The organism is Alphaproteobacteria bacterium, assembly GCA_005883305.1.
Lineage (GTDB): Bacteria > Pseudomonadota > Alphaproteobacteria > Sphingomonadales > Sphingomonadaceae > Allosphingosinicella.
This window is the reverse complement of the sequence record VBAC01000001.1, coordinates 1,004,458-1,060,715: the sequence shown is the minus strand read 5'-3', so window position 1 is coordinate 1,060,715 and position 56,258 is coordinate 1,004,458. Positions and strand designations below refer to the sequence as shown.

53 protein-coding genes, 2 tRNA genes and 1 pseudogene (2 of these 56 only partly in view) are annotated in these 56,258 nt (G+C 66.4%); 36 read left to right on the top strand and 20 right to left on the bottom strand.

Annotation, left to right across the window (positions count from 1 at the left end; genetic code table 11):
• Positions 1-1,375, top strand: partial view of a trigger factor gene (locus tag E6G92_05245; protein ID TMJ19209.1) — the 3' portion only. The gene continues 173 nt to the left of window position 1, outside the view; the window shows 1,375 of its 1,548 coding nt (coding positions 174-1,548); the start codon falls outside the window, past its left edge; its stop codon occupies positions 1,373-1,375.
• Positions 1,376-1,517: 142 nt separating this feature from the next.
• Entirely contained in the window at positions 1,518-2,471 is a 954-nt protein-coding gene (locus tag E6G92_05240; protein TMJ19208.1) for a glycosyltransferase, read from the top strand.
• 83 nt (positions 2,472-2,554) lie between these two features.
• Here E6G92_05240 and E6G92_05235 read toward each other — a convergent pair whose 3' ends face one another.
• Positions 2,555-3,001, bottom strand: a complete 447-nt coding sequence (locus E6G92_05235) for a hypothetical protein (GenBank protein TMJ19207.1) — start codon at positions 2,999-3,001, stop codon at positions 2,555-2,557.
• A 137-nt stretch (positions 3,002-3,138) separates the two neighbouring features.
• Between E6G92_05235 and E6G92_05230 the strand changes: the two genes are divergently transcribed.
• The 6 genes from E6G92_05230 to E6G92_05205 all read left to right on the top strand — a co-directional run bounded on the left by E6G92_05230 (position 3,139) and on the right by E6G92_05205 (position 7,862).
• On the top strand, positions 3,139-3,651 hold the full coding sequence (locus tag E6G92_05230) for a hypothetical protein (GenBank protein TMJ19206.1): 513 nt from the start codon (positions 3,139-3,141) through the stop codon (positions 3,649-3,651).
• The gene (locus E6G92_05225) at positions 3,638-5,302 is read left to right on the top strand and encodes an ATP-binding protein (GenBank protein ID TMJ19205.1); all 1,665 of its coding nucleotides are present in this window, start codon (positions 3,638-3,640) and stop codon (positions 5,300-5,302) included. The genes E6G92_05230 and E6G92_05225 overlap by 14 nt, the downstream gene beginning before the upstream one ends.
• A gap of 279 nt (positions 5,303-5,581) precedes the next feature.
• The gene (locus E6G92_05220; protein TMJ19204.1) at positions 5,582-6,004 is read left to right on the top strand and encodes a hypothetical protein; all 423 of its coding nucleotides are present in this window, start codon (positions 5,582-5,584) and stop codon (positions 6,002-6,004) included.
• Between the two features lie 234 nt (positions 6,005-6,238).
• Positions 6,239-6,934: a hypothetical protein gene (locus tag E6G92_05215; GenBank protein TMJ19203.1), complete on the top strand. Its 696-nt coding sequence runs from the start codon at positions 6,239-6,241 to the stop codon at positions 6,932-6,934.
• Positions 6,934-7,569, top strand: coding sequence for a hypothetical protein (locus tag E6G92_05210; protein ID TMJ19202.1), 636 nt, complete (start codon positions 6,934-6,936; stop codon positions 7,567-7,569). Before E6G92_05215 ends, E6G92_05210 begins: the two co-directional genes overlap by 1 nt.
• A complete protein-coding gene (locus E6G92_05205; GenBank protein TMJ19201.1) occupies positions 7,566-7,862 on the top strand; it encodes a nucleotidyltransferase domain-containing protein in 297 nt (98 codons plus the stop codon). Before E6G92_05210 ends, E6G92_05205 begins: the two co-directional genes overlap by 4 nt.
• A gap of 43 nt (positions 7,863-7,905) precedes the next feature.
• Here the strand turns inward: E6G92_05205 and E6G92_05200 are convergent, their stop codons facing one another.
• The 7 genes and pseudogenes from E6G92_05200 to E6G92_05170 all read right to left on the bottom strand — a co-directional run bounded on the left by E6G92_05200 (position 7,906) and on the right by E6G92_05170 (position 15,175).
• Positions 7,906-8,880: a restriction endonuclease gene (locus E6G92_05200; GenBank protein TMJ19200.1), complete on the bottom strand. Its 975-nt coding sequence runs from the start codon at positions 8,878-8,880 to the stop codon at positions 7,906-7,908.
• A gap of 337 nt (positions 8,881-9,217) precedes the next feature.
• Positions 9,218-9,400, bottom strand: a pseudogene (locus E6G92_05195) (RNA polymerase subunit sigma-70).
• Positions 9,401-9,762: 362 nt separating this feature from the next.
• Entirely contained in the window at positions 9,763-10,203 is a 441-nt protein-coding gene (locus E6G92_05190) for a hypothetical protein (protein TMJ19199.1), read from the bottom strand.
• Between the two features lie 28 nt (positions 10,204-10,231).
• On the bottom strand, positions 10,232-12,259 hold the full coding sequence (rpoD, locus tag E6G92_05185) for an RNA polymerase sigma factor RpoD (protein TMJ19198.1): 2,028 nt from the start codon (positions 12,257-12,259) through the stop codon (positions 10,232-10,234).
• 28 nt (positions 12,260-12,287) lie between these two features.
• Entirely contained in the window at positions 12,288-12,554 is a 267-nt protein-coding gene (locus E6G92_05180) for a hypothetical protein (GenBank protein TMJ19197.1), read from the bottom strand.
• A 74-nt stretch (positions 12,555-12,628) separates the two neighbouring features.
• Positions 12,629-14,449: a DNA primase gene (locus tag E6G92_05175; protein ID TMJ19196.1), complete on the bottom strand. Its 1,821-nt coding sequence runs from the start codon at positions 14,447-14,449 to the stop codon at positions 12,629-12,631.
• Between the two features lie 273 nt (positions 14,450-14,722).
• Positions 14,723-15,175, bottom strand: a complete 453-nt coding sequence (locus E6G92_05170; protein TMJ19195.1) for a GatB/YqeY domain-containing protein — start codon at positions 15,173-15,175, stop codon at positions 14,723-14,725.
• A gap of 137 nt (positions 15,176-15,312) precedes the next feature.
• Between E6G92_05170 and carA the strand changes: the two genes are divergently transcribed.
• The 4 genes from carA (at position 15,313) to E6G92_05150 (ending at position 21,394) form a co-directional block, all read left to right on the top strand.
• A complete protein-coding gene (carA, locus tag E6G92_05165) occupies positions 15,313-16,476 on the top strand; it encodes a glutamine-hydrolyzing carbamoyl-phosphate synthase small subunit (protein ID TMJ20718.1) in 1,164 nt (387 codons plus the stop codon).
• A gap of 276 nt (positions 16,477-16,752) precedes the next feature.
• Positions 16,753-20,088: a carbamoyl-phosphate synthase large subunit gene (carB, locus tag E6G92_05160; protein TMJ19194.1), complete on the top strand. Its 3,336-nt coding sequence runs from the start codon at positions 16,753-16,755 to the stop codon at positions 20,086-20,088.
• Positions 20,089-20,171: 83 nt separating this feature from the next.
• The gene (greA, locus tag E6G92_05155; GenBank protein TMJ19193.1) at positions 20,172-20,651 is read left to right on the top strand and encodes a transcription elongation factor GreA; all 480 of its coding nucleotides are present in this window, start codon (positions 20,172-20,174) and stop codon (positions 20,649-20,651) included.
• A gap of 119 nt (positions 20,652-20,770) precedes the next feature.
• The gene (locus E6G92_05150; GenBank protein ID TMJ20717.1) at positions 20,771-21,394 is read left to right on the top strand and encodes a rhomboid family intramembrane serine protease; all 624 of its coding nucleotides are present in this window, start codon (positions 20,771-20,773) and stop codon (positions 21,392-21,394) included.
• Between the two features lie 32 nt (positions 21,395-21,426).
• Here E6G92_05150 and E6G92_05145 read toward each other — a convergent pair whose 3' ends face one another.
• The 4 genes from E6G92_05145 to E6G92_05130 are packed head-to-tail and all read right to left on the bottom strand — an operon-like array spanning position 21,427 to position 23,466.
• Positions 21,427-21,648, bottom strand: a complete 222-nt coding sequence (locus E6G92_05145; GenBank protein TMJ19192.1) for a DUF4170 domain-containing protein — start codon at positions 21,646-21,648, stop codon at positions 21,427-21,429.
• 47 nt (positions 21,649-21,695) lie between these two features.
• Complete coding sequence (locus E6G92_05140; protein TMJ19191.1) at positions 21,696-22,112, bottom strand: hypothetical protein; 417 nt, start codon at positions 22,110-22,112, stop codon at positions 21,696-21,698.
• On the bottom strand, positions 22,112-22,510 hold the full coding sequence (locus E6G92_05135) for a DUF3618 domain-containing protein (GenBank protein ID TMJ19190.1): 399 nt from the start codon (positions 22,508-22,510) through the stop codon (positions 22,112-22,114). The genes E6G92_05140 and E6G92_05135 overlap by 1 nt, the downstream gene beginning before the upstream one ends.
• The gene (locus E6G92_05130) at positions 22,507-23,466 is read right to left on the bottom strand and encodes a hypothetical protein (protein ID TMJ19189.1); all 960 of its coding nucleotides are present in this window, start codon (positions 23,464-23,466) and stop codon (positions 22,507-22,509) included. Before E6G92_05130 ends, E6G92_05135 begins: the two co-directional genes overlap by 4 nt.
• A 116-nt stretch (positions 23,467-23,582) precedes the next feature.
• Here E6G92_05130 and E6G92_05125 point away from each other — a divergent pair, with 116 nt between their 5' ends.
• From E6G92_05125 to E6G92_05100, 6 genes are all read left to right on the top strand, one after another.
• On the top strand, positions 23,583-24,869 hold the full coding sequence (locus tag E6G92_05125) for a phosphopyruvate hydratase (protein TMJ19188.1): 1,287 nt from the start codon (positions 23,583-23,585) through the stop codon (positions 24,867-24,869).
• 105 nt (positions 24,870-24,974) lie between these two features.
• On the top strand, positions 24,975-25,301 hold the full coding sequence (locus tag E6G92_05120; protein ID TMJ20716.1) for a septum formation initiator family protein: 327 nt from the start codon (positions 24,975-24,977) through the stop codon (positions 25,299-25,301).
• A gap of 147 nt (positions 25,302-25,448) precedes the next feature.
• Positions 25,449-26,519 (top strand): pyruvate dehydrogenase (acetyl-transferring) E1 component subunit alpha, encoded by a 1,071-nt coding sequence (gene pdhA / locus E6G92_05115; GenBank protein ID TMJ19187.1) that lies wholly within the window; start codon positions 25,449-25,451, stop codon positions 26,517-26,519.
• Positions 26,519-27,922 carry a pyruvate dehydrogenase complex E1 component subunit beta gene (locus tag E6G92_05110; protein ID TMJ19186.1) on the top strand — a complete coding sequence of 468 codons (1,404 nt, stop codon included), beginning with the start codon at positions 26,519-26,521 and terminating at the stop codon, positions 27,920-27,922. Before pdhA ends, E6G92_05110 begins: the two co-directional genes overlap by 1 nt.
• Positions 27,919-28,569 (top strand): hypothetical protein, encoded by a 651-nt coding sequence (locus E6G92_05105; protein ID TMJ20715.1) that lies wholly within the window; start codon positions 27,919-27,921, stop codon positions 28,567-28,569. Before E6G92_05110 ends, E6G92_05105 begins: the two co-directional genes overlap by 4 nt.
• Before the next feature lie 71 nt (positions 28,570-28,640).
• Positions 28,641-29,135 (top strand): EF-hand domain-containing protein, encoded by a 495-nt coding sequence (locus E6G92_05100; GenBank protein ID TMJ19185.1) that lies wholly within the window; start codon positions 28,641-28,643, stop codon positions 29,133-29,135.
• Here the strand turns inward: E6G92_05100 and E6G92_05095 are convergent.
• Entirely contained in the window at positions 29,132-30,454 is a 1,323-nt protein-coding gene (locus E6G92_05095) for a methylenetetrahydrofolate--tRNA-(uracil(54)-C(5))-methyltransferase (FADH(2)-oxidizing) TrmFO (protein TMJ19184.1), read from the bottom strand. The two genes, E6G92_05100 and E6G92_05095, sit on opposite strands and share 4 nt — an antisense overlap.
• 40 nt (positions 30,455-30,494) lie before the next feature.
• Here E6G92_05095 and E6G92_05090 point away from each other — a divergent pair, with 40 nt between their 5' ends.
• Positions 30,495-30,926: a DUF488 domain-containing protein gene (locus E6G92_05090; protein ID TMJ19183.1), complete on the top strand. Its 432-nt coding sequence runs from the start codon at positions 30,495-30,497 to the stop codon at positions 30,924-30,926.
• Positions 30,927-30,991: 65 nt separating this feature from the next.
• The gene (locus E6G92_05085; GenBank protein ID TMJ19182.1) at positions 30,992-31,363 is read left to right on the top strand and encodes a hypothetical protein; all 372 of its coding nucleotides are present in this window, start codon (positions 30,992-30,994) and stop codon (positions 31,361-31,363) included.
• Here E6G92_05085 and E6G92_05080 read toward each other — a convergent pair.
• Positions 31,354-31,668 carry a DUF952 domain-containing protein gene (locus E6G92_05080; protein ID TMJ19181.1) on the bottom strand — a complete coding sequence of 105 codons (315 nt, stop codon included), beginning with the start codon at positions 31,666-31,668 and terminating at the stop codon, positions 31,354-31,356. The genes E6G92_05085 and E6G92_05080 overlap by 10 nt on opposite strands.
• Positions 31,665-34,427: a DNA gyrase subunit A gene (gene gyrA, locus E6G92_05075; GenBank protein ID TMJ19180.1), complete on the bottom strand. Its 2,763-nt coding sequence runs from the start codon at positions 34,425-34,427 to the stop codon at positions 31,665-31,667. Before gyrA ends, E6G92_05080 begins: the two co-directional genes overlap by 4 nt.
• A gap of 283 nt (positions 34,428-34,710) precedes the next feature.
• Between gyrA and E6G92_05070 the strand changes: the two genes are divergently transcribed.
• The 6 genes from E6G92_05070 to E6G92_05045 all read left to right on the top strand — a co-directional run bounded on the left by E6G92_05070 (position 34,711) and on the right by E6G92_05045 (position 40,661).
• Positions 34,711-35,967 carry a hypothetical protein gene (locus E6G92_05070; protein ID TMJ19179.1) on the top strand — a complete coding sequence of 419 codons (1,257 nt, stop codon included), beginning with the start codon at positions 34,711-34,713 and terminating at the stop codon, positions 35,965-35,967.
• 41 nt (positions 35,968-36,008) lie between these two features.
• Complete coding sequence (locus tag E6G92_05065) at positions 36,009-37,253, top strand: hypothetical protein (GenBank protein ID TMJ19178.1); 1,245 nt, start codon at positions 36,009-36,011, stop codon at positions 37,251-37,253.
• 83 nt (positions 37,254-37,336) lie between these two features.
• Complete coding sequence (locus tag E6G92_05060; GenBank protein ID TMJ19177.1) at positions 37,337-38,977, top strand: sensor histidine kinase; 1,641 nt, start codon at positions 37,337-37,339, stop codon at positions 38,975-38,977.
• Between the two features lie 38 nt (positions 38,978-39,015).
• Positions 39,016-39,090: transfer RNA gene (locus E6G92_05055), tRNA-Met, on the top strand.
• 78 nt (positions 39,091-39,168) lie between these two features.
• Positions 39,169-40,572, top strand: a complete 1,404-nt coding sequence (locus tag E6G92_05050; protein ID TMJ19176.1) for a hypothetical protein — start codon at positions 39,169-39,171, stop codon at positions 40,570-40,572.
• A gap of 12 nt (positions 40,573-40,584) precedes the next feature.
• Positions 40,585-40,661: transfer RNA gene (locus E6G92_05045), tRNA-Pro, on the top strand.
• 97 nt (positions 40,662-40,758) lie between these two features.
• Here the strand turns inward: E6G92_05045 and E6G92_05040 are convergent.
• Entirely contained in the window at positions 40,759-42,138 is a 1,380-nt protein-coding gene (locus E6G92_05040) for a M20/M25/M40 family metallo-hydrolase (GenBank protein TMJ19175.1), read from the bottom strand.
• Between the two features lie 100 nt (positions 42,139-42,238).
• Here E6G92_05040 and ettA point away from each other — a divergent pair, with 100 nt between their 5' ends.
• Entirely contained in the window at positions 42,239-43,912 is a 1,674-nt protein-coding gene (ettA, locus tag E6G92_05035) for an energy-dependent translational throttle protein EttA (GenBank protein ID TMJ19174.1), read from the top strand.
• A 3-nt stretch (positions 43,913-43,915) separates the two neighbouring features.
• Here the strand turns inward: ettA and E6G92_05030 are convergent, their stop codons facing one another.
• The gene (locus E6G92_05030) at positions 43,916-44,356 is read right to left on the bottom strand and encodes a GNAT family N-acetyltransferase (GenBank protein TMJ19173.1); all 441 of its coding nucleotides are present in this window, start codon (positions 44,354-44,356) and stop codon (positions 43,916-43,918) included.
• 17 nt (positions 44,357-44,373) lie between these two features.
• On the opposite strand from E6G92_05030, the gene E6G92_05025 reads away from it, so the two are divergent.
• Positions 44,374-45,873 (top strand): amino acid permease, encoded by a 1,500-nt coding sequence (locus tag E6G92_05025; GenBank protein ID TMJ19172.1) that lies wholly within the window; start codon positions 44,374-44,376, stop codon positions 45,871-45,873.
• Entirely contained in the window at positions 45,786-46,472 is a 687-nt protein-coding gene (locus E6G92_05020) for a peptidylprolyl isomerase (protein ID TMJ19171.1), read from the top strand. Before E6G92_05025 ends, E6G92_05020 begins: the two co-directional genes overlap by 88 nt.
• On the opposite strand, the gene E6G92_05015 is transcribed toward E6G92_05020, so the two are convergent.
• On the bottom strand, positions 46,469-47,104 hold the full coding sequence (locus E6G92_05015; protein TMJ19170.1) for a carbonic anhydrase: 636 nt from the start codon (positions 47,102-47,104) through the stop codon (positions 46,469-46,471). The genes E6G92_05020 and E6G92_05015 overlap by 4 nt on opposite strands.
• Before the next feature lie 66 nt (positions 47,105-47,170).
• Here E6G92_05015 and lipA point away from each other — a divergent pair, with 66 nt between their 5' ends.
• Together lipA and E6G92_05005 are read left to right on the top strand one after the other, a co-directional pair.
• A complete protein-coding gene (lipA, locus tag E6G92_05010; protein TMJ19169.1) occupies positions 47,171-48,094 on the top strand; it encodes a lipoyl synthase in 924 nt (307 codons plus the stop codon).
• Positions 48,095-48,269: 175 nt separating this feature from the next.
• A complete protein-coding gene (locus tag E6G92_05005) occupies positions 48,270-48,746 on the top strand; it encodes a type II toxin-antitoxin system RatA family toxin (protein TMJ19168.1) in 477 nt (158 codons plus the stop codon).
• Here E6G92_05005 and E6G92_05000 read toward each other — a convergent pair.
• Positions 48,689-49,219, bottom strand: a complete 531-nt coding sequence (locus tag E6G92_05000) for a CinA family protein (protein TMJ19167.1) — start codon at positions 49,217-49,219, stop codon at positions 48,689-48,691. The two genes, E6G92_05005 and E6G92_05000, sit on opposite strands and share 58 nt — an antisense overlap.
• Complete coding sequence (locus tag E6G92_04995) at positions 49,216-50,352, bottom strand: bifunctional 2-C-methyl-D-erythritol 4-phosphate cytidylyltransferase/2-C-methyl-D-erythritol 2,4-cyclodiphosphate synthase (GenBank protein TMJ19166.1); 1,137 nt, start codon at positions 50,350-50,352, stop codon at positions 49,216-49,218. The genes E6G92_05000 and E6G92_04995 overlap by 4 nt, the downstream gene beginning before the upstream one ends.
• A 51-nt stretch (positions 50,353-50,403) precedes the next feature.
• Between E6G92_04995 and dusB the strand changes: the two genes are divergently transcribed.
• The 5 genes from dusB to hflX all read left to right on the top strand — a co-directional run.
• Positions 50,404-51,402 (top strand): tRNA dihydrouridine synthase DusB, encoded by a 999-nt coding sequence (dusB, locus tag E6G92_04990; protein ID TMJ19165.1) that lies wholly within the window; start codon positions 50,404-50,406, stop codon positions 51,400-51,402.
• Between the two features lie 182 nt (positions 51,403-51,584).
• A complete protein-coding gene (locus E6G92_04985; protein ID TMJ20714.1) occupies positions 51,585-53,738 on the top strand; it encodes a HAMP domain-containing protein in 2,154 nt (717 codons plus the stop codon).
• A 6-nt stretch (positions 53,739-53,744) separates the two neighbouring features.
• On the top strand, positions 53,745-55,136 hold the full coding sequence (locus tag E6G92_04980; protein ID TMJ19164.1) for a sigma-54-dependent Fis family transcriptional regulator: 1,392 nt from the start codon (positions 53,745-53,747) through the stop codon (positions 55,134-55,136).
• A gap of 99 nt (positions 55,137-55,235) precedes the next feature.
• On the top strand, positions 55,236-55,724 hold the full coding sequence (locus E6G92_04975; GenBank protein ID TMJ19163.1) for an RNA chaperone Hfq: 489 nt from the start codon (positions 55,236-55,238) through the stop codon (positions 55,722-55,724).
• Between the two features lie 4 nt (positions 55,725-55,728).
• On the top strand, positions 55,729-56,258 hold the 5' portion of the coding sequence (hflX, locus tag E6G92_04970) for a GTPase HflX (protein TMJ19162.1). The gene runs 775 nt beyond the window's last position; the window shows 530 of its 1,305 coding nt (coding positions 1-530); its start codon is at positions 55,729-55,731; its stop codon lies off the right edge, out of view.

Sequence of the window (56,258 nt, the reverse complement as noted above, 5' to 3'; positions counted from 1 at the left end):
CGGGCCGGCGCTTCAGCAGCAGGCGCTGAACGAAGCGGTGCAGGACGGCGTCCAGCAGCTGATGACCGAGCAGAACATCCGCCCGGCGATGCAGCCCGAGGTCGCGCTCGAAGAGGGCGGCGACGCCGGCACCGACGCGGTCGTCACCGTCGCGCTCGAGGCGCTCCCCGACGTGCCCGAGGCGAAGATCGAGGGCCTCAAGATCGAGCGCCTGACGGTCGAGGCCGACGAGGCCGCGGTCGACCAGGCCGTGGCGCGTCTCGCCGAAGGCCAGAAGAGCTACGATCCCGCCCCGGCCAAGCACAAGGCCGAAAAGGGCGACCTCGTGATCATGGATTTCGAGGGCAAGGTCGACGGCGAGCCCTTCGAGGGCGGCAAGGGCGAGGGCATGTCGGTCGAGCTCGGCTCGGGCCGGCTGATCCCGGGCTTCGAGGACCAGCTCGTCGGCGCCAGGGCGAACGACGCGCTGACCATCAAAGTCACCTTCCCCGAGGATTATAACGTCGACTATCTCAAGGGCCGCCCGGCGACCTTCGACGTGGTCGTGGGCGAGGTCCAGACGCCCAGGGAAATGAAGGCGGACGACGCCTTCGCCAAGTCGATGGGCCTCGAAGGCATCGATCAGCTGCGCGGCCTTTTGAAGGGCCAGGTCGAGCAGGAGCTGAACGGCCTCACCCGCACCCATATGAAGCGCCAGCTTCTCGACCAGCTCGCCTCCGCCCACGATTTTCCGGTTCCGGAATCGATGGTCGAGGCCGAGTTCGGCCAGATCTGGCAGCAGCTCGAGCACGAGGCGACCCACGAGGAAGACCCGAAGGCCGCGCGCGAGGAGATGGAGAAGGAGCGCGGCGAATATCGCGCCATCGCCGAGCGCCGCGTCCGCCTCGGCCTGCTGCTCTCGGAGATCGGCCAGAAGAACGGCATCCAGATCAGCCCGCAGGAGATGAACCAGCTGATCATGCAGGCCGCCCAGCAATACCGCCCCGACCAGCGCCAGCAGTTCGCCGAATATGTCCGCGGCGACGCAATGGCCCAGGCGCAGCTCCGCGCGCCTTTGTTCGAGGACAAGGTGGTCGACTTCCTGTTCGGCACCGCCGAAATCACCGAGCGCTCGACGACCCGCGAGGCGCTCGAGGCGGCGATCGAGTCCGAGGAAGGGCACGTCCACGGCCCCGGCTGCGGCCACGATCACGATCATGGCGCCAAGCCGGCCAGGAAGCCTGTCCCGAGCAAGGTCGAGGGAGCCGCCGCGAAGAAGCCCGCCGCCAAGGCCGGGGCCGCGGAGAAGCCGGCGAAGAAGGCTGCGCCTGCCAAGGCGGACGCCGCGCCGGCTAAGAAGCTTGCGGCCAAGAAGGCTCCCGCCAAAAAGGCGTAATCCTTCGATACGGGCTCTCGCCAGGCTCGATCCCTACTCAGGATGAGCGGATAGGGCTTAATTTATTCGCTCATGCTGAGTAGGCATTGAGCGAAGTCGAAATGCCGTATCGAAGCACGGCCGACGTCGAACGGGGGCGGGAATGCCGATCGAGATCTCCGAACTCCGCGTCGCGGTCCTGCTCCCCTGCTATAACGAGGAAGCCGCGATCGCGCAGACGGTCGCGGCGTTCCGCGCCGCGCTCCCCGGGGCCGCGATCTACGTCTACGACAATAACAGCTCGGACGACACCCGCGAGGTTGCGGCCCGGGCCGGCGCCATCGTCCGCTCGGAGAAGATGCAGGGCAAGGGCCATGTCGTGCGCCGAATGTTCGCCGACGTCGAGGCCGACATCTACGTCATGGCCGACGGCGATTCGACCTACGACGCGTCGGCCGCCCCCGCTTTGGTCGCCAAATTGCTCGACGAGCAACTCGACATGGTCGTCGGCGCGAGGCGGACGCCGGCCGAGCGGGAAGGCGAGGCCTATCGCGCCGGCCACGTGCTCGGCAACAGGCTCTTCACCGGGCTCCTCGCCGGCCTGTTCGGGCGCAGCTTCACCGACATCTTCTCCGGCTACCGCATCTTCTCGCGCCGCTTCGCCAAGTCCTTCCCGGCGCTCTCGCGCGGCTTCGAGACCGAGACCGAAATCAGCGTCCACGCGCTCGAATTGGTCATGCCGGTCGGCGAGGTCGAGACCGATTACGGCGCCCGCCCGGAAGGCTCGGTCTCCAAGCTCTCGACCTACCGCGACGGCTGGCGGATCCTCAAGACCATCCTCCACCTCTACCGGATCGAGCGCCCGGTCCTGTTCTACGGCAGCTTCAGCCTGTTCCTCGCCGCGCTGGCGATCGTCCTCGCGGTGCCGCTGGTCGTCACCTACGTCCAGACCGGCCTCGTCCCCCGCTTCCCGACCGCGATCCTGGTCACCGGCCTGATGATCCTCGCCTTCCTCGCCTTCTTCACCGGCCTGATCCTCGACACGGTGGTGCGCGGGCGGCGCGAGGTCAGGCGGCTTCATTATCTCGGCCTGCCGGCGCCGGGCGCGGAGCGCTAGGGCCGGCGCCGGGAACGCGGGCCTGCTGAAGCTGGCGCGCGGTTACCTGATCCGACGCCCCGCCGGCGAGCCTTCAGCGCCCGTCACCGCGGCGGCGCGTGAGCCACGCACCAGGATGCCGCGGCCTGACGCAGCGGCGGCGGCGTGGGGGCGAGCGGGTTGACGCTGCTGCCGATCATCTGCCGGGCGCCGGCCTCGCCGAGCCGGCGGACCAGGCGGGCGCGCCACGCATCGCCGGCGTGGTCGACGGCCGAACGCTGGCGCCTCGTCGCCGAAGGGCGATAGAGGCCGAGGAGGACGACGCATTCCTCGGGCTCGAGCCGCCGGCCCGGCCGCAGCTGGGCGGCGAGCTGCGGGTCGTCGATGCTCCGCCAGGCCCGCTCGATCGCGGCGCTCGGCGGAGCGGGGATGGTCGGCGGGTGCGACGCAGTTGCTGAGGCAGCAGCCCCGAGCATGGCGACGGCAGCGAGGCCGCGAAGGCCGAAAAAGCCCCGGATCAGCAGGGCGGGAAGGATCGGAACGCGCGACATCCACATCCCGCACCCGTGCGACGATTCGATGCGACCGGCAACCCGCTGCCGCCCCTCTGCGAACCAGATCGGTGAGCTATGTTGACAAAGCAAGAACAATACGGCACATGTAGGGAACTTCGGGAGGTGCGACTCACATGGCCGCAAAGAAAAGCGCCCGCCGCGGGCCGCCGGGGCGCGGGCGCCGCGCGTCGGGCAAGGACGGGCCTCAGATCATCCACAGCGCCGGCGCGCGCTGGACCGACGAGGCGGAAAGCCTCTTCCTCGACACGCTCGCCGCCACCAACAACGTCCGCCTCGCCGCCGAGAAGGCTGGCTTCAGCAGGGAGGCGATCTACGCCCGCGCCCGCCGCGATCCGGATTTCGCCGAGAAGAAGGCCCATGCCCGAGCGATCGGCTGCGGCCGCATCGAGGACGGGCTGTTCCAGGCCGCCGACCATGTCCTCTCGGGCAAGCCGCCGCCGCCCGAATGCCCTTGGCCGAACATGAGTGTCCAGGAGGCGATCGCCATCGCCAAATTGAACCGCCCGGCTTTGGCGGGGGAGGGCCGCCGCCCGGCCTGGCCGGCCCGCCGCCGAAGCCTCGCCGAGGTCCACGAATCGATCCTCGCCAAGCTCTCGGCGATCGCGAGGCAGCGTGGGCTCCTCTAGCCACCGGCGCCCTGGCCGCCGGCTTCCCGAACCGTGGCACCGCGCGCCCCGCTTCCCGCGCGGCACCGGAATCCTCCATATCCTGCTCGACGCCCCTCCGGACGTGCGCGAGGCGATGGTCCGCGCGCTCGGGCCCGAGGACGCCGACGCCCTCGACGGCGATTTCGAAAGCTGGGCCCACGAGGGCCAGCTCCCGCCCGAGAAACGCGAGGATGGCGCCGACTGGTCGACCTGCGTCGTCATGGGCGGCCGCGGCTTCGGCAAGACCTTCGCCGGCGCCAAGTGGATCGAGCAGCAGGTCGCGGCGGCTGCTCCCGGCACGCGCCTGCGCATCGCCCTCGTCGGCGCCACGCTGGCCGAAGCCCGCCGCGTGATGGTCGAGGGGCCGAGCGGCTTGCTCGAGGTCGCCGGCCACTGCATCCGCGAATGGCGCCCGAGCCACGGCCTCGTCCGTTTCCGCGGCGGCGCCGAGGCCCAGCTCTTCTCGGGCCACTCGCCCGAATTGCTCCGCGGCCCCCAGCACCACCTCGCCTGGTGCGACGAGCTCGCCAAGTGGGAGAAGGCGCAGGAGACCTGGGACATGCTCCAGCTCGGCCTTCGCCTCGGCGAGGATCCCCGCGCGATCGTCACCACCACCCCGCGCCCTGGCCCGGTGCTGACGGCGATCATGGCCGCCCCGGACACGGTGGTGATCGGCGGCCCGACCCACCGCAACCCCCACAACAGCGAGCGCTGGAACCGGCGCATGCAGTCCCTCTACGCCGGCACCCGCCTGGGGCGCCAGGAACTCGGCGGCGAGCTGCTCGCGGATTCGCCGGGGCAATTGTGGACGGTGGAATTGCTGGAGACGTGCCGGCGCCCATCCTCCCCCCACTGGGGGGAGGGTCGACTCGCCGAAGGCGAGCGGGGAGAGGGGGACCCCAAGCCTCCGCACCCTATGCCCGCCGCCCCAGCCCCTCTCTCCAACTCTCTCCCCGGAGGGGAGAGAGGGCGCTTCACTCGCATCGTCATCGGCGTCGATCCCCCCGCCGCCGGCGGCACCTGCGGCATAATCGTCTGCGCCAGGGACAGCGAGGGCAGGGCCCACGTCCTCGCCGATCACAGCGTCACCGGCCGCACCCCCGAAGGCTGGTCCCGAGCGGTGGCCGACGCGGCAAGGATCTGGAGCATGGTCCCCGGCGAAGGCCGGGGCCCAGGCCCCGAAGGGGCGCGGCAGCCCAGTCCCGAGGAGGATGACCCCGGATCGCCACGCCGCGTTTATCCTGATCGCCTGCGAGGCAGTCGAAGCGCCGGCAACGAGGGCAAGAAGCGCTCCCACCCCATCCCCATCCTCATCGTCGCCGAACAAAACCAGGGCGGCCGAATGGTCGAAGCCATCCTCCACACCGCCGACCCGAAACTGCGAGTCCGCCCGGTGACCGCGACGCTTTCCAAGGCCGAGCGCGCGGCCCCGGTGGCGATGCTGTTCGAGGCCGGCAAGGTGGTGCTTCACGGGCGCTTTCCGGAGCTGGAGGCGGAGCTTTGCGGGATTATTGCCGGCGCTGATTACGAGGGCCCTGGCAAGAGCCCGGACCGGGCCGATGCGATGGTGTGGGCACTCACCGAACTGATGCTAGGCGTCCAGCGCGAGCCACGCGTGCGAGCGCTGTAGCGCCGAGCCGCTCCCCTTCGTCATCCCGGACTTGATCCGGGATCCACTTTATCTTCCGCGAAGCAAACCGCAGCTTGGGCGTAGAGCCGCGGCACGCCCGGCCGGCGGGGCGCTCCGTTTCAGCGGAGCGAACCCGTTTGCCTGTCCCGGACTGGATCCGGGATCACGGCACAATGGTGCCTTGACGGTTCTCCAGCGCCGAGCAGCGCCCCTCGATCCTCGCCCCCCGGCTTGATCGGGCTCCAGCTTTCCCCTTACCGAGCAAGCAGGAGTGTCGTCATGAATCCGCGTTTCGCCCGCCTTGTGCTTTGCGTCCTCGCCGCTCTGCCGGCCGCGTGCGCGCCGGCTCCACCGCCCGCGCCGCCGCCGCCGCTCCCCTATGTCGAGCCGCGCCCGAGCGGGTTCGGCCCCGAGCGGACCTTCACCGGAACGCTCGTGCTCGGCTTCGAGCGGCAGTCGCTCGATCATTGCTGGCTCGATTTCACCGGCACGGCGGTGGCGGACCTGACCCGGCTCGCCCCGAGCCCCGCTTTGGACAGCCAGACCGCGCCCTACAGCGCCGAAGTGACGCTCGTCGGCCGCGAGCGGCACATGATCGTGGCGCAGGGTTATCCTCCGCCACCCGTCGGCTTCGGCCACCTCAGCCAATATCCCTGCCTGATCGAGGCCCGGCAGATCATTGCGGCGCGGTTGCTGCCGTAGCGCCGAGCGTAAGCACGTCTTTGCGCAGCAAAGGCGTGCTTAGGCGAAGAGCCGCGCAGGCGCGGCCGGCGGGGCGGCGGACAGTAAGTTCGCGGAGCCCGTTCGACGTCACGGGACAATGGTCCCGAGGCGGGTTCGAGATGTGCGAGCCGAGCCTCATCACAAGCGGTTGTGAAACTGAGATGGCCACCCCAAATCTGGGAAGCGCAATGCAGAAATAGAGGGAAAGCGACCTTGGCTTGTTCAAGAGGGAGGGCAAATCCGAACCAGCCCACTCGGCTGCGGCTTTTTGCGGACTCTGCTGGCTTTTGCCAGAACCCTGGATGCTCGCGGGAACTGTTCACTGAGCTGCCGTCAGGCCACGTCCACATTGGCGAACTCGCTCACATATTCGCCGCCAGCGACGCTGGCCCCCGGGGCAATACGGAACTGTCTGAGGAAGAACGGGGTACGTACGAAAATCTCATTCTTCTCTGCGCCAACTGCCACACAATCATCGACAAAGCTCCGGACGATTTCCCCGATGCTTTGATCCGGCATTGGAAGCGCGAACGGGTCGAGAGATTGGCGGGACTCTTTGGAGCGACCAAACTGGCATCGCGGGAAGAGGTACGACGCCTCATTGAACCGCTTATGCTCGAGAGCAAACACATCCTGGACGAATACGGCCCGAATACCGACGCGCGGTACGATAGCGAAGGAAACGCGCGAGAGGTGTGGACGCGAAAAATGTTGACACGAATCTTGCCCAACAATCGCAAGATCATTGCGGTGTTAGACGCTAATATCGATCATATGAAGGGTGATGAGCGAGCCGTGCTTGAGGCCTTCCGCCAGCACGTTGACGATCTCGCTGCCCGCCACCTTGAAGATGTTACCGGTGGCAGGCAGTACCCGAGCGGGATGCAGGTCATTATGGAGGGTGACTGATGGGCGGAGGACCCGCAGCATGGGTATCCAAGGTGCTCGCGGAAGATGATTTCGCGACCACTCAGCTTGGGTCGAATCTCATCGAGATCGAGCGCACGCCTCAATCGACGTTTCAGTTGGGAGTGATCTCTTCCGTTCGCGTCGGCCATCAGGATGTCGCACAATTTCTCGATGGCAGTTCCGACCCGAGCTTCGTCGTAAATATTCCAAGAGAGGCTATTTGGACCGGCGAGGCGATCGAGGCGCTGCAAAATGCAAACATCGCGTTCGGCGGGATGGGAGATATCCACCGCGCAATCTGCGAAACCGACCCCCGTACCTACGTTTTCAGAGAATATGCCTATGTCGAGCGTCGACTTCGACAGCACCGCTCGGTGACGCACATAACTCGTCTTTTTGACCGCGTTTGGCGGGTGCAGCGGGGACGCGGTGATGTGCTCGATATTGCGATCTCAAACGAGTATGATTTGACCGCTGATGAAGTCCGTACGCTTTGGGATCGTTACGGTAGTTTCGACGCCCTGTTTCATACCAACAATCTGGGCCGTATCACCACGCAGGCCCGGGAAGCAGCGCGAGATCTAGAGGTGGAACTCGTCGAATCTCGCGGACTTTCGGACCTGCTGCGTCGGTGACGCTCGAATCCCTTTTGGCTGATGTCGCTGCGGCTGTGTCCGTCGTCGCGCCTAGGGCATCCACAAAGGGTTATCTCTTCGGCTCCGCACTGCGGCCGAGTTTTCGCTGGACTGATGTCGATATCTTGATCGTTTGCGATAACGCTGAAGATATTGCACGAATGCGAGCCTTGCTTATGCCCGTATGTGCTGCCGCGCCGGTCGATCTGCTGCTCATGTCATCTGCGGAAGAAGCCGAACTGAATTTTGTATCCGGCCAAGGCTGCCGACTACTATTCAAATTTTCCCCCTAGCTGGCATCGACAAGGGTGTTTGGATGGGCGCGCAACGGAAAACCTAAAAAGAAATTTCGTCGTCTTCGTCAGGATCTTCAATCTCGTCAATCCAGCCTTCTCGTGCGAATCCGACCGTAAAGCTCGACATGAACCGATCGTAGTGCTCGGCCCCGTCCAACTGAAAGCGATCGCTGTGGGGGTGGGTCGGCACGTATCGGATATCCCAATGTGTGAGATACCACATTCCCGAGTCGTCTTGATGGAGTCCCATTCCGGACTGCAATACCTTATTTAATGCCGCCGGCTTGATAGTCGATGCCACATCGTCATGAGGATACAGATAGTCTGCAAAGACGCTGAACTGTTCGTGCTTGTCGTCGAAGTATACTGCTCTAAGGCGAATATAGTGCTGAGAATCCCCGTCTCCTGGAAGGGCTATGGATTCGAGCTTGGAAGCGATAAATTCGACTTCGCGAAGATCTGGAAAAGCATGACCAATCCTGCAGTTCAAATATAGGAAGTAGTCCTTATAATAGGCGGCCCAAACAGACGGCGACTGAGTCGCGAAAATCTTCCAAGGCTGGCTCTTGGCGCTTTCAGGTAGAAATTGGTGTATAAGGGGAAAGAGTTCTGGAACATTGAGGCGTCTCTCAATTTCGACTCCATCCCAGAAGCTGGTTAGGACGGAGCCTTCCGATTGAAGCTCTTCCAGTCGTTTTACAACCCCGGAAGTGGGCTGTGTTGAACACGCCAAAAGGAAGCCGGCGGCGCCCACAGCTTTGCAGGCGTCCGTTATGTCTGTGACGTCGCTTACGCCGACGGACCCACCACCATGCGCCTTGTGTTTACAACTGACCAACCACTTGCGTGAGAAGGGAGCCAGCAGTCCTTGGACCTTTTCTGTGGCTACTAGATCGCGTCCTCCGTCTGCACCGACGCCGGTCCAATGAACCTCAAAGCCGCTACGGATGAGCATTTCACGTACAAGCTGCTCGAAACGTACGCCATCCGCTGGGAGTTCGATAAAGTTAAGCATCTTGTTTGAGTCGCGCCAGAAGGGGCGTGAGTCAACGCCAACTCATTTGGACGATGGCGCTCTCGGTCTTGGCGCGACTAAAGTTGCTGCAACTGAGGTAGGGTCGAGCTATCGGCAAGGCCCAAAGGGCGGAATGGCCTTCGCTGACTAAGCCTATCCTAGCCTCATTGATCCCAGAAGCTCAGCATCTTCCGCGACCGTGACGGATGCTCCTGCGTCATGCTCGCCAGTCCCCCGGACTGGCTGCGCGTGCCGCATCCGCAACGCCTTGGCCTCGACAAGCGGAAGAGCCTTGCGTGAAGTGCTCAGGGCTGCCCCCGGCAGCCGCTGCGCTCGGTCACTGATCGAGGAAGGAGCGCATCTTTCGGCTGCGCGAAGGGTGCTTGAGCTTGCGCAAGGCTTTGGCTTCAATCTGCCGGATCCGCTCCCTCGTCACCGAGAATTGCTGCCCGACCTCCTCGAGCGTGTGATCGGTGTTCATCCCGATCCCAAACCGCATCCGAAGCACGCGCTCCTCGCGCTCACGCCGCCCGGTCCAGCCGGTCGCTCAGCCACATCGTGATCAGCGCCTGGCGCGTGACGCCGCGCCGCTTCGCCTCGCGATCGAGCCGCGCCACCATTCCGGTCGGCAGATTGAACCCGACCCGAACGCGCCTCAGCATTTCTTCAGTCGGATAATCATCGCCTGCCATCCTTCCCTCCTTTGCGCCTTCGCGGCTTCGCGTGAGACCGACAACCGATCTCACCGCAGGCCCGAACTCAAGAGGTTATCTCACGCAAAGACGCTAAGACGCAAAGAAAAGCCTATTGGTCCAAAAAGCTGTGCATCTTCCGCGACCGGCTCGGATGCCTCAGCTTCTCAGCGCCTTCGCCTCGATCCTCCTACGGGACATCGATCCGGCGCCCGGCGGCTTCGGCGGTCAGCCTCGTGCGCATCTCGTCGGTGCACACATCGTGGTCTTGCTCCATCGCCGCCGTCGTCCATTCCTGGCTGATTCCATGGAGAAGGCCGACAAAGGCCATCGGCTTGCCCCGGTAGCGCCGGCGAAGGGCCTGCATGTAGGGCAGGTAGCTGAGGTTCTGCCAGTCCAGCCCGCAATACGCCATCCGGCCGGTCAATATGCCGCGCTCGATCGTCTGTGCTTCGAGCGCTCGTGGCACGATCGGCCGGGACCGTTCGGCCTCGGTTTCAGGCGGGACATTCGATCCATCTTCAAGTCGGGCCATCGGCAGGGCTTCGCGCGCGAGCGCCGCCATCTGTTCAACCAGATCGGCCGGTAGCTCGCTTTCCTGAGCCCAAGTCGGCGCGGCCGCGAAAAGCATCGCGCCGAGGGTCAGGCCAAGACGAGCCTTACTGATCCAGGAAGCTCCGCATTTTCCTCGAACGCGAGGGGTGCTTGAGCTTGCGCAAGGCCTTCGCCTCGATCTGCCGAATACGCTCGCGCGTCACCGAGAATTGCTGCCCGACCTCCTCCAGCGTGTGATCGGTGTTCATGCCGATGCCGAACCGCATCCGAAGCACGCGCTCCTCGCGCGGCGTCAGGCTCGCCAGCACCCGGGTCACCGTCTCCTTCAAATTGGCCTGGATCGCGGCATCCACCGGGATCACCGCATTCTTGTCCTCGATGAAGTCGCCGAGGTGGCTGTCCTCCTCGTCGCCGATCGGCGTCTCGAGGCTGATCGGCTCCTTGGCGATCTTCATCACCTTGCGGACCTTCTCCAAGGGCATGGAGAGGCGCTCGGCCAGCTCCTCGGGGGTCGGCTCGCGGCCGATCTCGTGGAGGATCTGGCGGCTGGTCCGAACCAGCTTGTTGATCGTCTCGATCATGTGCACCGGGATTCGGATCGTGCGGGCCTGGTCGGCGATGCTCCGCGTGATCGCCTGGCGGATCCACCACGTCGCGTAGGTCGAGAACTTGTAGCCGCGGCGATATTCGAACTTGTCGACCGCCTTCATCAGGCCGATATTGCCCTCCTGGATCAGGTCCAGGAACTGAAGGCCGCGGTTGGTGTATTTCTTGGCGATCGAGATGACCAGGCGAAGGTTCGCCTCGACCATCTCCTTCTTGGCGATCCGCGCCTCGCGCTCGCCTTTCTGGACCTGGTTGACGATCCGGCGGAACTCGCCGAGGCTCATTCCGGTCGCCTGGGCGATCTCGGCGATCTCGGCGCGGATGCGCTCGATCGCGCCGCGCTCGGCCTCGCAGAAGGCGGTCCATTTCCGGTCGATTCCGCAGACCCGCTCGGCCCAGCCCTCGTCGAGCTCGTGGCCCATATAGGCTTCGAGGAAGGCCCGGCGCGGCACCTTGTGGCGCTCGGCGAGGCGGAGCATCTGGCCGCCGAGCGTCGTCAGGCGCCTATTGTAGCTGTAGAGCTGGTCGACGAGATATTCGATCTTCGCGCCGTGGAACTGGACGCTCTCGACCTCGGCGGTGAGCTGCTCGGAGAGCCGGTGATATTTGCGCTCGTCGGCCGGGGGATAATCGGCGCCGGCGCTCATCGCGTCCATCCGCGCCACCTGGAGCTTCGAGAATTTCTTGTAGAGGTCGGTGATCGCCGCGAACTTTTCGAGCGCGGCGGGCTTGAGCGTCTCCTCCATCTGGGCGAGCGAGAGCGTGTTGTCCTCGTCCTCCTCCTCGACCGGGCGCTGGGCGCGCCGCTCGAGCAAATTCTCCTCGTCCTCGTCGACCTCGGCGGGGGCCTCCTCGGGCTCCTCTTCCTCCTTGAAGGTGGGGCCCGCGGTGCTTTCCGAGATGGTGCCGTCGCCGTCCTCCTCGGCGCCCTCGACCTGCTCGGCGGTCGGCCCCTTGGAGAGCATCGCCTCGAGATCGAGGATCTCGCGCAGCTGCATGTGGCCGTTGTTGAGCGCGTTCGACCATTCGATGATCGCGTTGAAGGTGATCGGGCTCTCGCACAGGCCCCAGATCATCGTGTCGCGGCCGGCCTCGATGCGCTTGGCGATGGCGATCTCGCCCTCGCGGCTGAGAAGCTCGACCGCGCCCATCTCGCGCAAATACATGCGGACGGGATCGTCGGTGCGGTCGACCGTTTCCTTCTTCTTCTCGAGCACGAACGTCTCGACCCCGTCGCCGGTCTCGTCGAGCCCGCCGTCCGGCTCCGCCGGCCCGTCGTCCTCGTCCGCCTCCTCGTTCTCGACGATGTTGACCCCCATCTCCGAAAACGCCGACATCACGTCCTCGATCTGCTCGGAGGACATCTGGTCCTGCGGCAGGGCCTCGTTGATCTCGTCATAGGTGATGTAGCCGCGCTTCTTGGCGCGGGCCATCAGCTTCTTGAGGGAGGCTTCGTTGAGGTCGATGAGCGGGGCGTCGCCGCCTTCCGTCTTCTCTTCCGTTTCCGCCGTGTTCGTCTTCGCCATTTATCAGCCTTAATCCAGGTTGCAGGCCCTAGTCCCCGCCGGCCTCGAACAATGTCGCGAGCTGCGTATCTGCCTCGTCGCGCGCCTCCCGGAGCCGCTGCTGCTCCCGAAAGGCCGCCTCGTCGCCTTCATCCTTCAGCCGCGCCGTCGCCGCCGCCAGCGCAGCGTCCAGCCCGGGCCGTGCGGCCAGCGTCTCGATCGCCAGCGCCAGGTCGCGGCAGGCGCGCTCCGGCTCGGCATCTCGTCGCGTGAAGGAAAACCCCAAAGTTCGTTTCCGGCCGAGCTCCTCCAGCAAAGCAGCCCCGCCACGCTGGGCCAATATGGTATTGAGCGCCTCCGGATCAAGCGTGGCGTTCTCTACCTAAGCAATCAGCCTTCAGCCTCATCGAACTGACTCAAGGAATATGCCTTCTCCAGAAGCGTCATTCGCTGTTCACGCACTGCTTGGCGCTGTAGCTCGATGGCGTCATAGCTTGCCAAAGTCGGGTCCCGAACGACCGCTGCATTCAGGCTCGCAAGCTCCTCATCGAGGCTGCGTTCTTCGTTCAGGAATTCGAGCAGCCCCGTTAATCGCCGCATCGCATCCTCAGGTCGCACCAGCGCGCGCATGTGCGGAAATCGGAGATCGTACTGCATGTCCAGCCGTTGGGTGGGACTGATCTTGATCGTATCAAGGGCATTTTGAATCCCGTCAGCGTCCAGCGAAGGCTTCCTGATCGCCGCTTCGACGAGCGTCTCACGCCATGTCTGGAGATCGTAGTGATCCATTTGGATGGCTCCGACGGCTTCAGTATGGGCAACCACGACCTGCGGAAAGCAGCTCAGGCCATAAAGCGCTGAGCGGACGAACAGGTTCATTAGGTATCTGTTTCCCCTCGGCCCAGTTTTTAAAATGGAGCTGGCAATTACCTTCCGTTCCTTCCCCTTCCAGCCGAACTCGTCCCAGAAGAGGCCATTGAGCGCACGGCGATACTCGTCCTGCAACACCTTGCCGGAGCAAGTTTCGGCCAGAGCATTTAGACGCAGACGAAGCGACGCGCGGGCCTCGGGAGTCGCCGTTTCGCCCCGGCTGACCTCGCTTCTATAGAGCACCTGCACCAAGGGCGTGCGGTTGCCGAGCACTGCTTCCAACTCAGGTCGACCGCCGCGCCTGACTACGTCGTCCGGATCCTCACCCTTGGGCAAGGCCGCGAAGTCGAGCGACTTGCCCTGAGCTAGGATTGGAAGAGCGCGGTAAGCGGCGCGGACGGCAGCCTTTTCGCCGGCGGAATCTCCGTCGAAGCAAAGAATGGGGACGTCAAGTAGACGCCAGAGAAGCGCCATCTGATTCTCAGTCAGGGCCGTTCCCAACGGGGCAACCGCTTCCGCAATGCCGGCTTGGTCGAGCGCAACCGCGTCCATCTGTCCTTCGACGACGACGACCCGCTTGGTTTTCCGGCTGGCCGGCCCCGCCTGATGGAAATTGAACAAGGTCCGGCCCTTGTCGAATATTGGCGTATCTGGCGAATTGAGATACTTCGGCTCACCTTGCCCCAGGATGCGTCCTGAAAAGGCAATGCACCGACCGCGAGGGTCACGAATCGGGAACATCAACCGACCTCGGAATCGATCGTAGGGCTCTTTGCCTGCCTCATCCGGCTGAATGAGAAGTCCGCACTCGACGAGCTTCTCATTCCCAAATCTCTTGAGGGCAGCCTTGAGTTTACCCCGACTGTCAGGTGCAAAACCAAAGCCGAATTTTCGGCGGGTCGGTTCGCCAATCCCCCGCTGCCCCAAATAAGCGCGCACCTCGCTGCCTTCGACTCCGTTCAGCTGCTCGCTGAACCATTCGGCGGCCGCCTCCATCACCTCGTAGAGACCGGCGGCCAATTCAGCCCGCTCTTGTGCTCTGGGATCAGCGGCGGGAACCTCCATCCCAGCGGCATCGGCGAGCTCTTTCACTGCATCGATGAACGAAAGGCGGCGCTGGTCGGTCAGCCAGCGGATCGCATCGCCATGCGCTTGGCAGCCGAAGCAATGGTAGAAGCCCTTCTCGTCGTTGACGTAGAAACTGGGGGTCTTTTCGTTGTGAAATGGACAGCAGGCTTTGAATTCGCGCCCAGCCTTCGTGAGTTTTACGCTCCGTCCGATGAGACCGGACAAGGGGGTGCGCAAGCGAAGTTCGTCAAGAAATTGGGGAGTCAAACTCACTGGACCGACCCAAGGTTGTGCGTACGGGCGCAATCGGGACTGCCGCAACGAAGGCGGGCATCAAAAAAAATCATAGCGCGGGCACCACCCCTTCAACCCGCCCGAGCGCTCAGGCCGACTCCGATTCCAATACGCTATGTATCACGAGGTTGCGAAATTCGCACGTCGAAGAAATAGCAGATTTCTGCCATTTTTCGAGAAGTGGCCGCCCAACCAGAGAGATCGCGAGATCAGCTTTGGATCCGTCGGGCGGCATCCGCAGCGCGCGAAGTGCTAGCCCAGCCGCGCCTTCACGGCCAGGCTGGCCTTGGACATGTCCAGCTGGCCCGCGTGGCGCTCCTTCACCACGGCCATGACCCGGCCCATGTCCTTGACGCTCGCCGCGCCCGTCTCCGCGACGATCGCATCCACCGCCGCGGCCAGCTCCTCGTCGGACATCTGCCTGGGCAGGAAATCCTCGATCACAGCAACCTCGGCGGCCTCGATGTCGGCCAGCTCCTGGCGGCCGCCCTTCACGTACATGTCGATCGATTCGCGGCGCTGCTTGACCATCTTTTGCAGAACCTCGGTAACCAGAACGTCGTCCCCGGGCGCATTGGCGGCGCCGCGAAGCTCGATGTCGCGGTTCTTGAGCGCCGCCTGGATCAGGCGGATCGTGTCTCTTTTGGGGGCGTCGCCGGCCTTCATGGCGCCGACCAGCGCCTCTTTGATGGTGTCGCGAATCATGGCTCTCGTGCGGGCTGAACGGGAAACCGCCAGCATAAACGCACGGGCTCCCTTTTAATAGATTGACGCTGCCCGGCGCCCTCTCTAGCGGACGAGCCTTAGCGACATCGCCAATCTCGACAAGGATGCCCGCCGCCATGGCCGACGCCACCAGAACGCCTGCGCCTAAAGGGGCCACAGGCGTATTGGTCCTGGCCGACGGCAGCACGATCTGGGGCAGGGGCTTCGGCGCGGAAGGGCAGGCGGTCGGCGAGGTCTGCTTCAATACCGCGATGACCGGCTATCAGGAGATCATGACCGATCCCTCCTACGCCGCCCAGATCATCACCTTCACCTTCCCGCACATCGGCAATGTCGGCGCCAATTACGAGGATCTGGAGGCGGGCAATCCGTTCGCTTTGGGCTGCGTGGTGCGGCAGGACGTGACCGATCCCAGCAATTTCCGCGCGGCGCAGGGCTTCGTCGAGTGGATGCGCTCGAACGGGCGGATCGGGATTTCAGGCGTGGATACCAGGGCGCTGACGCGCAGGATCCGGACGGGAGGGGCGCCCAACGGGGTGATCGCCTATCGCGAGGACGGGCGGTTCGATGTTGCGGCGCTGCTTGAGAAGGCTCGGGCCTGGCCTGGCCTGGAGGGGATGGACCTCGCGAAAGAGGTGTCCTGCCGACAGATGTACCGGTGGTCGGGCGGAAAGTGGCGGCTCGGCGAGGGCTATGAGGAGGGCGCACACGACGAGGCGCTGCCTCACGTCGTGGCGATCGACTACGGCTCCAAGCGCAACATTTTCCGCAACCTCGCCGACGCCGGCGCGCGGGTGACCGTTCTGCCCGCCACATCGACCTTCGAGGAGGTGATGGCCCACGAACCCGACGGCTTCTTCCTCTCCAACGGCCCCGGCGATCCCGCCGCGACGGGGGAGTACGCGGTGCCGGTGATCCGTCAGCTGCTGGAAACCGGCAAGCCTTTGTTCGGCATCTGCCTTGGCCACCAGCTCCTCGGCCTGGCCGTTGGCGCGAAGACGACCAAGATGCACCAGGGCCACCGCGGTGCCAACCACCCGGTCAAGCGGCTGGAAGACGGCCGGGTCGAGATCACCAGCATGAACCACGGCTTCGCGGTCGAGCGCGAAAGCCTCCCGGACAATGTCCGCGAAACCCACGTCAGCCTGTTCGACGGCAGCAATTGCGGCATCGCACTGACCGACCGGCCGGCGTTCAGCGTGCAATATCACCCGGAGGCGAGCCCGGGGCCACAGGACAGCACGTATTTGTTCGAGAAGTTCGTGGAGCAGCTTCGGTGATACGGCCGGCATTTCTCCTAATCATGACGGCGTCGTGCGTAAGCCCGGAGTCGGCCGATAGTTCGGCAGAGCGCGAAGCCAAGCTTGCGCGCATAACTGACGAATGTGGATTGCCCCGGTCGTCGCTGCGCTTGGTTTCCGGAAGGCTGCGCGTTCAGCCTCCGGCAAATGCTCGATATGAAGCCGTCGACTGCATGCTCGACAAACTAAGACAAAGTGGCGAGTGGCGAGGCGCCGGCATGGGCTTCGTTGGAAACGAGGCTCCGGTGACTAGCAATGCCACGTCGAACTGACATCTCCTCCATACTCGTCATCGGCGCCGGGCCGATCGTCATCGGCCAGGCGGCGGAGTTCGATTATTCGGGCAGCCAGGCCGTGAAAGCCCTCAAGGAGGAGGGCTATCGGGTCATCGTCGTCAATTCCAATCCGGCCACAATCATGACCGATCCGGAGCTCGCGGACGCGACCTATGTCGAGCCGGTGACGCCGGAATATGTCGCGGCGATCATCGCCAAGGAGCGGCCCGACGCGGTGCTTCCGACGATGGGCGGGCAGACGGCGCTCAACACCGCGCTGGCGCTCTACAAGGACGGCACGCTCGACAAATATGGGGTGAAGCTGATCGGCGCCGACGCCGAGGCGATCGAGATGGCTGAGGACCGGCTCAAGTTCCGCGAGGCGATGGACCGGATCGGGCTCGAAAGCCCGCGCTCGGCGATCGCCCACAGCGTCGATGACGCCATGGCGGCGCTCGATACGATCGGCCTGCCGGCGATTATCCGGCCGAGCTTCACTCTCGGCGGCACCGGCGGGGGCATCGCCTATAACCGGGAGGAGTTCGCCGAGATTGTCGCCGGCGGCCTGGAGGCCTCGCCGACCACCGAGGTGCTGATCGAGGAATCGGTGCTGGGGTGGAAGGAATATGAGATGGAGGTGGTCCGCGATCGCGCGGACAATGCGATCATCATCTGCTCCATCGAGAATGTCGACCCGATGGGCATCCATACGGGCGATTCGATCACCGTCGCCCCGGCGCTGACGCTGACCGACAAGGAATATCAGATCATGCGCAACGCGAGCATTGCCGTGTTGCGCGAAATCGGCGTGGAAACAGGCGGTTCCAACGTCCAGTTCGCAGTCGATCCCAAGGACGGACGACTGGCGGTGATCGAGATGAACCCGCGAGTCAGCCGCAGTTCGGCGCTCGCGTCCAAGGCGACCGGCTTCCCGATCGCCAAGGTCGCGGCGAAGCTCGCGGTCGGCTACACGCTCGACGAGATCCAGAACGACATCACCGGAGTGACGCCCGCCTCGTTCGAGCCGACGATCGACTATGTCGTGACCAAGATCCCGCGCTTCGCCTTCGAGAAGTTCAAGGGCTCCGAAGCCTTGCTTTCGACGTCGATGAAGTCGGTCGGCGAGGTGATGGCGATCGGCCGCTGCTTCGAGGAAAGCCTGCAAAAGGCCCTGCGGGGGCTGGAGACGGGGCTGATCGGCCTCGACGGCGTGCGCGAATTCTACGGCGCCTCCAGGGACGATATCCTCGCCGCTCTGGCCCTGCCGAGCCCCGACCGGTTGCTCGTCGCCGCCCAGGCCCTGCGCGAGGGCCTGACGGTCGAGGAGGTGCACGCGGTCACCAGATACGACCGCTGGTTCCTGGAGCGGATCGCGGCGCTCGTCGAGGAGGAAAACCTGATCTGCCGCGACGGCCTTCCGCGCGACGCCGACGGCATTCGCCGGCTGAAAGCGCTCGGCTTCTCCGACCGCCGGCTCGCCGAGCTCAACCTCAAATCGGCCAACGTCGCCGGCGGCGCGGTCAAGACCAGGGCGCGCGGCCACGGGCTGATTCACGACGCGGTGAAGGCGATGATCGGCGCGACGACCGAGGACGAGGTGCGGCGCTTTCGCCATAAGCTTGGAGTCCGTCCCGTATTCAAGCGGATCGACACCTGCGCCGCCGAGTTCGAGGCGAAGACACCCTACATGTACTCGACCTATGAGGCGTCGAGCTTCGGCGAGCCCGAGGACGAGAGCCAGCCTTCGGACCGCAAGAAAATCGTCATCCTCGGCGGCGGGCCGAACAGGATCGGGCAGGGGATCGAGTTCGACTATTGCTGCGTCCACGCCGCTTATGCGCTGAAGGAAGCGGGCTTCGAGACGGTCATGATCAACTGCAACCCTGAGACGGTGAGCACCGATTACGACACCTCCGACCGTCTCTATTTCGAGCCGCTGACGGTCGAGGACGTGCTCGAAATCCTCCATGTCGAGCAGAGCCGGGGAACGCTTCATGGCGTCATCGTCCAGCTCGGCGGGCAGACTCCGCTGAAGCTGGCCCAGGCGCTGCACGATGCCGGCATCCCTATCCTCGGCACCTCGCCGGACGCGATCGACCTCGCCGAGGACCGCGAACGCTTCGCCAAGCTGGTCGACCGGCTCGGTCTCAAGCAGCCCAAGAACGGCATCGCCAGGAGCCGCGACGAGGCGCTGAAGGTCGCGGAGCGGATCGGTTATCCGGTGCTGACCCGGCCCTCCTACGTGCTCGGCGGGCGGGCGATGGAGATCGTCGATTCCGCGGTCCAGCTCGAGGACTACATCCACACCGCGGTGCAGGTGTCGGGCGACAGCCCGGTGCTGATCGACCAATATCTGCGCGACGCGATCGAGGTCGACGTCGACGCGATCTGCGACGGCACCGACGTGGTCATCGCCGGAGTCATGCAGCATATCGAGGAGGCGGGAGTCCATTCGGGCGACAGCGCCTGCTCGCTGCCGCCCTACAGCCTTTCCGACGAGATCGTCGGCGAGATCGAGCGGCAGGCCGATGCGCTGGCCCGGGCGCTGGGCGTCGTCGGGCTGATGAACGTGCAGTTCGCTGTGAAGGACGACGTCGTCTATCTGATCGAGGTCAATCCGCGCGCCAGCCGCACCGTCCCCTTCGTCGCCAAGGCGATCGGGACGCCGATCGCCAAGATCGCGGCGCGGGTGATGGCGGGCGAAAAGCTTGCCGATCTTCCGCCGATCGACAGGAACGTCGCCCATATCGCGGTCAAGGAAGCGGTGTTTCCCTTCGCCCGCTTTCCCGGGACAGACCCGGTTCTCTCACCGGAGATGAAATCGACCGGGGAAGTGATGGGAATAGCGCGCGATTTCCCCACAGCATTCCTCAAATCGCAGCAGGGCGCGGGCCTCGATCTTCCGGTTTCCGGCTGCCTCTTCGTCTCCGTCAAGGACGGCGACAAGCCGATCGTGGTGCCCGCGGTGCGAGCGCTGATCGGCCTTGGCTTCGGCGTGATCGCAACCGGGGGCACCGCGGACTATCTGCAGGACGAGGGGCTGGCGGTCGAGCGGGTCAACAAGGTGGCGCAGGGGCGGCCGCATATCGTCGACCGGATCAAGGATGGCGGCGTCCACATCATCTTCAACACCACCGAAGGCTGGCAGAGCCACAAGGATTCCGCCTCGATCCGCGCTTCGGCCGTTCAGCAGAAGATTCCCTATTTCACGACCGCGGCGTCGAGTGCTGCAGTCGCCCGCTCGATCGGGGTGCTCAAGGACCATGGCCTTGAAGTACGCGCGCTCCAGGACTATTATTCCGCCTCCAGAGCATGATCCCGCGACAATCGAAGCCGAGATCAGGCGCTGCGTGAAGCAGCGTCGCTGCAAACAGTTTTTGGAACGAAAGGCGTGAGTGAATGGCGACGGTCGACAAGCTGCCGATGCTGGCGGAGGGCTACGAAAAGCTCCAGACCGATCTGCGTCACCTGAAAACGGTCGAGCGTCCGTCGATCATCGACGCGATCGAGGAAGCGCGCGGCCATGGCGACCTTTCGGAGAATGCCGAATATCACGCCGCCAAGGAGCGCCAGGGCCAGGTCGAAGCGACGATCGCCGATCTCGAGGACCGGATCAGCCGGGCGATGGTGATCGACCCGACGAGCTTGTCGGGGGACAAGGTGGTCTTCGGAGCCACCGTGCACCTGCTCGACGAGAACGAGAACAAGATCAAATACCAGATCGTCGGCGAGACCGAGGCGGACGCCAAATCCGGTCGTATCAGCTACGCCTCGCCGCTCGGCCGCGCGCTGATCGGCCGTTCGAAGGGCGAGGAGGTCGAATTCTCCGCGCCTTCCGGCGACAAATATTACGAGATCAAGAAGATCGAGTTCATCTGAGCCGCCCGACCAGGTTTTTATGTCGCATCGCTGGCGCGGAAAACCGGTTCCCACTTTTCCGCACGCTGCTTCTGAGGAACGGACGAATGCGCCCGCCTGACAGCTGGTCGAAGGCCCGCGTGACGCTCGCCGTCGTCGCGGTGACGAGCCTTGCCTGGCTTGCGGTGGCGGTGCTGCAGCTCAATGCCGAGGCGGCCGTGTGGGGCGGGTTCATCCCGAGACGCCTTGCCTTCATCGGTCGGGACGTCGGTCTGGCGCCATTCTGGATCACGCCGCTGACTGCGACCCTGGTCCACGCGAACCTGATACATATCCTCTTCAACATGGTGATGCTGGTCTTTTGCGGCCGGCCGGTCGAGGCGGTGCTCGGCCGCATCAACTTTGCGATCATCTACCTGCTCGGCGCCTATGGAGCCGCGACGGCGCAATATTTCGCCGATCCTTCGGCACTCGTCCCAATGGTTGGGGCGAGCGGCGCGATCTCCTCGGTGCTCGGAGCCTATGCGATGCTGTTCGGCCGCAACAAGGTGAAGGTCGCCAGCCCGCGCCTGGCGCTCCTGCTCAACGCCCTGTGGCTGCTCGCGGCGTGGATCGGCCTCAGCCTGATGCTCGGCATCATCCTTCAGGGCGGCATGATCGGCGGCAGCGCGATGAGCCTTGCCGTCGCCGCGCATGTCGGCGGCTTTCTGGTCGGACTGATCCTCGCCAATCCCCTGCTGCTGTTTCGCTACCGCAAGGCTTGAGCCTATGGCCCTCCCCCTCAAGGGGAAGCGCTTCAAGACTTCGGCGCCTCATCCGGCTCGAGCAGCCGGTGGAGGTGGACGACGACATATTTCATCTCGGCGTCGTCCACCGTCCGCTGGGCCTTGCCGCGCCAGGCGTCGAGCGCGCTGGCATAATCGGGGTAGAGGCCGACCATCTCGACCGTCGACAGGTCGAAATCGAGGCCGCGCGGATCCTTGACGCGGCCGCCGAACACGAAGTGCAATTTGCTCATGACGCCGACCGCCTAGGGGAGGGCGGGATCACGCGCAACCCAAGCGCTCAGGACTTGCCGGTGACCGCTTCGGTGACCGCCTCGGTCACGGCCTCGCCGACCTTCTGCGCCGCGCGGGCGCGGATTTCGTCGATCTGGTCGCGGCCCGCGTCGAGGCCCTTCTGCACGGCGTCGCGCGCCGCGCCGGTCAGGCGGCGCCCGGTCGTGCCGAGCAGTTGCTCCTCGCGCTCGCTGCGCGGCAGGAGCGTGGCGAGCAGGGCGCCGACGGCGAACCCGCCGACGACGGCGGCCACCGGATAGACGGCGAGTTGCTCGCCGGCCTGGCGAGTGGCGTCGGCCGCGCGGGTGCGCGCCGTCTCATAAGCGGTGGCGGTCCGCTCGCGCGCCGCATCGAGCGCACCGGCGGCCCGGTTGCGGGGCCGGCCCGCCTGGGGGGATTCGGGCTTGTCCGACCGAGGGGGCATCAACCTACTCCTTCTCTCAACTTTACTTTCTTGCCGGATACCGGCTCCAGGACGTTGAACCTGTCACTCGCGGTTTCGATCCGGGTGGTGATCAATTCCTCGCCTTCTTCCTCGCCTTCGTCGCCCGAAACGAGCTTGCCGATACCCCGCCTGATCGGCTCGCGGGCGAGGAACAGGCCGAGCGCGCCGAGCACGGCCGCGACAGCCGCGGGATGCTTCTTCGTCGCGTCGAGCGCGCCTTCGGCGAGGTCGGCGCTCTTGCCCTTGACCCCGTCCCAGGCTTCGCCGGCGAGGTTGGCCGGCTTCATCCGGTGCTGGAGCGCGCCGATCGTGCTGTCGAGACGCGCGCGCGCTTCCCTGACCTTGCGGCTCGCCTGCTCGACGCGCTCGGCGCTCATGACGTCTCTCCGCGCTTGCGGGCAGCCGCTTCCTCCTCGCTGCCGCTCAGCGCCTTGAGGCCCGCCGCGCCGGAGCGGATCAGCAGGAAGGCGACCAGAGCCAGCGCCGCCGCGAGGATCAGCCCCGCGAGGAGCGGGCCGGTGAGCGCGGCGAGGCCGAGCACCGCGCCGAGCGTCAGCGCGATGAGCGCGGCGAGCAACAGGGCGGCGCCCGCGCCCAGCAGCACCATGCCGCTGCGCGCGCGGCCGGCGCGGTGGACCGCGATTTCCCGGCAAAGGTCGATCTCGGCCCGCGCATAGGCCTTGCCGTCGTCGATCAGACGCCCGAACAGGTCGCTGATCGATTCGTCGCGGGGATCGCCGGCCGGCCCGTCCAAGCTCAGCCCTTGCCGCCGCGTCCGCCGCGTGCGTCGTCGAGGCCGGTCTTGATCACCCGCATCAGGGCGAAGCCGGCGACCGCGGCGATGCCGATCGCCACCGCCGGGCTTTTGCGCACGAAATCGCGCGTGTCGTCGAGCAGATCGTCGACGCTCTTGTCGCGGACTCGGCCCGAGAATCCGGCGACCGCGTCGGCGGCCCGGTGAGCGTAGCGGCCGTAATCCTCGCCGAGCCGCTCGTCGACCGAGCGTGCGGCATCCTTGATCACTTCGCTGAATTCGTCGAGCAGGCCTGCGGCGCGGCCCTTGCCGCCGTCGGCGAAGCCGCGCAGGCGGTCCGTCGCGGTGCCGCGAAGGCTGGTCACGTGATCGCGCACCTGATTGACGAGGCGGTCGGTGCCCTTCGCGTCGTCGGCGGTGGCGACGAAGCCGCCATTGCCCGAGCCGCCGCCATTGCCGGCGCCGGCTTTGCTTGATCCCGAGGCGCCCTGGACGACGTGATCGGTGCCTTCGGGTAGTGCGGGTTGACGAGGGGGCATGGCTAATCTCCACTGCTGCGGATGGGTGAAACGTGCCCATCCAGAACACCCGTCTCGCGCGATCCGTTCCGGGCCCCGGCCGGGAAAGTTGCGCGTCTGGCGGCGGGCCGATATGCGACCCTCAGCCCCCATAGACCATAACGAGGCCGCAACAAAATGACCGCGATCATCCACGTCCACGGCCGCCAGATCCTCGACAGCCGCGGCAATCCCACGGTCGAGGTCGAGGTGCTGCTCGAAGACGGAAGCCTGGGCCGCGCCGCCGTGCCTTCGGGCGCGTCGACGGGCGCACATGAGGCGGTCGAGAAGAGGGACGGGGACAAGAGCCGCTGGCTCGGCAAGGGCGTCGGCCAGGCGATCGAGGCGGTGAACGGCGAGATCGCCGCCGTCGTCTCCGGGCTCGAAGCGGAGGACCAGGCCGAGATCGACGCCGCGATGATCGAGCTCGACGGCACTAAGAACAAGTCGCGCCTCGGCGCCAATGCGATCCTCGGCGTCAGCCTCGCCGCGGCCAAGGCGGCGGCGGAGGCGCGCGGCCTGCCGCTCTACCGCTATGTCGGCGGAGTCTCGGCGATGACCCTGCCGGTGCCGATGATGAACATCCTCAATGGCGGCGCCCACGCCGACAATCCGATCGACTTCCAGGAATTCATGGTCGTGCCGGTCGGCGCGCCGGATTTCGCCGAAGCGCTGCGCTGCGGCTCGGAGATCTTCCACACGCTGAAGAAGGGCCTGCACGACGCGGGCCTGTCGACCGCTGTCGGCGACGAAGGCGGCTTCGCACCCAACCTCGCCTCGGCTCGCGACGCACTCGACTTCATCATGACGTCGATCGACAAGGCGGGATACAAAGCCGGCGACGACGTCATGATCGCGCTCGACTGCGCGGCGACCGAGTTCTTCAAGGACGGCGCTTACCGGATGGACGGGGAGGGGCGGAGCCTCTCGCCCGATGAAATGGCCGCGTACCTTGCCGAGCTCGCCGAGGCCTATCCGATCGTGTCGATCGAGGACGGCATGAGCGAGGACGACCTCGCCGGCTGGAAGGCGCTGACCGACCGGATCGGCCACCGCATCCAGCTCGTCGGCGACGATTTGTTCGTGACCAACCCGAAGCGGCTGGCGATGGGCATCGAGCAGGGCCTTGCCAATTCGATCCTGATCAAGGTCAACCAGATCGGAACGCTGACCGAAACGCTGGAGGCGGTTTCCGCCGCTCAGCGCGCGGGCTACACCGCGGTGATGTCGCATCGCTCGGGCGAGACCGAGGACACGACCATCGCCGACCTCGCCGTCGCCACCAATTGCGGGCAGATCAAGACCGGCAGTCTCGCCCGGTCCGACAGGCTCGCCAAGTACAACCAGCTGCTTCGGATCGAGGAGGAATTGGGGCCGGTGGCGATTTATCCGGGCCGAAGGGCTTTCCGCAGCCCGACTCGCTAATCCCACGATCTGCCGTATTTTTGTGGGTATCTCCGCAAAGGGCTTGATTCCTTTCGCCTTTGCTGATTCTGTGACCGCTCGATGACGGTGGGGCGCAATCCTTTGATTCTTATCCGGCGGGCGGCTTGGCCCGCGGCCGGAATGCTGGTCATCGCCTACTTCCTGGGCGCAGCCGTGGTCGGCGAAAATGGCGTGCTGGCCTGGGGCGATTATCGCCATGCCCGGGCCGAGCGAGGCGCGCGGCTTGCGCAGCTCGAGGCCGAAAAGGCGCGGCTTGCGCACCGCTCGGCGCTGCTCGATCCGGCCCATGCCGATCCCGACCTCGCCGACGAACTGGTGCGCAGCCAGCTGGGCTATGTGAGGCCCGACGAGGTGATCATTCCGATGGATCCGGCGCCTTCCGCACAGCCGGCCACGGCTCGCCGCCCTTAACCTTCGCGACTGCCAAGCTGGTTCCAGCCCTCGCCACCCGAGAGGGTATGCTTGACGGCGCACCGGTCTCCCCGCGGCACCCGTTGCGCCCTCCCGCGTTTGCCGTCATAGAGCCGCGAGCCAAGCGACAAGAGGAGAAGGCCGGGAATGGCCAGGGCAGCCGCGCCGAAGGGCGCCGTGAAGAAAGCAGACGCTCCGGCGCCGCCTCAGACCCCCAACCGAGAGCGTCCGCCTGAGCCCAGGCGCTACCAGGCCTCCAGGCAAGAGCTGCTCGATTATTACAAGCAGATGCTGCTGATCCGCCGCTTCGAGGAGCGTGCCGGCCAGCTCTACGGCCTCGGCCTGATCGGCGGCTTCTGCCACCTTTATATCGGCCAGGAGGCGGTCGCGGTCGGGCTTCAATCCGCGCTCGAGCCGGGCAAGGACAGCGTCATCACCGGCTATCGCGACCATGGCCACATGCTCGCTTACGGCATCGATCCCAAGATCATCATGGCCGAGCTGACCGGCCGCGCCGCGGGCATCTCGCGCGGCAAGGGCGGCTCGATGCACATGTTCTCGACCGATCACAAATTCTACGGCGGGCACGGCATCGTCGGCGCGCAGGTGAGCCTCGGCACCGGCCTCGCCTTCGGCCACAAATATTCGGGCGACGGCGGCGTGTGCCTCGCTTATTTCGGCGACGGCGCGGCCAACCAGGGCCAGGTCTACGAAAGCTTCAACATGGCCGAGCTGTGGAAGCTTCCGATCATCTTCGTGATCGAGAACAACCAATATGCGATGGGCACCTCGGTCAACCGTTCCTCGGCCGAAGACCAGCTCTACAAGCGGGGCGAGAGCTTCCGGATCAACGGCCTTCAGGTCGACGGGATGGACGTGCTCGCCGTGCGCGGCGCGGCCGAGACCGCGCTGGAGTGGGTGCGGGGCGGCAAGGGACCGATCCTGCTCGAGCTCAAGACCTACCGCTATCGCGGCCATTCGATGTCCGACCCGGCCAAATATCGTTCCCGCGAGGAGGTGCAGGCGGTGCGCGACAAGTCCGATCCGATCGAGGCTGTGAAGCGCGAGCTGGAGAAGGCCGGGGCGAAAGAGGAGGACCTCAAGGCGATCGACAACGAGATCAAGAAGATCGTCGTCGAGGCCGCCGACTTCGCAGAGCAGGCGCCAGAGCCCGAGGCCGCCGAGCTCCACACCGACGTGCTGGTGGGGAGCTACTGATGGCGATCGAGCTCAAGATGCCGGCGCTCTCACCCACCATGGAGGAGGGCACGCTCGCCAAGTGGCTGGTCAAGGAAGGCGACACTGTCTCCGCCGGCGACATTCTCGCCGAGATCGAGACCGACAAGGCGACGATGGAATTCGAGGCGGTCGACGAGGGGCGGATCGCCAAGATCGTGGTGCCCGAAGGCAGCGACGGGGTAAAGGTCGGCGAGGTTATCGCGATCATGGGCGAGGAAGGCGAGGCGGTGTCCGCACCGGCGCCCGCCGCCGAGCCGGAAAAGAAGATCGAGCAGCCGAGCGATCAGAAGACCGAGGTTCATTCGGACGTCACGCCGCACCAGATGGAGACCGCCGCGCGCGATCTCGTCACCGCCGTCGCCCACACGCACGACGACCCGGACGTTCCTGCGGGCACCGAGCTGGTCAAGACGACGGTCCGCGAGGCGCTTCGCGACGCGATGGCCGAGGAAATGCGCGCCGACGAGCGGGTCTTCGTGATCGGCGAGGAGGTCGCCGAATATCAGGGCGCCTACAAGGTCACCCAGGGGTTGCTCGACGAGTTCGGCGCGAAGCGCGTGATCGACACGCCGATCACCGAATATGGTTTTGCCGGCGTCGGCACCGGCGCCGCGATGGGCGGCCTGCGCCCCATCGTCGAGTTCATGACCTTCAACTTCGCGATGCAGGCTATTGATCATATTATCAATTCCGCCGCGAAGACCAATTATATGTCGGGCGGGCAGATGCGCTGTCCGATCGTCTTTCGCGGGCCGAACGGCGCCGCGGCGCGGGTCGGCGCCCAGCACAGCCAGAATTACGGGCCCTGGTACGCCGCGGTGCCCGGGCTGGTGGTCATCGCGCCCTATAGCGCGGCCGACGCGAAGGGCCTGCTGAAGGCTGCCATTCGGTCTGAAGACCCGGTCGTATTCCTCGAAAATGAATTGCTTTATGGGCAAAGCTTCGAGGTTCCAAGAATCGACGATTACGTCCTTCCGATCGGCAAGGCGAAGGTCGTTCGCGAGGGCAAGGACGTTACGCTCGTCAGCTACTCGATCGGCGTCGGCGTCAGCCTCGAGGCCGCCGAGCGACTCGCCGCCGAGGGGATCGAGGCCGAGGTGATCGATCTACGAACGCTTCGGCCGCTCGATCGCGCGACCGTTCTCGCCAGCCTCAAGAAGACGAACCGCATGGTGTGCGTCGAGGAGGGCTGGCCGACCTGCTCGGTCTCCGCCGAGCTGATGGCGATCGCGATGGAGGACGGCTTCGACGATCTCGACGCGCCGGTGTTGCGCGTCACCGACGAGGACGTGCCGCTGCCTTATGCCGCGAACCTCGAGAAGCTCGCGCTGATCAAGGTCGGCGACGTCGTCGCCGCGGCGAAGAAGGTGCTCTACCGCTGACCGTCGCGCTCGACGCCGATCGCCAGCTCATCCTTGCCTATGCGGCGTCCTCCGCCCGGCCCGCGCTTGAGGCCCTCTGGCGTCTTGACGCCACCCTGGGCGCCGTCCTCGCCGCCGGCCGCGATTCCATGGTGAGCCGCATCCGCCTCGCCTGGTGGCGCGAGGCGCTCGATCGCCTCGATTCGGATTCGCCGCCTCCCGAGCCCGTGCTCCGGGCGCTCGCCGCGCAGGTCTTGACGCGCGGCGTGAGCGGCGGGGATCTGGCGGCGATGGAGGAGGGGTGGGCGGAGTTGCTGACCGACGGCCCGTTGGACGAGGCGGCCCTTCGGGCTTACGCACGCGCTCGGGGCGAGCGGCTGTTCCGTCTCTCGGCGCGCGTGTTGGATTCGGATGAGAGTGGGCTGGCCGAAGCCGGCGCGCGCTGGGCCCTGGTCGATCTTGCCCGCCGCAGCAGCAATCCGGTGGAATCGCGCGCGGCGATCGATCTGGCTCGGCGGATCGACGATCGAGCCACGCGCAAGCCGGTGCCGCTCGCTCTCCTTGCTTTGCTTGCCAGGCGGGACATCGATCGCGGCCCCTATTCTTGGGAAAGGCAGGGATCTCCGGCCCGAATGCTGCGGCTCATGCTCCATCGCTTGATCGGATGACGGCGGCGTCTTGACTCGTCTCGACTTTTTGTTTCCCGTTGCTCGAAGCTGTTGGAACGAGGGAGGACGGGATGCTGCGAAAGGCGGCCGGGGCCGGTTCTTTATTGCTGTTGGGTGTCGCGGGGTTCTTCATCTGGAAGGGAATGGCTCAGGGCGAGGCGATGACCATCGCCGAGGCGCCGGAACAGGCGGCCGCCGCCCCCTCGGATCCAAGCAGGCCGCCCGCGCCGCCATCTGCCGACGAGCGAACGCGCGAGCAGAGGCGCTTCGACCGCGCCGACAGGGACAATGATGGCCGAATCACTCTGGCCGAGCTGACCTACCCGCGCCAACGCGCCTTCCAGCGGCTGGACTCGGATCATGACGGGCGCCTCTCCTTCGAGGAATGGGCTGCGCGAACGCTTCAGAAGTTCGCCGGCGCGGATTCGGATCACGACCGCGCGCTGACCCGCGCCGAGTTCGCGACCACCGCGCCACGCCGACGCACGCCAGCGCGGCAAGCCAGGTGCAATTGCGCGCAGCAGGGGGCGCCCGCGGCCCGGGCGGGCGACGGCGACGAGAATTAGAGCGCGGCCCGCCAAGTCTCGAGGTCGTCCGCCGCGCGGCTGGTATAGAGCTTCTTGCGGTCGGCCTTTTTCGTCTTCGGCCCTTCGAGTGGGGGCATCAGGCCGAAATTGACGTTCATCGGCTGGTAGCTCGCCGCGTCGGCGCCGCCGGTAATGTGGCCGAGCAGCGCGCCGAGCGCTGTGGTCGGCGGGGGAGGGGCGAGCGCCTTGCCCTCCAGCTCGGCGGCGGCGAAGCGCCCCGCCATCAGGCCGACCGCGGCGGATTCGACATAGCCTTCGCAGCCGGTGATCTGGCCGGCGAAGCGAATGTGCGGCGCCTGCTTCAGCCGCAAGGTGGAATCCAGCAGCTGAGGGGAATTGATGAATGTGTTGCGGTGCAGCCCGCCGAGCCGGGCGAATTCGGCATTCTCCAGCCCTGGAATGGTGCGGAACAGCCGCACCTGCTCGGCATGCTTGAGCTTCGTCTGGAAGCCGACCATGTTCCACAAGGTGCCGAGCTTATTGTCCTGGCGAAGCTGGACCACGGCATAGGGCCAGCGCCCCGTCCTGGGGTCGTCGAGTCCGACCGGCTTCATCGGTCCGAAGCGCAAGGTATCCTCGCCGCGCGCCGCCATCACCTCGATCGGCATGCAGCCCTCGAAATAGGGGGTGTCCTTCTCCCACTGCTTGAACTCGGTCTTCTCGCCGTCGAGCAGCCCCCGATGGAAGGCGAGATACTGCTCCCTGGTCATCGGGCAGTTGATGTAGTCCTTGGTCTCGCCCTTGTCCCAGCGGCTGGCCATCCAGCAGATGTCCATGTCTATCGTGTCGCGGTGAACGATCGGCGCGATCGCGTCGAAGAATGCGAGCGCTTCCGCGCCGGTCGCCACGCCGATCGATTCGGCGAGTCGAGCGGCGGTCAGCGGCCCGGTGGCTACAATGGTCGCGCCGGAGTCGGGGAGGGCGTCGACCCGTTCGCGGACGATCTTGATATTGGGATGGGCGTTGAGCCGGGCGGTCACCTCGGCGGAGAAGCCGTCGCGATCGACCGCCAGCGCGGAGCCCGCCGGGACCTTGTGCGCGTCGGCCGCCGACATGATCAGCGAGCCCAGCGCGCGCATTTCCGCATGGAGCAGGCCGACGGCATTGTTCTCGGCATCGTCCGAGCGGAAGCTGTTCGAGCAGACCAGCTCGGCGAGCGCGTCGGTCTGATGCGCGGCAGTCATCTCGCCCGATCCGCGCATCTCGGTAAGGCGGACGGCGATCCCGGCCTCGGCGAGCTGCCAGGCGGCTTCCGACCCGGCGAGGCCGCCGCCGATGATGTGGACTTGGCTGGACATGGCGGGTCAGATAGGCGCGGATCGGTTCGGGAGGAAGGCCATGCGCATTTTCACCATTGGCTATGAGGGCGCGACTCAGCCGGAGCTGATCGCCGCGCTCAAGGCAGCAGGCGTCGAGCGTTTGATAGACGTCCGCGCGGTGCCGCTGTCGCGCAAGCCCGGCTTCTCCAAGAACGTCCTCGCCGCGGGCCTGAGGGAAGCGGGGATCGACTATGTCCACCTTAAGGCGCTCGGCACCCCGCCCGCCGGCCGCGAGGCGGCGCGCAAGGGGCGGATGGCGGAGATGGAGCGGATTTATGCCGCTCAGCTCGAAACGCCCGAAGCCGGCGCGCAGGCTGCGCAGATGGTCGCGCTCGCCGAGGAAAAGCCCTCCGCCTTGCTCTGCTTCGAGCGCGACCCGGCGCACTGCCACCGCACGCCGCTTCGTGAAACGGTGATCCCGGATTGGGAGGCGGTCGATCTTTACTGCTGAATTCCGCCGCAAATCGGGGTGATTCCCGAGTTCAGCCGAGCGCTTCTACCGGCATGATCGGTTGCATGAGATCGAAATCGCTGCTGCTCCTCGCGCTGCCCATGGCGATACCGCCGCTGGCTTCGTGCGAGACCGTTCACGAGCCGATGACCTACGAGCAATGCTCGGCAGTGCGCATGTGCACCCTTCGCGGGCACATGGTTCCGGTCCAGGCGGGGCAGGCGTGGATGGGCAAGCTCGATCTCGCCGGCGGGCGCTGCGTCAGCGTCTCGCTTCCGGCGCAGATGATGCACGAGCTCCAGGCCAGCGGCGGCAATGACGTGACGGTCCGCGGTCGCGTGCACGAGATTCCGGCGAACGCTCAGGTGATGACGGTGGAAGGCCGCACTATCGGCCTCGGCACCTGCGGTCACTTCATCCTGTTCGTCTACGATTGAGCGCGGGCGGCGCGGACGGCCTCCAGCGGCAGCGCACCGTAATGATGCGGGAACAGGGCGCCGCCGCGCGAGACCTCCCATTTGACGGCTTCACCCAGAACGGTGAGGTCGATTTCGGCAAAGACGAGGTCCGTCCGTCCCGTGAAATGCCTGGCGATCGTGCCTTCGATCTGATCCTCCGCCGACAGATGAATAAATCCGTCGGCGCGATCGGCCGGGGAGCCTTCGAACCGCCCGGAAGCCTGGAAGCTTGCCCACTCGTCGACGGTCAAAATCTTCCATGCGGTCGCGGGAGGCGCGGTCACGCTTCTTCGCTGCCGTCGGCCAGATTCTCGCCGACAATAGCGCCAGGCTCAGGGGCGATCTCCACAGCGCCGTCGCTGAGATCGGCTTCGGCTTCCTCCTCGCTTTCCTCGATCCGGGCGGCGGACACGACATGCTCGTTCTCGGCGACGTTAAACAGGCGCACGCCCGCGCTGTTGCGGCCGATGACCCGGGTGTCGCCGACGCTCATCCGGATCAGCTTGGCCTGATCGGTGACCAGCATCAGCTGCTCGCCATTGTGCGCCGGAAAGGAGGCCACGACGGGTCCGTTGCGGGCGAGATTGTCGATATTGGTGATGCCCTGGCCGCCGCGGTTGGTTCGGCGATATTCATAGGCGCTGCTGCGTTTTCCGTAGCCGTTCGCGCAGACCGTGAGGATGAACTCCTCGGCCGCTTCGAACTCGGCAAAGCGTTCGTCCGACATCTCGCGAGGCGGTGGCGGCGGTAGGTCAGCGCGCCGTTCGCGCCAGGGTGCGTGCCGCAGATACTCGTCGCGCTCCTCGGTCGTCGCCGCGAAGCCGCGCAGCACGGACAGCGAGATCACCTCGTCGCCGCCGAGCAGGCGGGCGCCGCGGACGCCGGTCGAATCGCGGCTCTGGAACTCGCGCACGTCGGTCGCGGCGAAGCGGATCGCGCGGCCGTTGCGCGTTGCGAGCAGGACGTCGTCTTCCTCGGTGAGCAAGGAGACGCCGATCAGCCGATCCTCCGAGCCTTCCTCGAACTTCATCGCGATCTTGCCCGAGGTGCGGATGTTGGCGAAGGCGTCCATCGAGTTGCGCCGCACAGAGCCGCGTGCGGTCGCGAACATCACGTGGAGCTTGCCCCATTCCGCCTCGTCTTCCGGAAGCGGCAATACGGTCGAGATGGTCTCGCCTTCGGCGAGCGGCAGCAGGTTGATCATCGGACGGCCGCGTGCCTGCGGTGCGCCCTCGGGCAGGCGCCATACCTTCAGGCGGTAGACCTTGCCGTGGGTCGAGAAGAACAGGACCGGCGTGTGGGTCGAGGTCACGAACAATTCGGTGACCGCATCCTCCTCCTTGGTCGCCATTCCGGCGCGGCCCTTGCCGCCGCGGGCCTGCGTGCGGAAGGTCTGCAGCGGCGTGCGCTTGATGTAACCGCCGAGGGTCACGGTCACGACCATGTCCTCGCGCTCGATCAGATCCTCGTCCTCAATCCCGTCCCAAGCCGGCGCGATCTCGGTGACTCGCGGCGTCGCGTAGGCGGTTTCGATCTCGTCGAATTCGTCGCGCATCACCGCGAAAAGCTTCACCCGGTCGCCGAGGATTTCGAGCAGTTCGCCGATCGAGGTCGCCAGCTCCCGCAGCTCCCCGCCGATCTCGTCGCGGCCAAGCGCGGTGAGCCGGTGCAGGCGCAGGTCTAGGATGGCGCGGACCTGCGCCTCGGACAGGTTGTAGGTGTCGCCCGAAATCTCGGTCTCGACCGCCTCGACGAGCCGGATGTAGGCGGAGATCTCGGCGATCGGCCAGGCGCGCGCGAGCAGCGCCGCGCGGGCCTCGGCCGGCGAGGCGGAGCCGCGGATGATCCGCACCACCTCGTCCAGATTGGTGACGGCGATGACCAGGCCGAGCAACAGGTGCGCGCGGTCGCGGGCCTTGGCGAGTTCGAACTTGGCGCGGCGGGTGATCACCTCCTCGCGAAAGCGGATGAAGGCCTCGATGAAGTCGCGAAGCGTCAGCGTCTCCGGCCGGCCCCCGCGAATGGCGAGCATGTTGGCCGGGAAGGACGACTGGGCCGGCGTGTGCCGCCAAAGCTGGTTGAGGACGACGTCCGGAGTGGCGTCGCGCTTGAGGTCGATGACCACTCGAACGCCCTCGCGGTTCGATTCGTCGCGAATGTCGGAAATGCCCTCGACTCGCTTGTCTTTGGCGGCCTCGGCGATCTTCTCGACCAGGCCATTCTTGCCGACCTGATAGGGGATCGAGGTCAGCACGATCGAGCGGCGGTCGCCCCGGCCTTCCTCGATCTTGTAGCGCGCGCGTTGAAGGATCGAGCCGCGGCCGGTGTGATAGGCGCTGCGGGCGCCCGCCTGGCCCAGGATGATCGGAGCGGTCGGGAAATCGGGGCCGGGGATGATCTCGATCAGCTCGTCGATCGTGATCGCCGGATTGTCCATATAGGCTTTGCAGGCGGCGATGACCTCGCCGAGATTGTGCGGCGGGATGTTGGTCGCCATGCCGACCGCGATTCCACCGGCGCCGTTGACCAGCAGGTTCGGGAAGCGCGCCGGAAGCACCTGCGGCTCGGAGCGCGAGGCGTCGTAATTGGGCTGGAAATCGACCGTATCCTTGTCGAGATCGTCGAGCAGGGTCATCGCCACCTTGGCGAGCCGCGCCTCGGTGTAGCGCATCGACGCCGGCGGATCTGGATCCATCGATCCGAAATTGCCCTGGCCGTCGATCAGCGGCACGCGCATCGACCAATCCTGCGTCATTCGGGCGAGCGCGTCGTAGATCGCGCTGTCGCCGTGCGGATGGTAGTTGCCCATCACGTCGCCGACGATCTTGGCGGACTTGCGATAGGGCCGGCCGGGGACGAAGCCGCCCTCCTGGCAGGCGTAGAGGATTCGGCGGTGGACCGGCTTCAGCCCGTCGCGAACGTCAGGCAAGGCGCGGGCGACGATCACGCTCATCGCGTAATCGAGGTAGGAGGTCTTCATCTCATCAACGATGGAGATCGGGGAGATGTCGCTGGGGTCGATGGTCGGCGTTTCGCTGGCCAATGGATGTTCCTGAAAATGCGTAATTGAGGAGGGCGCGAGGGTCGCGCCGGCGATGCGGGGAGCACCCTAGCCGATACGCGCCGCCAGGGCCACCCCGCGCGCGTGCACGCGCGCACACGCGAGGAGCCTTCCCTAGATAAAGCGGATCGCCGCGATGACCAGCCCCTTCGGCGCGGTTCAAGAGGCGTTCAGTGGACGAGACCTAGCAACCATGGGGTCATGGCGCTAAAGCCACGGCCCTCCCGTCCCTCGGCGGACGGATTCGCTGGTGGAGGCGCGTTGCATGAAGCTTTCGAGGGCCGTCCTTGCGGCAGTGCTGGTGGCAGGCGGGGCGAGCGCGCAGGTCGGGCAGGCGCCGCGCACGATCAACGTCAGCCGCGACGAAGAAAATGCGATCAACGTCTTGGCGGCGGCCGCCGCGCAGCCCAATCGGCCGGCCCAGGACGCGGCGCTCGCCGCCGCCCGTGCCGCGTCGCGCAGCGCCGAGGGGCGCTATGCCGTCGCCCGCTACCAGCTCGATATCGCGCGCTCCCGAAGCGATGCGCAGCTGTACAACCAGGCGGTCGACGCCTTGGTCGAGAGCGGTCTCGCCCCACCCGATGAAATGGCCTCACTCCTCGCCAACCAGGCGTCCCGGGCCTATGGCGCGGGTGACATGGCGCGGACCGAGCGCCTGCTCGCTCGCGCAGTCGAGGCCGCTCCGAACAACGTCGAGGCCCTGACCGACTATGCCCAGTTCAAGTCGCGGGTGAATCGCCGGCAGACGGCCGCGGCCGACCGCGAGCTCGCCGTGCAGCTGTTCAGCCGCGCGATCGAGGCCAATCGCGCCGCCGGCCGAGCCTCTCCGGAGAGCCTGCACCGGCGTGCGGTCGCGGTCGCTTACGATGCCACGCGGCCGCCGCTCGGTCTCGCCCAGCTCGGCCCGCAGGCGATCGCCCTCGCGCGCTCGCTGGTCGCGGCCTATCCGAGCCAGGTCAATTGGCGCGACGCCTTGCTCGTCTATCGGGACGTTGCCGCCGCCGGCGACGCCGAGCTTCGGCTGGATATCGGCCGGCTGATGCGCGCGTCAGGCGCGCTCGCCGGGGAGCGCGACTATCTCGAGGCTGCACAGGTGCTGACGACGACCTCGCCCGGCGAAGCGAAGATCTTCCTCGACGAGGGCGTATCGCGCCAGATGCTCGATTCGACCAAGCCCGCGGTGGCGCAGGCGATCGCCGCGGCCAACCGCCAGGCCGTCGCAGCGCGCGCGGCGCTGCCCCGCCTTCGGGCGCAGGCGACCGCAGGCACCGGCGCCCAGGCGCGGGCCGCCGCGGACGCGCATTTCGCCGCCGGCCAATATGCCGAGGCCGCCGAACTTTACGGCCTGGCCTTGCAGAAAGGCGGCGAGGACCCAAATCTCGTGAACAGCCGGCTCGGCGCGTCGCTCGCGCTCGCCGGTCGGAGGCCCGAGGCCGAAGCGGCGCTGCACGCCGTGACGGGGCCGCGCGCGGAGCTCGCCGGTTTCTGGCTGGCCTGGCTCGCCCGTCGCCCGGCCGCGTGACAACGGATTCAAGGCGTTTTCGCACTACAGGAGACTGTTCGATGAGGATTTCGAAGGCCGTTCTGGCCGCCCTGCTCGCGACGAGCGCGTCCGCGGCCTTCGCCCAGCCCCCCGCGGCTCCGGCCGCTCCACAAGCGCCCGCCCAGCCCGAACGGCAGTACAATCTTAGCCGCGGCGAGCGGACCGCGCTTCAGCCGGTCCTCCAGGCGGTCGGCAACAACGACTGGGCCGCCGCCGCTGCGGCGCTTCCCGCCGCCGACGCCGCCGTCAGCGGCGCGGATGCCAAATATATCGTCGCCCAGGTGAGGCTCCGAATCGGCCTCAACACCAACGACACGCAATTGCAGGCGCGCGCGATCGACGACCTGATCGCTTCGGGCGGAGCGCTTCCGGCGGAAATGCCGGGACTGCTGGAAAACCAGGCGCGGCTCGCCGCCGCTGCCGGCGACCAGGCCAAGGCCGATCGTGCGCTGGCGCAGCTCGCCGCGCTCAATCCCAACGATCCGAATGCCCGGATGCGGATGGCGCAGGCCCGTATGGGCCAGCAGGACTGGGCTGGCGCGCTGCAGATCTATCAGCAGATCGCCCAGGCCGAGCAGCAGGCGGGCAGGCCGATTACAGAAGACCTTCGCAAGCGGCTTCTGACGGCGGCCTATCGCGGCCGGATGGGACCGCAGGCCATCACCTACGTTCGCGACCTCGTCACCGCTTTCCCGACTCCGAGCAACTGGCACGACGCGCTCGTCATCTATGGCGAGATGGGCAATGGCGGCCCGGGCGCCAAGCTCGACATCTACCGCCTGATGCGGGCGGTCGGAGCGATGTCGGCCGAGCGCGACTATGTCGAATATGCCAATGCCGCGATGGAGGGCGCCATGTTCGGCGAGGTCAAGGCAGTGCTCGACGAAGGCCTCGCCCGAAACGCGATCGCGACCAATGCCGGCTGGGCGCGCGAGCGGCTCGCCACCGCTACCCAGAGAATCGCCAGCGATCGCCCGACGCTGGCCGGCGAGCGCACGGCGGCGCTGGCCGGAAGCAACGCCACAGCGGCCCTTCGCACCGGCGACGCCTTCTTCAGCTACGGCCAATATGCCGAGGCGGCCGAGCTTTACCGGGCGGCCCTGCAAAAGGGCGCGGCGGATGCGAATCTCGCCAACATGCGGCTCGGCGAGGCGCTCGCGCTTGGCGGCCAGCGCGCGGAGGCCGAGGCGGCGTTCCGTGCCGTCACCGGCCCGCGCGCGGAGCTCGCTCAATTGTGGATGCTCTGGCTCTCGCGTCGGGGGTAGGGAAGGCCCCTGGCGGCGTCCCACTTTGCGACGCGGCGAATTAGGCGCTTTTGCGCCCGGGCGCGCGCGAGTAGGCCTGATCCATGCGCTTCGACGACCGCATCGCGACCGTATTGTCCATGCCCGCCGACCGCGCGGACAGGACGTCCGCGCGCTGGCGCCAACTCGTCGACCTGCTCGCCCAGCCCGGCGCCGATTCGACCGAGCGTGACGAAGCCTTTCGAGTCCTTCGCGACACCCGCGCCGCTATCGATCCGGCGGCCCGGCGGCAGGCGGCCAGAGCGCTCGCCGGCCGGGAAGTCGCGCCCGATTTGCTCGCTTTCTTCGCTGAGGACCAGGCATCGATCGCCGCGCCGCTGATCGCCCGGGCGCGGCTCGACCGCGATTCCTGGTTCGAAGTGCTGCCAAGGCTTGGCCCCGCCGCGCGGGCCCTGCTTCGCCACCGCGACGATCTCGACCCGGAAGTGAAGCACGCGTTGAGCGCGTTCGGCCCGGGCGATCTCGTGCTCGAGCGCGGCGACAGCATCCCGGACGGAGCGCCGGTGTCCGCGCCCGAAGCGACGGACGAAAGCGACTCGCAGATCCGCGATCTGGTCGCTCGGATCGAGGCCTTCCGCAAGCAGCGCCGGCAGCCGCCGGGCGAGGGTCCCCATCCGGTCGAGGCCCACCTCGACGGCTTTCGCTGGGAAACGGGGTCGGACGGAGTCATCCTTTGGGTCGAGGGCGCGCCGCGCGGGGCGCTGGTCGGACAGAGCATCGCCTCGATCGCCGGGCGCGGCCATTACGGAGTCGACGGCCAGGCCGCAGGCGCGTTCGAGAAGCGCGCGCCCTTTCGCGACGCCCGCTTCAACGTCGCGGGGGCGGGGCCGGCGGGGGGCGACTGGCGAATCTCCGGAGTTCCCTATTTCGATCCCCAGCGCGGCAACTTTCTCGGCTATCGCGGCACGGCGCGGCGGCCGCGGATCGACGAGGTCGCCAATAACCTCACCAAGCCCGTGGGCGTGTTCGGGACCGAGCTCCCGGCCGAATCGCTGCGCCAGCTGATCCACGAGCTGCGAACGCCGCTCAACGCGATCATCGGCTTCGCCGAGATGATCGAGGGCCAGTATCTCGGCCCCGCCGCGGCGCCCTACAGGGACAATGCGGCGGAGATCGCCGGCCAGGCCCGCAGCCTGCTCGGCGCGGTCGAGGATCTCGATACCGCCGCCCGGCTGGAAACGCGGCGCTTCGAGGTCGAGGACAGCCGGATCGACGCCGCCTCGCTCTTTGCCCGGATGAACGAGGCGTATGGCCGCCTGGCCGAGGAGCGCGGCGCGCATCTCGCCGCCGAGATCGTCGGCGAGCTGCCGCCGGTCCTGGTCGCGCCGGGGGTCGGCGAGCGGATGGTCTCGCGCCTGCTCGGCGGAGCGATCGGCCTGGCCCGGCCGGGCGAAACGATCAGCACGAGCCTTGGGCTGCGGGCTCGAGGCGAGGGCACGATGCTCTGCCTCACTGTCGGCCGGCCGGAGGCGATCGCCGGGGTGAACGAGGGCGAGCTGCTCGATCCCGGCTACAGCCCCGACGGCGATTGGCCCGCGGCTCCGGCGCTGGGGCTCGGCTTCGCGCTGAGGCTGATCCGCAATCTCGCCGAGGCGGTCGGCGGCGCGCTGGTCGTCGACGAGTCGCGCTTCGCGCTCTACCTCCCGATCCCCAGTCAGCCCGGGGAGCGTGAAGGCGTGCTCTGAGCCTTGCGGGGAACGCCCTCTCATGCCATTCGGGCGCGGGGCCTGTAGCTCAATGGTAGAGCCGGCCGCTCATAACGGCTAGGTTGTAGGTTCGAATCCTGCCGGGCCCACCATTTCGGATTATTCTTCACGCCCGATCTGCGCTATTCTTTGCCCTTCAGTCCTTGACTTGAGTCGATGGGGGGACGGTCATGCTCAGATTCTCGTTGGGCGCGCTTTTGCTTGTCCTGGTCTTGGCGGGCTGCGCGATTTCGCCCCCGCCGCAGGTCGCCCAGGCCCAATTCTGCCGTTTCCACTCCTATCCCATCGCTTTGCCGCTGACCGAGACGGCGCCCGCAGGAGCCACTCTGGCCAGCGAAATCCAGACCGCGCTGACCGCCCGGGCGGCGGCTCGCAGCGGCCAGCCGTTCCGGCTGCTCGCGCTTTCCGGGGGCAGCCTTCACGGCGCGTTCGGAGCCGGGTTCCTCGACGGCTGGCGCCGCTCGAGCCCGGGCGAGAGGCTCCCCGAATTCGACGTGGTCACGGGAATCAGCACCGGATCGATCCTTTCGACCTTCGCTTTCCTCGGCAACACCGAGCGGGGCGTCACGCGCTACGCGATCAGCAACGAAAGCGAGCTTTTGACTCCGATCGGCCGCAACCGCCGCGACGGCAGCATGTCGCCTTTCGAGCTGGTAAGGGTGGTGCGGCGCGGCGCCGTGGCCGATCTTGCTCCGCTGCGCGGCGTTCTCCTGAACGAGATTTCCCCCGAGGTGATGCGCGCCGTCGCCGAGGCCAACGCCGCCCACCGCAAGCTCTATGTCGGCGCCGTCGACATGGACAGCGGCCAGGCGAGCGCCTTCGACCTCACGCAGATGGCCTCCGATTACGCCGCGCTGGCGCCGCCGGAGGCCGCGGAGACGCCCGATCAGCTGCGGCTGCGCGGCTGTTACGTCGATGCGATCGTCGCATCGTCCTCCGCGCCGCTCGCCGCCGTTCCGGTGTTCATCGACAACGGCATGTTCGTCGACGGCGGCATGCGCTTCGGAATGTTCGCGGACGACGTCATCCAGGGAGCGACGAGCGCGGAAAAGGCCAGCGGCCTGCCGAGCGAGTTCTTCGTGATCGCCAATGGCGACCTCGAAACGCCGCCGGTGTGCGGCCGGGCGCGGGAGACGCTGTGCGTGGCGAATCCGCCGACCGGCCTCGCCACCGATCCGCGCAGCAGCTGGAGCCTGCTCAATCTCGCGCTGCGGTCCGAGCAGGTGCTCGTAAACCAGGTCTACCGCTTCTCCGCCGATCGGATCATCGTCGAGCAGAAGATGGGCAACCGGGTGTGGTTCACGCGGATCGATCGCCCGGCGCTCAACGCCCATTTGTTCGCGATGGATTCGCCGCAGCTCGCCACGCTGCCGATCGATTCGACGCATCCGGACGGACGATACAGCTGCAGCGAATGGAAGGACGAAGACGAGCGGACGATGCATCCGATCCAATTCTATCCGCGCTACATGCACTGCCTGATCGACTATGGCAGCCGGCGGGGGGCGGCCGACGGCTGGGACATCCATCCCCTGCCGGATGCTCCGGTTGCGCCGGCCGCGCCCAAGCCCTAAGCGCTCGCGCGTCGGGGAGTAGCGCAGCCTGGTAGCGCATCTGCTTTGGGAGCAGAGGGTCGCAGGTTCGAATCCTGTCTCCCCGACCAAATTTTCTATCGAATATGAAGCGGCCTACAAGAAGCGTCCGCGACGCGTGTCCGGATCGCTCATCTCATTATGGGGAATCCGCTTATGGGTACGGCCCTAGCGCTCCCGCGGGCGCTCCGGCGCCGGCTCGATCCGCTCCGGCGCATAGGCCGCGACCGCCAGCATCGCCGTCCAGGCAGCGACGTTCTGGCGGAGCTGGGCGGGATCGACCTTGTCGAGCGTGTCGTCCGGCGTGTGATGATAGTCGAAATAGCGTGTGCCGTCCTGGTTGAGGTCGATCGCCGCTGTCCCGGCGCGGGCCCACATGCCGAGATCGGCGCCGGCGCTCGCGCTTCCGGGTCCTTTGGTGATTCCGAGCGGGGCGAGCACGGCCGCGATCCGCTCGCTGAGTGCCGCATTGCCCGCTCCCAAGCTGAATTGCGCACGCCAGACGCGGTCGGCACCGAAATCGGATTCGCCGACCAGAACGACGTTGTTCTCGCCGCGGTGGAGGTTGAAATGGGTCTCGCCGCCTCCGCCGCCGACCTCCTCCGCGCCGAACAAGACGACCCGGATCGTCCGCCTCGGCTGCCCCGCCTGCATGATCCGGTGAGCCGCGGCGGTGGTGATCGCGGCGCCGGCGGCGTCGTCGATCGCTCCCGTGCCGAGGTCCCAGCTGTCGAGGTGGCCGCCGATGACGATCACGCCGGCGCTCGGATCGCTGCCCGGCACTTCGGCGACGACATTTCCCGAATGGCGCGTGCCGATGTTGCGCGGGGTCAGCGTCAGGCGCATCCGCACGGGCCGCCCGCGCGAAAGGATTCGCTGGAGCTGCTCCGCGTCGGGCACGGTGAGCGCCGCCGCTGGGATCGGCCGCGCGCCCTCGCCGAAGCTCTGCACGCCGGTGTGCGGATTGCGGTGATGGTCGGTGCCGATCGAGCGGACGACGATTCCCAGCGCGCCCTTGCGGCTGGCGATGGTCGGGCCCTGGCGGCGCGGCGCTCCGAACTGGCCGTAGCCCGATCCGTCTTGCGCCGGCATCATGTGGTGGTCGATGAAGACGATCTTGCCGCGGACCGCGCTGTCCGGCGCCGCTTCCAGGGCGGCGACGCTGTCGAAAGCGACGATCTCGGCCTCGATGCCGCGCGCGGGCGTCGCAGCGCTGTTGCCGAGGGCGGTGATCACCAGCGACTGGGGGAAGGGGGAGACGATCTCCGCCCGCTCCTCGCCGCGAATCCAGACCGGCATGTCGAACGGTTCCACGCGCACGTTGGAGAAGCCCAAAGCGGTCAGATGCCGAACCGCCCAATCGCGCGCCCGCGCCTCGGCCTCGGTCCCGGCCTGGCGCTGGCCGATCTCGGTCGTCAGCCCCTCGACCATGTCCCAGGCGATCGTATCGCCGTTTAGCGCGGCATCGCGCAGCGCGGCGGGATCCGGGGCGGTCTGGGCGAAAGCGAGGGAGGGGAGGGCGACGGCGAGGAGGAGCAACTTTTTCATGGAAGGGGGCTTAGAGGCGCTCGCCACGTTTGCCAATCACTACGCGCCGCACTAGGTAACGCGCCCCGACCAGCACGAATTTTTGAAGGAACGGCGCCGCATGGCCGCACAGTACAGCTTCGTCATGAAGGGCATGAGCAAGACCTTTCCCGGCGCGCCCAAGCCGGTGCTCAACAACATCAGCCTGCAATTCTATCCGGACGCCAAGATCGGCATCGTCGGACCCAACGGCTCGGGCAAGTCGACGCTGATGAAGATCATGGCCGGGCGCGACACCGAGTTCACCGGCGAGGCCTGGCCCGGCGACGGGATTCGAGTCGGCTATCTCGAGCAGGAACCGCAGCTCGACCCGACCAAGACCGTTATGGAGAATGTGCGCGAGGGCGCCCGCGGGGTCGCCGACCTTGTCGACCGCTACAATGCGATCGTCGCCGAGATGAGCGAGGAGGGCGCGGATTTCGACGCCCTCGGCACTGAAATGGGCGACCTCCAGGAGAAGATCGACGCGGTCGACGGCTGGACGCTGGACAACCAGCTCGAGATCGCGATGGACGCCCTGCGCTGCCCGCCGGGCGACGCCGAGGTCGCCAACCTGTCGGGCGGCGAAAAGCGCCGCGTGGCGCTGACCAAGCTGCTGCTGGAAAAGCCCGACATTCTGCTGCTCGACGAGCCGACCAACCACCTCGACGCCGAGAGCGTGCAATGGCTGGAGAAGCACCTCGTCGACTATCCGGGCAACGTCATCCTCGTCACCCACGATCGCTACTTCCTCGACAATGTCGTGAACTGGGTTCTGGAGCTCGATCGCGGGCGATACTACATCTATGAATCCAATTATTCCGGCTATTTGGAGAAGAAATCTAAGAGGCTGGAGCAAGAGGAACGCGAGGAGCAGGGCAAGCAGAAGGCGATTGCCGACGAGCTCGAGTGGATCCGCCGCTCGCCCAAGGCGCGCCAGGCCAAGTCGAAGGCCCGTATCCGCGCCTTCGACGAGCTGGTCGAGGCGCAGGAGAACCGCACCCCCGGCAAGGCCCAGATCCTGATCCAGGTTCCCGAGCGGCTCGGCGGCAACGTCATCGACGTCAAGAACCTGTCCAAGGCGTATGGCGACAAGCTGCTGTTCGACGACCTGAGCTTCTCGCTCCCGCCGGGCGGAATCGTCGGCGTGATCGGGCCCAACGGCGCCGGCAAGACTACCCTGTTCAAGCTGATCACCGGCGCCGAGCAGCCCGATTCGGGCGAGATCAAGGTCGGGCCGACGGTCCACCTCGGCTATGTCGACCAGTCGCGCGACCATCTTAGCCCCGACAAGAACGTCTGGGAGGAGGTCTCGGGAGGCTCGGACGTGTTCCGCTTCGGCAGGCACGAGATCGGCACCCGCGCCTATGTCGGCGCCTTCAACTTCAAGGGCTCAGATCAGCAGAAGAAGGTCGGCCAGCTCTCCGGCGGCGAGCGCAACCGGGTCCACCTCGCCAAGATGCTCAAGGAGGGCGGTAACGTCCTCCTGCTCGACGAGCCCACCAACGATCTCGACGTGGAGACTCTGCGCGCGCTCGAGGAAGCTCTCGAGAATTTCGCCGGCTGCGCGGTGATCATCAGCCACGACCGCTTCTTCCTCGACCGGCTGGCGACCCACATCCTCGCCTTCGAGGGCGACAGCCACGTCGAATGGTTCGAGGGGAATTTCGAGGCCTATGAGGAGGACAAGCTGCGCCGGCTCGGGCCCGAGGCGGACCGGCCGCACCGGGTGACGTACCGGAAGCTTACGCGGTAGTCGTTAGAGCGGGTAATCGTAGCGCAGGAAGCCTTTCCACGCGGCTAGCCGGTCATAGAGCGCTCGCGCCCGCTCGTTGTCCTGCTTGGTCAGCCAGTAGAATTTGACCGCGCCGCGCGTGCGGGCCGCTTCGGCGACAGCGTCGATCAGCGCGCTCGCGACCCCTTGCCCGCGCGCCTCCTCGGCGGTGAAGAGGTCCTGGAGGTAGCAACAGTCGCTCGACCAGGTCTGGGCGTGGAACAGGTAATGCGCGATTCCGGCGAGGCCGCCGTCGATGCGGGCGCCGAGGCCGTGGATGCGCTCCCCCGCCAGCAGCGCCTTCCAGGTCTCGTCGTAGCGCTCCTGCGGAAGCTCCGTCCGGTAGAAAGCCTTGTAGCCGCGAGCGAGTCGCTCCCATTCGTCATGGTCGGACGGCTGAAGTGAAGCGATCTGGATGGTGGCCATAGCCAAGTCCTACCGGGATGCTGAGCGCTAGCCAATCGGCCGGCCTTGCTCCGAGGCCCGCGGCGGACCAAGATGCCGCCTGGAAATCAAGGGGAGGGGGGCGTCGCGTGGCGAGATGGAATGCGAGGAAGGGGGCCCGCGCCCACGAGGATCTGGCCCCGGAACACAGGCTGAAGCCGAGCCTTTCCTGGCCGCATCTGATCGCGCTGGGCGTCGGGGCGATCGTCGGAACCGGCATCCTGACGCTGACCGGCGTCGGCGCGGCGAAAGCAGGGCCGGCGGTGATCCTCTCCTTCACCATCGCCGGGCTGATCTGCGCCGCCGCGGCGCTCGCTTATGCCGAGATGGCGACGATGATCCCCGCCTCGGGGAGCGCCTACACCTATACCTATGTCGTGCTCGGGGAGTTGCTGGCCTGGATCGTCGGCTGGAGCCTGATCCTCGAATACAGCCTGGTCGTCAGCGCGGTCGCGGTCGGGTGGTCGGGCTATGCCTCGCCCTTGCTCGAACATTATCTCTCCTTCCCGCACGGACTGACCCAGGGGCCGGAGCTCGGGGGCATGATCAACCTGCCTGCGATCGCGATCATCGCGGTCGTCGCCGGTCTGCTGCTCTACGGCACGCGCGAGAGCGCGACGCTCAACGCCGCCCTGGTGCTTGTCAAGGTAACCGCCCTGATCGTCTTCGTCGCGGTCGTCCTCCCCTATTTCGACGCGGCGCATTTCGAGCCGTTCATGCCTTACGGCTTTTCCAAGTCGGGCCCGCCGGGAGCAGAGGTTGGCGTCATGGCGGCGGCGGCGATCATCTTCTTCGCCTTTTACGGCTTCGACGCGATCGCCACCGCGGCGGAGGAGACCAAGAATCCGGGCCGCGACCTCAAGATCGGAATCGTCGGCTCGATGGTGGCCTGCGTGATCATCTACATGGCGGTTGCCGGGGCGGCGATCGGCGCGCTTGCTTATTCCCGCTTCGCCGACAGCCCCGAGCCGCTGGCGCTGATCCTGCGCGAGCTCGGGCAGCGCCGCGTCGCCGAATATCTCGCTTTGTCGGCCGTGATCGCCTTGCCGACGGTCATCCTCGCTTTCTTCTACGGGCAGAGCCGGATCTTCTTCGTCATGGCGCGCGATCGGCTTTTGCCGCCGGGCTTGGCGCGGGTCTCGTCGCGCGGCTCGCCGGTGCGGATCACCATCTTCACGGCGATCGTCGTCGCGGTGCTTGCCGGACTGATCCCGCTGGCCGAACTCGCAGCGCTCGCCAATGCCGGCACATTGACCGCCTTCATCGCCGTGTGCGTCTGCATGCTCGTGATGCGCCGGCGCTCACCGGAGATCGAGCGGCGATTCCGAACGCCGCTCGCATGGCCCGTCGGCATCTTCGGCATCCTCGGCTGCGCCTATCTGTTCTACAGCCTGCCCCAGCGCACCCAGATATGGTTCCTCGGCGCACACGTCGTCGGCCTGCTGATCTATTTCGCTTATGGGGCCCGCCGCAGCTTGGTCGGAAAGGCCGCCGCTTGAGGCTGCTACTCGCAATCCTGTTCTTCCTCGCCGCGCCGGCCCTCGCCCAGACGCCGGCGAATGTGCGGGTTCAGCTTCGCACCAGCGAGGGTGACATCGTCGTTGAGCTGGAGATGGCGCGCGCGCCGGTCACCGCGGGCAATTTCCTGCGCTATGTCGAGGCGGGGCGGCTCGACGGGAGCGAATTCTACCGGGCCATGCATACCGCTTCCGGCGCCGGGCTGGTCCAGGGCGGCGTGCGCGATCCGCGCAAGCTGTTTCCCCCGATCGCCCACGAGCCGACCAGCCAGACCGGCCTTAGCCACATTGACGGCGCGATTTCGGTGCCGCGCCTCGCCCCTGGGACCGCGCGGGGCGACTTCACCATCATGGTCGGCAACCAGCCCTATCTGGACGCCGGCCCCGGCTCCGGCGGCGACGGCCTTGGCTATGCCGTGTTCGGACATGTGGTCGAAGGGATGGACGTGGTGCGCCATATCCTCGCCGCGCCGACCTCACCGACCGAAGGGGAGGGCGTGATGCGCGGCCAGATGCTCCAGCCGCGCGTCCGAATCCTCACCGCGCGGCGCCTGCCCGTGCGGCGATTGCTCGTCCGCTAGGCCGGAGCGAACGCTCCCGTCCCCTCGTCGAGCACGTGGAGAATCCCGTCGGCGACCGCGAAGAAGGCGCCGTGCAGCTTGAGGCGGCCGCTCTCCTCCCGCTCGGTGACCCAGGGGAAGGTCCTGAGGTTGCGAAGCGAGATGCGCACGCCTTCATGCTCCATCTCGAGGTAGGCCTCACGCGGAAGATCGGGGTGGCGAGTGCGGATCGGCTCGCGCGCTTCGGAAAGCATGTCGATCCAGTTGGCGATGAACTGACCCTCGCCATGCGGCGCGTCGTCGAACTGGCCGGTCAAGGCGGCCGCGCAGCCGCCGCAAAAGCCGTGGCCCATCACCACCAGCTCGTCGACCTCGAGCTGGGTGACGGCGAATTCGAGGGCGGCGGAGACACCGTGATAATGGCCGTCCTGCTCGAAGGGGGGGACGAGGTTGGCCACGTTGCGAACGACGAACATCTCGCCCGGCCGGGCGCCGAAGATCGTCGCGGGATCGACCCGGCTGTCGGAACAGGCGATGACCATCACCTTGGGGCTCTGCCCCTCGGCAAGCTCGGCCCATCGGTCGCGCTCCTGGCGCCATTCCTGGTCGCGGAAGCGGCGATAGCCTTCGATCAGGGTCGCGAAATCGGCCATGGGGGATCCGTTAGGCGAAGGAGGGAAGGGGTGGCAAGTCGTGCAACGGGTCGCTATTTGCGCGCCATGAGCGAAGCCGATCCGATAGCCGTTCCCCGTCAGCGCAAGCCCGACTGGATTCGCGTGAAGGCGCCCGTCAGCCATGGCTACATGGAGACGAAGAAGCTGATGCGCTCGCTCAACCTCGCCACCGTGTGCGAGGAGGCGGCCTGCCCGAACATCGGCGAGTGCTGGACCAAGAAGCACGCGACGGTGATGATCCTGGGCGACACCTGCACGCGCGCCTGCGCTTTCTGCAACGTCAAGACCGGCATGCCGCGCGCGGTCGACCCGCTCGAGCCCGAGCATGTCGCGACCGCCGCCGCCGAGCTCGGCCTCACACACATCGTCGTCACCTCCGTGGACCGCGACGACCTGCCGGACGGCGGCGCCTCGCAATTCGTCAGGGTGATCGAAGCGCTGCGGCGCAACACCCCGTCGACAACGATCGAGATCCTGACGCCGGATTTCCGCAACAAGGCCGAAAGCGCGGTCGAGAAGATCATCCAGGCCCGCCCGGACGTCTACAACCACAATCTGGAGACGGTGCCGCGTCTCTATCCGACGATCCGGCCCGGCGCGCGTTACTACGCCTCGCTGCGGCTGCTGGAGAGCGTCAAGCGCCACGATCCGTCGATCTTCACCAAGTCGGGGGTGATGGTCGGCCTCGGCGAGCAGCGCCTCGAGGTGCACCAGGTGATGGACGACATGCGCTCGGCCGACGTCGATTTCCTGACCATGGGCCAGTATCTCCAGCCCACCCCCCGCCACGCGACGGTCGAGGAGTTCGTGACCCCCCAAGCCTTCTCGGCCTACGCGGCGATCGCCCGCGCCAAGGGTTTCCTGCTCGTCGCGGCGAGCCCGCTGACCCGGTCGAGCTATCACGCGGGCGACGATTTCGAAAAGATGCGCGCGGCGCGGGAGGCGAAATTGGGGGCGGTAGGCAAGTGACCTCCATTTCCGTCGTTCCCGGGAAAGCGGGAATCCAGCTTTTCTTCTCCGCGTCTCCGCGTCGCCGCGCGAAAAAAAGGACGTTGGGTTCGCACGGAGACGCGAAGACCGCGAAAGAAGGAGGCAAAAGAAGCTGGATTCCCGCTTCCGCGGGAATGACGGGGGAGGGGCGCTGATGCCGCGCCACACCGAAACGCGAATCCTGCCCTACACGCCGGAGCAGTTGTTCGATCTCGTCGCCGATGTCGGGCGCTACCAGGAGTTCCTGCCCTGGGTCGCCGCGACCCGAATCCGCGAGAATAGCGAGACGGGAATGGTCGCGGATCTCGTCGTCGGCTTCAAGGCACTCAAGGAGACCTTCACCTCGAAGGTCCACAAGACCCGCCCGCACGAGATCGATATCGACTATGTGGAGGGGCCGCTGAAGTTCCTTCACAACAGCTGGAAGTTCCGTCCCGTTTCCGAAGGCACCGAGATGGATTTCTGCGTCGATTTCGCCTTCAAGAATCGGATATTCGAGGCGCTCGCCGGCCAGATGTTCGATCGGGCGCTGAGGCGGATGATCGGCGCGTTCGAGGAGCGGGCGGCCGAGCTCTACGCGCCCGAATCCGGCTCCGGCAGCAGCAGCCCGAGCGCGAAAAGCGCGGCCTGAAGGCGAACGCCGCCGCGGCCCGTGTCGTCGAACAGCCGCGTGTCCGCGACGATCTCCTTCGGGTTGGCGTCGCGCTCGGCGCGGGCGAAGACGACGGTCCCGACCGGCTTGCGGTCCGATCCGCCGCCCGGCCCCGCGATCCCGGTCAATGCCACCGCCACATCGGCGCCGGAAGCCTCCAGAGCGCCCCGGGCCATCGCCCATGCGACCGCGACGGAAACCGATCCGAACGTCTCGATCACGTCCATGCTGACGCGCAGCAGCTTTTCCTTGGATTCGTTCGAATAGGTGACGAAGCCCGCCTCGATAACGTCCGAGCTTCCCGGAATCTCGGTCAGCGCCGCGGCGACCAGCCCGCCTGTGCAGCTTTCGGCCACCGCCACCCGCCGGCCTGCGGCGCGGTTCTGCGCGACCACCTCGCGGGCGAGGTCGACCAGCGTGTCCGGCAGAAGATAATCGCGATTGTCGCTCATCGATCCTCCGGGAGCCGCACCGACGCGACGGCCTGGGCGGCGATCCCTTCGCCGCGGCCCGTGAAGCCCAGCCGCTCGGTCGTCGTCGCCTTGATGCTAATCCTCGCCGGGGGCAGCCGCAACAGCTCGGCGATCCGTGTCCGCATGGCGTCCCGATACGGGCCGATCCTCGGCGCCTCGCAGACGATCGTGACATCGACATGGTCGATCCGTCCGCCCGCCGCTTCGACCAGCGCTCGGGCATGGTCGAGAAAGAGAGAGGAGGGGGCGCCGCGCCATTGCGGGTCGGAGGGCGGAAAATGATCGCCGATATCGCCGGCGCCGAGCGCGCCGAGGATCGCGTCCGTGATCGCGTGGAGCACGACGTCGGCATCGCTGTGGCCGGCGAGGCCCTTGTCGTAAGGGATACGGACCCCGCCCAGCCAGAGCTCACGTCCCGCGGCGAAGGCGTGGACATCCAGCCCCATGCCGACCCGCGGAGTCAAAAGCATTGCTTCCACCCGCCGGAAATCCGCTTCGTAGGTGAGCTTGTCGAGCGCCGGGTCGCCCTGGACTATGGTCACCCTTAGCCCCGCGGCGCGGCCGATCTGGGCGTCGTCTGTTGCCTCCCCGCCGCTCCAGGCGCGGTGGGCGGCGAGGATCGACCCGAAACGGCAGGCTTGCGGAGTCTGGACGCGCAGCAGGGCCTCGCGCGGCACCGGCTCGCCGTCGGCGCGGATCGTCGTGTCGACCGCGGGAAGCGCCGGCACGGCCAGATCCGCATCCTCGAGCGCGGCGACGAGGCGCTCCCAGACATCGAGGTAGAGGAAGGGCCGGGCGGCGTCGTGGATCAGTACGCGCTCGACGCCGCCTTCCCGGGCGAGCGCCTCGAGCGCGTTGGCGACCGACTGGCGCCGCGTGGCGCCGCCGATCACGGGCGCCGGAAGCGGACGGCCCGCGATGGCCTCGCGGTAGAGCGCTTCCTGACCCTCGCCGATAACCACCCGAATGTCATCGGCGCCGGCGCGAAGCAGATGGTCAACGGCGTGCGCGATCAGCGCCTTGCCGGCGATCCTGCGATACTGCTTGGGGAGCTCGCCGCCGGCTCGGGTCCCGCTGCCCGCCGCCACCAGCAATGCCACCGTCCGGCTCATGCCCCCGCCTAACCTTGCCCGCCAGTGCATTCCACCCTATTTCGCCGGGCCATGCCCCGCCTGAAGCCCATCCAGATCGGCCCGGTCCGAATCGAAACGCCCGTGATTCTGGCGCCGATGACGGGCGTCACCGACATGCCGTTCCGGCGGATCGTGAAGCGCTACGGGGCCGGGCTCACGGTCACCGAGATGATCGCCAGCCAGGCGGCGATCCGCGAGACTCGCCAGAGCGTTCAGAAGATGGTCTGGGATCCGATAGAGGAGCCGGTCTCGATGCAGCTCGCCGGCTGCTCGCCGAAGGAGATGGCGGAGGCGGCGAAGCTCAACGAGGATCGCGGCGCTGCGATCATCGACATCAACATGGGCTGCCCGGTGAAGAAGGTGGTCAACGGCGAGGCCGGATCGGCGCTGATGCGCGATTTGAAGCTCGCCGCCTCGATCATCGACGCCACGGTGAAGGCGGTCAGCGTTCCGGTCACGCTCAAGATGCGGATGGGTTGGGATCATAACAGCCTCAACGCGCCCGAGCTGGCGCGGATCGCCGAGGATCTCGGCGTGAAGATGATCACCGTTCACGGCCGCACGCGCTGCCAGATGTACAAGGGTGAAGCCGACTGGGCCTTCATCCGCAATGTGAAGGACGCCGTCTCGGTGCCGGTCATCGCCAATGGCGACATCGAGACGATCGAGGACGTCGATACCGCGCTCGAGCAATCGGGCGCCGACGGCGTGATGATCGGCCGCGGCGCCTATGGGCGGCCGTGGCTGCTCAAGCAGGCGATGCACTGGCTGAAGACCGGCGAGCGCCTGCCCGATCCGAGCCTCGACGAGCAGCATTCGGTGATCGTCGAGCAATATGAGGCGATGCTCGATCTCTACGGACCGGTGATCGGCGCCAATTGCGCGCGCAAGCATATCGGCTGGTACACGAAGGGGCTTCACGGCTCGGCCGAGTTCCGCAATGCCTTCAACAAGGAAGCCGATCCGGCGCGGGCGCTCGCCATGCTGCGGGATTTCTACGCGCCCTGGCTCAGCAAGGCCGCCGCCTGAGGGGCGAACTCCTCTCCTGTTGCGACGGACGGCCTTTTCACTGTGTTCTTGAAGCCACAATGTTGTGCTAGAGCCGCAGTGTGAACGCCGAAGCCGCGATCCCTGTTGAGTCCCCGAGGCCGCGCTGGCGGCGGAGGATTTCCGTTTTCGCCCGCCGCAGCGGCTGGGTTCCGCTCGCCGAGATCGGCATCGTCCTCGTGCTACTCGTCGTGGTCGTCGCGAGCTATTTGATCGTCACCCGCACGGGCAGCCCGGAATCGCCGCTCGGCCCCGAGGTGGTGGCGGCGCTGGTCGTTGCTAATCTCGTCCCGGCAATGGCGTTAATGGTGATGATCGCGCGCCGGCTCGCCATTTGGCGTGCGGCTCGGTCAGATGTCGGAGGCAAGGGCCGTCTTCACGTGCGGCTGGTTGCTTTGTTCTCAATCATCGCCAGCATTCCGACACTGCTCGTGGTCATCTTCGCCTCAATGCAATTTCAGAGCGGTCTCAAATTCTGGTTCTCGGACCAAGCCCAGACCGTGCTGACGAGCGCGGAGAACGTCTCCCAGATCTATGCGCGTGAACATCGCGAACGGCTCGATCTGGACGTTCATCAAATGGGCCTCGACGTAGTCGATCGGATCAACAGATTCGGTCTGACCAGCGAAACGTTCCGCGATAATTTCCTTTATCAGAGCGCAGCGCGCCAAATCACCGAAACTGCAGTGCTTCAGATCGATCCAAATGGCCGCGTCCGCAGCCTGATTGAAGTGAATTTCGACAACCGGCCTCTGACACAGCGGTTCACGCCGCAAATGCTCCGCTCGATGCACGCAGGCGAGCTCAGAACTGCTTCAACCCCCAACCGGCTCGAAACGGTGGTGCGGCTGGATCCCCAGGCGCCGGTCTATCTTTATGGCGCGCGTGCTGTGAATGAAGCGGCCATCGCTCAAATCCGCGAAGCGCAGAACGCGGCGAGCGCCTACCAATCGGCGCTGGAAAACACGCGGCGGCTGCAGATCCGGTTCAATGTCATCCTGATCCTGGGTTCGCTCGCCCTCATCGGGCTGTCGATCGGGATCGCGCTGGCGCTTGCCGACCGGATCGTGCAGCCGATCGGCCAACTCGTCCAAGCCGCGCGCCGGGTGACCAAGGGCGACCTTTCGGCGCGCGTGCCGGTGGGCGACGCGCGCGACGAGGTCGGCACGCTCGGCCGCACCTTCAACCGGATGACCCGCCGGCTCGAGGAGCAGACCGGAGCGCTGGTCACCGCCAACGCCCAGCTCGACATGCGCCGCGCCTTCACCGAGGCGGTGCTGTCCGGCGTCACCGCGGGCGTCATCTCGGTCGACGACGATCATGTCGTGCGGCTGATCAACAGCTCGGCCGAGGCGCTGCTCAGGACCGGCGCCAAGAGCCCGGTCGGGCAGAAGCTCGCCGATCTCGTGCCCGAGCTCGACCGCCAGCTTGCCGCCGCCGAGCGCGAGGACGTCGTTCAGGTCGCCTCGACCGGCGAGCCGCGCACGCTGGCGGTGAAGACGGTGAAGGTCAAGAACGGCCACGTCCTCACTTTTGACGACATCACCGAGCAGCTGATGGACCAGCGCCGCGCCGCATGGTCCGACGTCGCCCGGCGAATCGCCCACGAGATCAAGAACCCGCTGACCCCGATCCAGCTCGCCGCCGAGCGCCTCCAGCGGCGCTATGGCACCGAGATCGACAGCGATCCGGCGACGTTCGAGCGGCTCACGGGCACGATCGTCCGCCAGGTCGGAGACCTGAGGCGCATGGTCGACGAATTCTCGTCCTTCGCGCGAATGCCCAAGCCCGCCTTCGCGCCCGAATCGCTGAACGAGATCGCGCGCCAGGCCCTGTTCCTCCACGAGGTCGCCCATCCCGACATCGACTTCGCGCTCGATGCCCCGGATCCGGCCCCGATCCTCGTCTGCGACCGGCGCCTGCTCGGCCAGGCGCTGACCAATGTGGTCAAGAACGGCGTCGAGGCGATCCAGCAAAAGCGCGAGGAGAAGAAGCGGCGCCAAGCCGGCTCCGACCGGATTTCGGTCAGCATTCGCGAGGAGCGGTCGAGGGTTTCGATCGAGGTCGCCGACACCGGCATAGGCCTTCCGGCCGAGCGTGCGCGGATGACCGAGCCTTATATGACGACGCGCGCCAAGGGCACGGGCCTCGGCCTCGCCATCGTCAAGAAGATCGTCGAGGAGCATTTCGGCCAGATCGAGTTCGAGGACGCGGCCGGGGGCGGCTCGCTCGTGCGCATGACCTTCGACAGGGAGACTCTCGCCCATCTGGCCGACAATGGCCCAAGTCCGTCCGAAGACGTTTCGGCAAGTGGTTGATTAGACATGGCTTTGGACATCCTCATTGTAGACGACGAGCAGGACATCAGGGAGCTGGTCTCCGGCGTGCTCGAGGACGAGGGCTTCTCCACCCGGGTCGCCGCCAACAGCACGGAGGCGCTGGAAGCGCTCGGCGATCGCCGCCCGTCCCTGGTCCTGCTCGACGTCTGGCTTCAGGGCTCGAAGCTCGACGGGCTGCAGCTGCTGGAAGAAGTGAAGAAGCGCGATCCGACTCTGCCGGTGCTTATGATTTCGGGCCACGGAAATCTCGACACCGCCGTCGCCGCCATCCGCCAGGGGGCGGTGGATTTCATCGAGAAGCCGTTCGAGGCCGGCCACCTGGTCCACCTCGTCGCCCGCGCTACGGAAACCGAGCGGCTCAAGCGCGAGAACGAGGCGTTGCGCCAACAGATCGGCAGCGAGATGGAGCTGACTGGATCGAGCGCGGCGATCAACAACGTTCGGGCGACCCTGAAGCGGGTCGCCGCGACCGGCAGCCGAGTGCTCATCTCCGGCCCTGCCGGCGTCGGCAAGGAGGTCGCCGCCCGGCTGCTGCACAATTGGAGCCCGCGCGCCAAGGGTCCGTTCGTCGTCGTCACCGCCGCGCGGATGACTCCCGAGCGGGTCGAGGAGGAATTGTTCGGCGCGGAGGAGGGGGGCGAGCTCGTCCGGCCCGGCCTGCTCGAGCAGGCGCACGGCGGCACCCTGTTCCTCGATGAGATCGCGGACATGCCGCTCTCGACTCAAGGCAAGATATTGCGCGTCCTGACCGACCAGAGCTTCACCCGTGTCGGCGGGCAGCGGACGGTTAAGGTCGACATGCGGGTCGTGTCCTCGACCGCGCGCACATTGCCCGAGGAAATCGCGGTGGGCCGCTTTCGGGAGGACCTGTACTACCGTCTCAACGTGGTGCCCGTTCACCTGCCGGCGCTGGCGGATCGGCGCGAGGACATCCCCGAGATCGTCGCCCATTTCGCGGCGCGTTACGCCGCCGACCAGCGTGTTCCCAATCCGCGCGTGTCGGATGACGCCATGGCGGCGCTTCAGGCCTATGACTGGCCCGGCAACGTGCGCCAGTTGCGCAACGTGATCGAGCGAACGATCATCCTCGCTCCGGGCGAGCGGATCGGCTGCATCGAGATCGACATGCTGCCGCCCGAAATCCTCAACGACCAGGCGCAGCTGACTCCGAACGAGGCGGTCAAGGCGATCATGGGCACTCCGCTCAGGGAAGCGCGCGAGACGTTCGAGCGCGAATATCTGCGGGTCCAGATCCGCCGCTTTTCCGGCAACATCTCGCGCACCGCGACCTTCATCGGCATGGAGCGGTCCGCGCTGCACAGGAAGCTCAAGGCCCTGGGGCTGGCCGACACCCGGGGAGACGGGGGCGCCGATTAGCGGCCTGCAATCAGGCCCTAACCGCCAATGGCATCGCCGAGCCGCCCATGATAATGGAGCCGCGGGCTCATCGGCCAACTGACCAGGAAAGAGAGCGCAATGCCCGACAAGGTCAACAATCTCCAGGACATGTTCCTGAACAGCCTGAGGCGTACCAAGACCCCGGTGACCATGTTCCTGGTGAAGGGCGTGAAGCTGCAGGGGATCATCACCTGGTTCGACAATTTTTCGGTTCTGCTTCGCCGCGACGGCCAGGCCCAGCTTATCTACAAGCACGCCATCTCGACCATCATGCCTTCCCAGCCGCTCGACCTCGGGGGCCTGCAGGAGGCGTTCGCGGACAGCCTCGAAAAGAAGAAGCCGACTTTGTTGCAGGAGGTTTTCCTGGCGGCCGTGAAGAAGTCGGACGAGCCGGTGACGATGTTCCTCGTCAACGGGGTCATGCTCCAGGGCGAGATCGCGGCATTCGACCTGTTCTGCATGCTGCTCGAGCGCGACGGGCTTTGCCAGCTCGTCTACAAGCACGCGGTTTCGACCGTGCAACCCGAGAATCCGATCAACTTCGCAGAGGCCCAGGCCGAGGAGTGATCGCCTGAGCGTTTTCAACCGTGACGGAGCCGACGAATTCGCGCGCGGCGCCCGCGCCGTCGTCGCTCTGCCCGAGCTGGGGCAGGGGGCGCGGCGGGACGTGGCGGCGCGGCTGGAGGAGGCCGCGGGCCTCGCGGAAGCGATCGGAATCGCGGTCGAGGACAAGCTCCATTTCCGCGTTCGCCAGCCGCGTCCCGCGACCCTGTTCGGCAAGGGGCAGGTCGAGAGGATCGCCGACTCGCTCCGCCAGGCCGAAGCTGAGCTGCTGATCGTCGACGCCGCGATCACGCCCGTCCAGCAGAAGAACCTGGAGACCGAGACCAAGGCCAAGGTGATCGACCGGACCGGCCTGATCCTCGAAATCTTCGGCGAGCGCGCGGCGACCGCGGAGGGGCGGCTCCAGGTCGAGCTCGCCCATCTCGATTATCAGGCGGGCCGGCTGGTGCGCTCGTGGACCCATCTCGAGCGCCAGCGCGGCGGCTTCGGCTTTCTCGGAGGCCCCGGCGAGACCCAGATCGAGGCCGACCGTCGCCT

Bases quoted from the DNA above. Each gene is read 5' to 3' on its own strand.
- E6G92_05240 (TMJ19208.1), top strand. From the start codon at position 1,518: ATGCCGATCGAGATCTCCGAACTCCGCGTCGCGGTCCTGCTCCCCTGC.
- E6G92_05050 (TMJ19176.1), top strand. From the start codon at position 39,169: ATGCTCAGATTCTCGTTGGGCGCGCTTTTGCTTGTCCTGGTCTTGGCG.
- E6G92_05100 (TMJ19185.1), top strand. From the start codon at position 28,641: ATGCTGCGAAAGGCGGCCGGGGCCGGTTCTTTATTGCTGTTGGGTGTC.
- E6G92_04980 (TMJ19164.1), top strand. From the start codon at position 53,745: ATGGCTTTGGACATCCTCATTGTAGACGACGAGCAGGACATCAGGGAG.
- pdhA (TMJ19187.1), top strand. From the start codon at position 25,449: ATGGCCAGGGCAGCCGCGCCGAAGGGCGCCGTGAAGAAAGCAGACGCT.
- E6G92_05135 (TMJ19190.1), bottom strand. From the start codon at position 22,510: ATGAGCGCCGAGCGCGTCGAGCAGGCGAGCCGCAAGGTCAGGGAAGCG.
- E6G92_05060 (TMJ19177.1), top strand. From the start codon at position 37,337: ATGCGCTTCGACGACCGCATCGCGACCGTATTGTCCATGCCCGCCGAC.
- greA (TMJ19193.1), top strand. From the start codon at position 20,172: ATGGCGACGGTCGACAAGCTGCCGATGCTGGCGGAGGGCTACGAAAAG.
- E6G92_05130 (TMJ19189.1), bottom strand. From the start codon at position 23,466: ATGGGCACGTTTCACCCATCCGCAGCAGTGGAGATTAGCCATGCCCCC.
- E6G92_05070 (TMJ19179.1), top strand. From the start codon at position 34,711: ATGAAGCTTTCGAGGGCCGTCCTTGCGGCAGTGCTGGTGGCAGGCGGG.
- E6G92_05235 (TMJ19207.1), bottom strand. From the start codon at position 3,001: ATGTCGCGCGTTCCGATCCTTCCCGCCCTGCTGATCCGGGGCTTTTTC.
- E6G92_05085 (TMJ19182.1), top strand. From the start codon at position 30,992: ATGAGATCGAAATCGCTGCTGCTCCTCGCGCTGCCCATGGCGATACCG.
- E6G92_05110 (TMJ19186.1), top strand. From the start codon at position 26,519: ATGGCGATCGAGCTCAAGATGCCGGCGCTCTCACCCACCATGGAGGAG.
- E6G92_05000 (TMJ19167.1), bottom strand. From the start codon at position 49,219: ATGAGCGACAATCGCGATTATCTTCTGCCGGACACGCTGGTCGACCTC.
- E6G92_05125 (TMJ19188.1), top strand. From the start codon at position 23,583: ATGACCGCGATCATCCACGTCCACGGCCGCCAGATCCTCGACAGCCGC.
- carA (TMJ20718.1), top strand. From the start codon at position 15,313: ATGGCCGACGCCACCAGAACGCCTGCGCCTAAAGGGGCCACAGGCGTA.
- E6G92_04995 (TMJ19166.1), bottom strand. From the start codon at position 50,352: ATGAGCCGGACGGTGGCATTGCTGGTGGCGGCGGGCAGCGGGACCCGA.
- E6G92_05040 (TMJ19175.1), bottom strand. From the start codon at position 42,138: ATGAAAAAGTTGCTCCTCCTCGCCGTCGCCCTCCCCTCCCTCGCTTTC.
- rpoD (TMJ19198.1), bottom strand. From the start codon at position 12,259: ATGGCGAAGACGAACACGGCGGAAACGGAAGAGAAGACGGAAGGCGGC.
- E6G92_05095 (TMJ19184.1), bottom strand. From the start codon at position 30,454: ATGTCCAGCCAAGTCCACATCATCGGCGGCGGCCTCGCCGGGTCGGAA.
- dusB (TMJ19165.1), top strand. From the start codon at position 50,404: ATGCCCCGCCTGAAGCCCATCCAGATCGGCCCGGTCCGAATCGAAACG.
- carB (TMJ19194.1), top strand. From the start codon at position 16,753: ATGCCACGTCGAACTGACATCTCCTCCATACTCGTCATCGGCGCCGGG.
- E6G92_05140 (TMJ19191.1), bottom strand. From the start codon at position 22,112: ATGCCCCCTCGGTCGGACAAGCCCGAATCCCCCCAGGCGGGCCGGCCC.
- E6G92_05145 (TMJ19192.1), bottom strand. From the start codon at position 21,648: ATGAGCAAATTGCACTTCGTGTTCGGCGGCCGCGTCAAGGATCCGCGC.
- E6G92_05005 (TMJ19168.1), top strand. From the start codon at position 48,270: ATGCCGCGCCACACCGAAACGCGAATCCTGCCCTACACGCCGGAGCAG.
- E6G92_05170 (TMJ19195.1), bottom strand. From the start codon at position 15,175: ATGATTCGCGACACCATCAAAGAGGCGCTGGTCGGCGCCATGAAGGCC.
- E6G92_05025 (TMJ19172.1), top strand. From the start codon at position 44,374: ATGCTGAGCGCTAGCCAATCGGCCGGCCTTGCTCCGAGGCCCGCGGCG.
- E6G92_05200 (TMJ19200.1), bottom strand. From the start codon at position 8,880: ATGCTTAACTTTATCGAACTCCCAGCGGATGGCGTACGTTTCGAGCAG.
- E6G92_04975 (TMJ19163.1), top strand. From the start codon at position 55,236: ATGCCCGACAAGGTCAACAATCTCCAGGACATGTTCCTGAACAGCCTG.
- E6G92_05015 (TMJ19170.1), bottom strand. From the start codon at position 47,104: ATGGCCGATTTCGCGACCCTGATCGAAGGCTATCGCCGCTTCCGCGAC.
- E6G92_05210 (TMJ19202.1), top strand. From the start codon at position 6,934: ATGGGCGGAGGACCCGCAGCATGGGTATCCAAGGTGCTCGCGGAAGAT.
- E6G92_05020 (TMJ19171.1), top strand. From the start codon at position 45,786: ATGGTTCCTCGGCGCACACGTCGTCGGCCTGCTGATCTATTTCGCTTA.
- lipA (TMJ19169.1), top strand. From the start codon at position 47,171: ATGAGCGAAGCCGATCCGATAGCCGTTCCCCGTCAGCGCAAGCCCGAC.
- E6G92_05230 (TMJ19206.1), top strand. From the start codon at position 3,139: ATGGCCGCAAAGAAAAGCGCCCGCCGCGGGCCGCCGGGGCGCGGGCGC.
- E6G92_05220 (TMJ19204.1), top strand. From the start codon at position 5,582: ATGAATCCGCGTTTCGCCCGCCTTGTGCTTTGCGTCCTCGCCGCTCTG.
- E6G92_05090 (TMJ19183.1), top strand. From the start codon at position 30,495: ATGCGCATTTTCACCATTGGCTATGAGGGCGCGACTCAGCCGGAGCTG.
- E6G92_05030 (TMJ19173.1), bottom strand. From the start codon at position 44,356: ATGGCCACCATCCAGATCGCTTCACTTCAGCCGTCCGACCATGACGAA.
- ettA (TMJ19174.1), top strand. From the start codon at position 42,239: ATGGCCGCACAGTACAGCTTCGTCATGAAGGGCATGAGCAAGACCTTT.
- E6G92_05190 (TMJ19199.1), bottom strand. From the start codon at position 10,203: ATGCTTTTCGCGGCCGCGCCGACTTGGGCTCAGGAAAGCGAGCTACCG.
- E6G92_05065 (TMJ19178.1), top strand. From the start codon at position 36,009: ATGAGGATTTCGAAGGCCGTTCTGGCCGCCCTGCTCGCGACGAGCGCG.